The sequence below is a fragment of the Nonomuraea sp. IBHARD001 genome, assembly GCF_056106265.1.
Map to the genome: position 1 here is coordinate 8,531,160 of NZ_JBWBBW010000002.1, position 57,671 is coordinate 8,588,830.

The window sequence follows — 57,671 nt, forward strand, 5'->3', positions numbered from 1 at the left end:
TGCCGTGGTACCGGCGATTCACCGGTGTGGTCCAGGAGGTCACCGTCGGGTACGGCTTCCGGCCCTGGCTGGCGGGCGTCTGGCTGGCCTTCCTGGTCGCGGCGGGATCGGCGGCCTTCGCCCTCGCACCCGCGACGGAGCTTGCGAAGATCCCGGGAGCCAAGGAGGCACCGTGGCCGAGCTCGGCGCTCTACTCCCTCGATCTCGTCCTGCCCATCATCTCCATGAAGCAGTACGAGGACGTGAAGCTCAGCACCGCCTACACCGCGGTCACGATGGCCCTTTCGCTGTCCGGCTGGATCATCGCGACCACTGTCGTCGCCGGTCTCACCCGTGTCCTGACCCGCGGCGACCGGTGACGCCTGGACGGGGGCAGCCCGCGCCGGAGCTCCCGGCGCGGGCTGAGGGGGGGACGGCGTCAGTCGATGTCGGTGTCGAGGGCGAGCGCGATGTCGGAGATGGCGATCGGGAACGGCTCGTCGCCCACGCGGGTGGCGGTGCCGGTGAGGACGTCCACGCTGTAGAGGAAGGAGTCCCCGCTCTCGCCGTCGAGCAGGGTGGCGAAGGCCACGTTGGAGACGGTCTTTTTGCCGGACAGGTCGCTGTAGATGTCCAGGCCCGCATTGGTGTCGGCGTCGACGGTGAGCGCGCCGGTCGCGGCCAGCAGGCCGAGGTTGGCCGGTGACTGCACGGCGATCTGGTCGGCCGCCGTGTTGAGGGTGAAGAGCGAGGTCGCGGTGTCGTTGTGGCCGTCGTTGTTGGTGTACGCGCCGGCGGTCACCTTGGAGATCACCGGGCCGCCCGGGGCGCCGGTCAGAGCGGCGTCGGCGATGGTCTGGCCGGTGGCGACGTTGTGGCGCAGGTTCTGGCCGGTGTCGCTGATCACGCGCAGCCGGTCGGCGGCCGGATTGAAGTCGACGCCGAACGAGGTGCCCTTGAGGGAGATGCTGAGCTGGGAGACCTTCGTGACGACGACGTCGGGCACGGTCGGCGTCGGCATCGTGATCGTGTAGATCCCGCCGTGGTTGCCGACGGCGTAGAGGTTGCCGTCCTGTACGCGGAAGTCGATCCCGATCACGAAGCGGTCGGTGACCAGCCCGGAGATCCGCCTGAACCAGTCGAGCTGCTGTGGATTGTCGGTGAGGAAGGTGGCCATCAGCTTGCCGTCGCTGGAGATGCCGTAGGCGCGCAGCGGAGTGGTGGTGGAGGTGGAGGTCGCCGCCGTGCCAGGGGCGGCCGAGCCGACCGTGATGGCCGCGGCCGCCGCCAGTGCGATCGCTGCGGCCATTCCTCGCTTGATGGGTGCCTGCATGGTTTCCCCTGTCATGTCGCGCCGGAGAGTTGTGGTCCGGCACCGGCCTGATCTGGATGCGTCGATGGTGTCGACGGCATGAGCATTGCCCAGAGGCGACGGCATTGTCGTCGTAACAGGTGGTGAAGCATGTGGTCAGCGGAAAGAGCCGGATTGCCATTGCACGCAATATTGGCGAGGGCCGGATTTCCCAAGTCCTGCCGTCTTGACAATGACGGGCATTACTGCCGCCGACCCGCTTCGACACGTATCAGAGCCGTTCATGACAACCGTCTTCACCGGCGTACGGGCTAACATGAAGGCGCGCCCGTGCCAGGCCACTCGAAAAAGGGAGACGTCGATCAGCATGAGCGATCTCATGCAATTGTTGATGAAGCGGTCCGGTGAAAACGCACGCGCCGAAGTGAGCGTGTACATGCGCGAGTTGCCGGAATACCGCAAGGAGGTGGCCGATCCGAAGGCGTACGCCGACACGCTGGACTACGCCGTCTGGTTCCGGCGGCGCACGGTCGAGCGGGTCAGCGAGGATCAGCCGTTGCTGGCGGGGGATCTGTCCTTCATCGCCGACATCGGCAGGCAGCGGGCGCGGCGCGGTTTCTCCATCGACACGGCGCAGCGTGTGCTGACCCTGCATGCCAATCTGATGCTCCGCGAGATCTACGACGCGGTCGAAGGGCACGGCGTACAGGACCTGATGCATCTGATGTCGTGGTTCGGCGACCAGGGCGCGCGTGGCACCGACGCCTACCTGACGGCGTTCATGCAGGAGCAGCACCTGCACCTCACGGTGGCGACCAGGGTCCGCACGCTCACCCGGCTCCTCCTCGAAGGCAACACCACCGTCGCGCCGAGCCTCGCCCGCAGCCTGGGCGTCGACCTGCACGAGCACTACCTGGTGGTCATCGTCAGGGTGCCGGGCCGGCTGTTCAGCCGCACACCCGCCACCACCGACGCCATGCACGACGACCTGGTCGCGAATGTGTTCAAGAGCCATCTGGTGCCGCTGTGCTGGCAGCAGCCGAACGAACTGCTGGCCCTGGTGCCGCACGACGACCTGGCGTCGCTGTCCCCCCTGTCGTTGTCGCCGATGGCGTCGGGGAGCGATCGGCTCATGAGCCTGGTACGCGACATCGTGGAGCGCGTCGAGCGCCCCTGCGCGGTGGGCACGGCCGCGGGCCCCGTGGGCACCCTGGCCAGGACGGCCGAGTTGGCCAGGCGCGTGGCCCATGTCGCCCCGCTGGAGACCACGCCGAGCACCCTGCACGGTGTCGCCGACGTGTTCGTCGAACTCGGCGCCGCGCAACTGCCCGAGGTCGACCCCTGGCTGCGCGAGATCGCCCGGCGTCTGGCCGGCGGCCCCGACCTCGTCCTGACCCTGGACGCCTACTACCGCGCCGACATGAACCGCCTGGCCGCCGCCACCGCCCTGCACATCCACCCGAGAACCCTGGACTACCGCCTCCAACGCGTCCGCGAACTCACGATGGTCGATCCTGGTTCGGTACGCGGCGTCCGCATCCTGAGCACCACCGTCGCCCGGGTCCGAGCGGGCACGTGGACGTAGCGACGAGCACCTCGAAAGGCAGTTGAGTTTGCACAGCACTCCCCCGTTCCCCGCCCACGACCAAGCAGAGCTCCTGGACACGCACGGCTTCTCGCACCAGTTCGCCGGGACGTGGATCGAAGGCGACGACATCGAACGCGTCGCCGGGATTCTGCGTGCCGATCCCGGCAGCAGGCTGGACTGCGACCTGCCGACGGCCATGCGCTGGTACGACCCCCACGCGTACTCGTCCGACGAGGTCGTGTGGATGGGCGCGCATGCTCCAGGATGGCTGCACGTCATCGGCCTGCGAGGCCCCGGCGTATTCCCGGAACCGCTCAGTGCGGATGGCGCCCGGCTTTTCTATCTGGAATACGGTGAAGACGGAGTTCGGGGCCTCACCTATTGGCGTGACGGAGAAAGCAGAGGCCAATATGGGCGCGACGCCAACTTCTCCGGCGAGTTGGACGGCATGTTCACCGAGCACGCCGTCGACCTCACGCCCGGCGAGGACGCGCAGGACGAGATCAACGACTATCTGCTGCTGATCGGCCGTGTCACCGGTCGTTTCATCGATCCGGACTGGTTCACCGGCGATCGAGCGCTCTTCCGCATCCCAGAAGGCGCCTGGGCCTGATAGGAGAGGCAACTTGCCTGGCCCCCGATGGGATGGTCGCCAGGCAAGTTTCTCGGTCGGTCAGATGACGCGGACCTGGAACTGGTCTCCGTCCAGGACTCGGGACTTGTAGTAGAAGGCGCCCAGGTCGGATCCGCCGAGGCTGTTCTCGGCCAGGGGGATCATGCAGACGCTGTAGCCGCCGGAGTCGTTCGGTGTGCGGTTCGGCAGCCAGGACGCGCCGCAGTTGAACTCGTACCCGGTTCGCCAGTTGAACAGGAAGATGTTGCGCCCGTACGGCTGGCCGGCGGCGCCGTTGTAGGTGGACTTGTAGGGGTACTCGTCACACGACCAGGTGCCGGGCGTCGTCGGCTTGGGATGGCCTGGCGGGCAGGCCGTGGCGTAATTGCTGTCGATGAGGGCCTGGTTCTGCGTCCTGGTCAGGACGTCGGGCATCTTGAAATGCTTGGTGGCGAGCTGGACGTGGTAGGCGTAGGCCGGATAGCGATACGTCAGGATGTCGTGCACCGGCCGGACGGAATCGTAGACACAGCCTCTGGGATATCCGGGCAGCGCGTCGTCGCACCGATGGGCGACGGGCGAGGTGACCGAGGGCACGGTCGTCGGGTTCACCCACGCCGAGTTGGCGAACCAGTATTTCATCCCGCCGCGCGCGCCCCACTTGTAACCGCTGAGCGGACTGGTGAAGTACGCGGTGGCCGAGTGCACACGACCGGGAAGCGCCGATCCGCCGACCAGCCCACTGCTGGACACCGTACAGCTGGCCTGGCATTGCGGTTCGGCGTAGACGAACGTGTCGAGCACTGCGGGAATCGCCGGACCGGCGACTGACTTGGCCTGGTAGTGCCACGACTGCGTCCATTGCAGCGAGCCGTAGTCCAGGGTGGTCAGACTGGAGGCGGTGAACTCGATCGAGCCGATGACGGCTCCGCCCGGCACGGTGAAGATGAGGACGATGCCGTCGTCGATCACGCATGCGGCCGTTCGGGTGAGTGTGGGCTGCCCGCCGCAGATATCGGCGGCGACCGACTTGACCCCTGCCTTGACCTGACCGGCTTTTCTGGCCTGCTTTCGTACACAGGTGGCGGTCCCGGATTTCCCGGTCTCGGCGAGCTTCGTCGCGTACTGTTTGAGGTCGGGACCGCATTCCTGGGCGGCGGCGGATTGCGGTGCGGGCTGATAAGGTGCCGCCGTTGCCGGGGCTGCCGGGATGAGCAGGGATGACAGTCCTAAAACGAGGACCGCGATCCCCGCTTTCCATCGGGACACGCCTTACTCCCTTCGTGAAGAAACGTTGGACGAAGGGAAGCGTCGGCCTCTGGACATACTCTGGAATTCAATTGAACGCCGCTATTACACTATGGCGATGCTGGTCATCCAGGTGCTCGGCCGCCTTCGGGTGTGGCGCGATGATCGCGAGGTCGATGCCGGGCCGCCCGCCCGCCGGCTGATGCTGGGAGTGCTGGCGCTCAACGCCGGGCGGCTGACCACCCGCCGCGAGCTCATCGAGTCGCTGTGGGGCGACCGGCCGCCGTCGAGCGCGGTCAACGTCCTCCAGACGCACACCAAGCACCTGCGCCGCCTGCTCGACCCACGGCGCAGCCCGCGTGACCAGGGCGGCGTGCTCGCCACCGTCGGCGACGGCTACCTGCTGCGCCTGGCGGAGGGCGCCCTCGACCTGCTGCGTTTCCGGAGCGCGGTGGCAGCCGCGCACAAGGCCGAGACCGGCGGCGACCCGGCGCGTGCCGCCGCGCTGTTCCAGGAGGCGCTGCGGCTGTGGGAGGACGACGCGCCCCTGTCCGACGTGCCCACGCTCGAACACCATCCCAAGGTGTGGGGGCTCAAGGCCGAACGCCGTCGCGCGCAGCTGTCGTACTGGGATCTCATGCTGCGGGCCGGACATGCCGCCGAGGTCGTCTCGGCGCTGGCGGTGCAGGGCGCGGCGAACCCGCTCGACGAGGCGATCCAGGCCACCCTGATCCGCGCGTACCAGGCGACGGGCCAGCGCACGGCCGCCTTCGAGCGCTACGAAGCCACCCGTCTCGTGCTGGCCGACGAGCTCGGCGTCGACCCGGGCCTGGAGCTGGAACGGGCGCATCGGCAGCTGTTCGAGGAGCAGGAGGCCAGGGGCGCGCCGAGGATTCCGCGGCAGCTCCCGGCGCCGGTGCCCGACTTCACCGGACGCGCGGGCGAGCTGGCCCGGCTCGACGCCGTGCATGCCGACCGCCCGCCGGGCATCGCGGTCGTCTGCGGCACCGCGGGCGTGGGCAAGACCGCGCTCGCCGTGCGCTGGGGTCACCATCGGCGCGACCTGTTCCCCGACGGGCGTATCCACCTCGACCTACGCGGCGACGACGCCGAACACGCGCTGTCGCCGTACGAGGCGCTCGGGCGGTTGCTGACCGCGGTGGGGGTACCCGATCAGGCCATTCCCGCCGACACCCAGTCGCGGGCCGCGCGCTGGCGCACCGAGACCGACGGCCGGGGGCTGCTCGTCCTGCTCGACAACGCGGCCTCGGCCGAGCAGGTACGGCCGCTGCTGCCCGGCACGCACGACACCCTCGTGCTGGTCACCAGCCGGGACAGGCTGGCCGCCCTGGTCGCCCTGCACGGCGCGCATCGCATCGAACTCGACCTGCTGCCCCTCGGCGACGCCGTCCACCTGCTGCGCAGGCTGCTGGGCGAGCGGGCGGGCGGCGATCCCGGCAGCGTCGACGCGCTCGCCGCCATCTGCGCCCGCCTGCCGCTGGCCCTGCGCCTGGCCGCAGAGTACGCCGGGGCGCAGGCGCACCTGCCGCTGACCGGCGTGGTGGCGCGGCTGCGCCGGGCCGGGCCGCTCGACCTGCTCGACCTGGGCGGCGAGGCGGCGATCCGGCATGTCTTCGGCTGCTCGTACCGGCTGCTCGACGCCGAGGCGCAGCGCCTGTTCAGACTGCTGAGCCTGAACCCGGCGTCGCATGCCACCACGGCCTGTACGGCGGCGCTCTCGGGTGTCGACGAGAGCGGCGCGGCCCGGCTCCTGCACCGGCTGGCCTCGGCCCACCTGCTGCGATGCGACGCCTCGGGGCGTTACGGGTTCCACGACCTGCTGCGGGCGTACGCCGCCGAGACGAGCCTCGCCACCGACGCCGAGGCCGAGCGGCAGGCGGCCGTTGACAGGCTGCTTGAGCACTACTGCGGCATGGCCGTCGAGGCGAGCAACGCCCTCTACCCCGGGTGGAGCGAGTGCTGGCGCCATGCCGGGCTGGCCCTCAAGCCGGGCGGCGTCGCCCTCTCGCCGGACGCGGCCCTGGCCTGGCTGGACGGCGAGCTGGCGTCGTTCGGCACGATCTGCCGTTACGCGGTCAGACAGGGACGGCCGGAACGCGCGGTCGCCCTGGCCGCGGCGCTGCACCGCTACCTGGAGTCCGGGCACGGCACCGAGGCCCTGTCGATCTACGCATGCGCCGTCGAGGCCGCGCGGAGCACGGGAGACGCGGAGGGCGAGGCGCACCTGCGCACCAACACCGGGGTCGTCCTGCGGCTGCTCGGCCGCTACGCCCCGGCCGTCGCGGAGCTCGGCGAGGCGCTGGAGCTGTGCCGCAGCATCGGCAACCGGCACGGCCAGGCCCGCTCGCTGTCCAATCTGGGCATCATCGAGGAACGCCTCGGCGAGTTCGCCTCGTCGGCCGCCAGGCACGGCGAGGCCGTCGCCCTGTACGGCGAGATCGACGACCCCTTCGGCCAGGCCGGGGCGCTGACCAATCTGGGCAACCTGGAGGAGTCGCTCGGCGCCTACCCCGAGGCGGCGGGGCACTTCCTGGCCTCGCACGACATCTATGTCGCACTCGGCGACCGCGCCGGGCAGGCCGTCGCCCTGTGCAACCTCGGCCAGGTCCACAGCTCGCTGGGCGAGAACGACCTCGCCGTCGTGCGGCTGCGCGAGGCGCTCGGCCTGTTCCGCGAGATCGAGCACCGTGACGGCGAGGCCACCGCCCTGAGCAACCTCGGCACCGCCCTGTGCCACCAGGCACACTTCGAGGAGTCCCTGTGCCACCTGGAGCAGGCGCTCCAGATCTTCCGCACGACCAAGCACAGGTACGGCGAGGCCAGCGTCCTCAATGCGATCGGCACGACGCTGCGCGCCATGGGCCGTGCCGACGAGGCCGCCCAGCACCACCGCCTGGCCCTGGCGATCGCCACCGAGACCGGCGACGAGGACGAACGCCGGCGCGCGGCCGTCGCACTCCAACACCTCGGGTGAGAACGCGACTCTGGTGCTTCTCCTCGACAGGATTTCCTTTCATGACCAAGCTTGCCGCAGATACCCCGTTCTAATGATTGCGGGGATATAAATGAATGCGATGAAGCGCACCACGGACCGCTGAACGCAAATACGATGCGATTCCGGCTTCCGGCCCGGTCGTACGGCCGTGCCGTCGCAAGAGGAGGCAGCGGCGAACACGATGCAAGAGTCGCAGGGCCGCGACGTCTGGCAGCGGCTCAACGCCTACAGCTATCTCAGCGCGCCGGAGCGGCTGGAATACGTGGCGATCATGAGGGTGTTCTGTGCGACGCTGCTCGCCGACCTTGCCGCGCCTGACGTGCTGGCGAAGCTGGCCGGCTCGGGCGGACCGGCGTCGGGCCTGGACGCCGAGACGCTGACCTCCCGTCTGGAACAGCTCGTACGCTGGGGAAACCTGCTGCGCGGCAGCCACACGGTCAAGGCGGTGAGCATCGCCGACTATCAACGCGCCAGGGCGAGATACCAGCTGTCCAAGACGGGCGAGCAGATCCAGCGCGACGCCGACGAGGTCCTGGCCGGAGCCGACGCGGCACGTGAGGTCAGCAGCGAGTTGCTGGCTCTGGTCGAGCGCGGGCTGCGCGAACTCGCCGGACTCGTCGGCGATCGCGATGACATCGATCCGCAGGATGTCCTCGAAAGAGTCAGCACGGTCTTCGTGCAGTTCACCGGATTCGCCGAATCGGTCAGGGACTTCTACGCCTACCTCGGACAGGTACTGGCCAGGTACGACCTGGACGGCGCCGAGTACCAAGGCTTCAAAGAATTGCTGCTCGACTATGTCGAGGCCATCACGGAAGACGTCGCGTTCCGGGCTCCGAGAATCGCCTCATTGCTGGAACGGCTCTGGCCGGAGCTGCCGGGCCTGCTCAAACGCCTGGACGCCCACGCACACGGCCTCTCGGGGGCGGCCGTCTCGGCTGCGGGGCGCGAGGAGACCCGCGTGCAGCGCAGCCGTGGCCGTGAGCTGTCCGACTGGGAGGGCCTGCGCGGCTGGTTCAGCGACCTGGACGGCCACGGCAGCCAGGTGGACCAGCTGCGCAACGCCACCCTGCGGGCGCTGCAGTCGCTGCTCGCCAACGCCAAACGTATGCTCCGCTCGGCCTCGGGCGAGATGTCGAGGCGCAAGGACCTGCTGCGGCTCGCCTCCTGGTTCGACACGGCCGGCCCCGAGGAGGCGCACGACATCGCGGTCGCCGCCTTCGGCCTGTACAGCGCCAGGCATCTGAGCCTGCCCCCGGACGCCGACCAGGCGATCCCCGCCTACTCCAGCTGGTGGACCGGGCCTGTGGTCGAGGTGCCGGTCGCGCTGCGCGAGCGCGGCAGCCGTGCGCAGCGCGGCCGGACGGCCTCGGTCGAGGACCACTCGGCGCAGAAGCGGCGGCTGCGTCAGGCCGCACGCGAACAGGCCGAGGCCCGCGACGCGTCCGCTGCCGAACTGCGCAGCGCCTCCGGGCAGTTCGCCGACACGAAGCTCACCTCTGCCGCGCTCTCGCTGCTGCTGGAGCTGCTGGCGACGGCCTTGGGGAACGCTCAGCTGCGACGGGAGTCGCAGGGCTTCGACCTGGAGGCGGCATGGAGCCAGGAGCCCGACCTCGGCATCCGGCTCACGGTACGCCGGGTCGGCGGCGCGCGTACGGTGCTGCGCTCCGTGGACGGCGTCCTCGTGCTGGACGATCTGGAGCTGACCGTCGAGGGCCTCGAAGCGGAGGTCGGTGCGGGCGCCGGATGAGCGTCCCTTCGGCCCACGACGCCGCACTCGGCGCGGAACGGCGCGCCGCCGCGCGACTGCTGCTCGCCCATCCGCTGGTGAGCGCGAACGGCCCGCACGCGGACCTGTTCCCCCTGGTCCGCAGGCATGCCGACTGGCTGACCAAGCGCTTCCAGCTGGTGCTGGGGTATCGGCTGCTGGTCGACACCTCCTACGCCCGGCTGTTCAAGGCCGGGCTCGGCCCTGCGGCGGGGCATCGGTTCGAACGCGCCAGCGGGGCGCCGTTCACTCCCCGTACCTACGCTCTGCTGGCGCTGGCTCTGTCGGTGCTGGTGACGGCCCCCGAGCAGCTGCTGCTGTCCCGGCTGGTCGCCGACATCAGGGCCGCCGCAGCGGACGCCGAGATCGAGCTGGAGGAGAGCGGCCGGGCCGCGGAGAGGCGGCCCCTGGCCGCGGCCCTGCAGCGACTGGTCGCCTGGGGCGTGCTCACCGAGACCGAGGGGACGGTGGGCGTGGTGGCCTACGAGGACGGCGGCGAAGCTCTGCTCACCGTGGATCGCGAGATCGCACGCGCCGTGGTGGCCGGGCCGCTCGGCCAGAGCCGGAGCGGTCCCGATCTGGTCCTGCGTGCCGCCGACCCCGGGGTCGGCGGCACTCGCACCTACGTACGCCGGATGATGGCGGAACGGGCGGTGCTCTACCTGGACGACCTGACCGACGCCGAGCGCGACTGGCTCCGGACCAGGCAACGCCGTGAGGCGGTGGCCTTCTCCGAACTGTTCGGTCTGGAGGCCGAGATCCGGGCCGAAGGCGTGGCGCTCGTGGACTCCGACGACGATCTGACCGACCTGCACCTGCCGGGGACCGGCACGGTCGCCCAGGCGGCACTCCTGCTCGTGGCCGGGCTGGTCGAGCGACTGCGTCCCGAGGATCCCGGCCATCCCGCCACCGGAGGACGACTGGTCGTCGGCGTCGCCGTACCCGAAGGGCTGGCGGACGAGGTGCTCGCCGAGCTGATCACCGAGTACGGGCGGCGCGGCAACTGGCAGCAGGCCTATGTCGACGACCCGCCCGCCCTGCGGGAGGCGGCCATGGACCTGCTGGCACGGATGCGGTTGATGGCCCCGGCCGGTCCTTTGCGCGCCCAGGGACACGGCCTGCACGAGGAGTACGAGGCGCCCTCGGTCGAGAGCCGCTCGGTCACCGACGTCACCGGAGCGCGTCCCGGCACCGGTGGATGGGTGCTGCTGGCGGCTGCCGCGCGATATGCCGCGCACGTCACCGTGAGGAAGGCCGCCGAAACAGCCGGTTTTCAGGAGGAGCTGCCACTGTGACCACCGACTCCCCCACCCTGCCGCGCTTCCGGCTGCACCGGGCGGGCATCGCCAACGTCTGGCAGTACGACGAGCAGGAGTTCGCCTTCGGTGACGGGCGGCTGCTGCTGCGCGGCAAGAACGGCGCGGGAAAGTCCAAGGCCCTGGAGATGCTGCTGCCCTACCTCCTGGACGGGGACGCGCGGGCGCTGGACGCCACCGGGACGGGCCGAACCACGCTGACCTGGCTGATGCTGGACGGGTTCGAGCAGACCAATCGCCTGGGCTACCTGTGGGTCGAGTTCCGCGGCGAACAGGACGGAGCGGCCAGGTACCTCACCCTCGGGGCCGCGATCCGGGCGTCGAGGTCGACGAAGAAGGCCTCCCCGTCGTTCTTCGTCACCCCGCTTCGGGTGGGGGAAGGCCTGCGGCTGGTGGAGGGCGGGACGCCGCTGCCTGTGGAGCGGCTCAAGGAGGCGGTCGGGGCGGCGCACGTGACCGAGCGCGCCGCCGATCACCGTGCACGGGTGGCCCGTGAGCTGTTCGGCATCACCGACACCGCCAGGTACCGCAACCTCACTCACCTGCTGCACCAGCTGCGGCGCCCCACCGTCGGCGACCGGGTCGAGTCGGGCGGGGTGGCGGCCCTGCTGAGCGAGACGCTGCCGGGCCTGGAGGAGGAGGTGGTGGAGAAGGTGGCCCGCAACCTGCAGGACCTGGACACGGTCAGACAGGACCTGGGCCGCCTGGAGAAGACCGACGCGGCCCTGCGTACCTTCCTCGTCGCCTACCGGGGCTACCTGACCGGCGTGCTGCGGCGGGCGGCCGAGGCGGTGGGCCGGGAGCTCGACCTGCTCGGCCTGCGCCGCAGGGAGGCCGGTGACGCGGTGAAGCGGACGAGCGGGCTGCGCAACCGGGAGAACGAGGCGGAGCACGCGCTGCGGACGCTGGGCGAGGACCTCGAACGATCGCGGGCCGAGCTCTTCGCCCTGCGCTCCAGCGACGCCTACCGCGACCTGGGCAGGCTGGCCGACCTGCGGGCGAAGGTCGAAGCCCTGCGTTCCACCGCCACCACGGCCTTCACCTCGCTGCTGCAGGCGCACGGCGCCGAGGAGCAGGCGGCCGACCGCCTCGCCGAAGGTGTCGCCCGGCTGCGGGGCCGACTCGGCGAACTGGCCGACGAACACCGATCGCTCCTGGCGGAGGCTGAGCGCGCCGGGGTGGCGGCAAGCCATCTGGGCGTCCCCGTCGCCCTGCCCGTCGACCGGGCGACAGGCCATACCGAGGAGGAGCTGGTCGACCCGGCGGGCGGGCGGCAGACCGTACGGCACCGGCGGGTCACCGCGGCCGACACCGAGGCCGCCGAGGCCGCGCTCCGGGCGTGGCGGGACCGGATGACAGGGGCGGCGACGGTCGTGAAGAACCGAGGCCGTGCCACCGATGAGGTCACCGATCTCGTCGGCAAGGCCGAACGCGCCCAGCGCAAGGCCGTCGGCGAGGAGGCCGAGCGCTCACGGCTGGAGGACGAGGCCGAGGAGGCAGCCGAGACAGCGGCGGCACAACGGGACCAGGTCATCACGGAGAGCATCGACTACGCCCACGGGGTGACCGGCTGGGCACAGCGCACCTTCGCCGCGCTCGGACCCGGCCGTCCAGCGCCGGACACGATCCTGGCCACGGTCGATCTCTCCGCCTCCGCTGACGCCCCCTTCGACGAGCGGGTGCTGCCCGCCGACGCCGACGCGCAGGCCGGGCAGGCGGCCGACGCGATCCTGGACCCGTACGACACGCGGCTCACGCAGCTGCGCGACGACAGGGCCCAGGGCGTTCGTCTCCTCGACGAGGCGGTGCGGACCCTGATCGCGGAGCGGGAGTCCCTTGAGCGCCGCACCGATCCGGAGCCGCCCACGCCGCCATACCGCAACGCCGAACGCGCACCGGGCACGGGAGCGCCGCTGTACCGCCTGGTGGACTTCGCGCACGGCACGACGGACGGGGAGCGTGCCGGGCTCGAGGCCGCCCTGGAGGCGAGCGGGCTGCTGGACGCCTGGGTCACCGCGGACGGCGTGACGCTCGACCCGCTCACCCGTGACACCCTGCTGGCTCCCGGAGCCCCGGCTCACTCGGACGCCAGGCTGGGCGAGGTGCTGCGGCCGGTTCCGATGCCCGAAGGCGGGGTCACGGCCGAGCAGGTCGAACAGGTGCTGGCCGCGGTGGCCTTCGCCCCCTTGCGGGAGACCACGGCGCCCAACGCCGTGTACCACGACGGCGGCTGGCGGCTGGGGCCCCTGCGCGGCCGGCATGCCAAGGACTCCGCCGAGTACGTGGGCGCCGCCGTACGGGCGCGGACGAGGCTTCGCAGGCTGGCCGAGCTGGATCGCCGGATCACCGAGGAGCGGGAGGCGCTGCGGGCCGCGGAGCAGCGGCTGGAGGAGGTGGAGGTGTGGCGGCGTGCGGTGACCGACGGCCGCCGCAGCCTCCCCAAAGCCCGTGCGCTCGCCTCCGCCTGGGCCCGCCTCGACGCCGCCGACGCCGCGGTCCGCACGGTGACAGGCAAGGCGGCCCAGGCGGCCAGGAGGGCTGCCGACGCCAGGACCGCGGCGGTGTCGGCCAGGCGGATCGCGGAGGACACCGCGTCGGCCCACGACCTCCCGGCCGCCCTGGACGGCCTGGCCACGATCCGGAACGCACTGAAGTCCCTGAGCTCCGGCCTGGACCGCCTGGGCAGGACCACGGACAGGACGATCGGCGGACTCGACGGCAACCGCGGTGAGCAGAACGGGCACAACAACGCCCGGCGCACCCGGGGAACGGCGCAGACCGACTACGAGACCGCGCTGGAGCACCTGCGTCCCGAGGACGGCAGGCTCCGCACCCTGGAGGCCGCGGTCGGAGCAGCCGAGGCCGAGATCCTGAACCGCGAGAAGGACGCCGAACGACGGATCAGCGGGTTCGCCGATCGGCTCCCCCAGGCGAGAAACGCGCACGCCGATGCGCGCGAGCAGCGGATCCGCGCGGAGGAGACGGAGAAGAAACAGCTCACGACGCTGGAGGCGCAGGAGGAGGCGGTCATCGCGGTGGGCGGCGTCCTGCGCGGCGCGCTGGGGCGCCCGGAGGTGCTCGGCGGAGCCGGTCTTGACGCCTCCTCCCTGCTCGAAGGACGGGCGGACGACCCCTCGGCCGCGACCCGTACCCGGATCCGTGCGCTGCGCGAACTGGCCGACGTGCTCCAGCAACGCCTGGACCGGCCGAAGAGCGAGGTGTCCGACAGCGCGCTGCTGAACCGGCACACCGAGCTGCGCGACCACCTGGCAGGCGGATACGACGCTCAGGTGGAGGAGCATGACGGGATCAAGGTCTGCCGCCTGATCGACGACCACGGCACACACGACGTGGCCGTCGTGGGAGAGCGGATCGCGGCCAGGGCGGCCGAAGCCCGGGGCCGGCTCACCGAACGGGAGAGCGAGGTCTTCCAGCGCTTCCTCACCGGAGAGCTGGGCGACCACCTGTCGGAGCAGGTGATCGCCGCCGCCGATCTGGTCGCCGCGCTCAACGACACCCTGCGTACCGTGCGGACCTCGCACGGCCTCGGGGTGGAGCTGCAGTGGCGCCTGCACGAGGACGTCGACGCCGATGTACGGGCCGCCGTCGAGCTGCTGCGCAGTCCCTCGCGCCTGCGCAGCCGCGACGAGACCGAACGGCTGCGCGACGTGCTGCAACGGCGTATCGAGGACGCGCGCAAGGCCGACCCCTCCGCCGACTACGCGGCCCATCTGCAGACGGCCCTGGACTACCGGGACTGGTTCCGCTTCGACACCTTCGTGGTCGAGGACGCAGCCCCCGGCCGCAGGCGCAAGCTCAACAACCGGACCGGTCTGAGCCAGGGCGAGCAGCGCGTGCTCTCCTACCTGGTGCTCTTCGCGGCTGCAGCCGCCCACTTCACCACCCTGGGCGAGTCCGCACCACATGCTCCCCGGCTGATCCTGCTGGACGACGCGTTCGCCAAGGTGGACGAGCCCACCCATGGCAGGCTCGGGCGCATCCTGGTGGAGCTCGATCTCGACTTCGTCCTCACCAGTGAGCGGCTCATGGGCAACTGGGCCGAGGTCCCGGCCTTGGAGATCTACGAATGCCTGCGCGATCCGCATGTCCGGGGGGTGGCGACCCTGCACTACACCTGGAACGGGCACCGGCGGCGTCTGGTCGCCGGATGAGTGTGATTCCCCCCGAGACCAGGCAGTGGCTGGCGCTTCCCGCACTCGACCGGCTGTGGAAGGCGGCGCGCGTACGGCTGGAGGGCAACGGTCTGCTCGCCACCGGCTCGCTGCGGCTGACCGGACTGGGGCACGCCGAGCGAATCGTCCTGACCCAGTTGCTCGGCCGTACGGTCACCGGTGCCGCTGTGACCGTACGGCTGGACATGCTGGATGCCCGGCTGCGGGCCTCGGCCGCCGGGGTCGGGCTGGTGGAGATCCTGAATGCGCTCGGGCCGCCGCTCACCGACCGCCGGGCCGTCAGGGCGCAGGCGCGGGCACGGCGCGACCGGACCTGGTCGGAGGTCTCCGTGGCCCTGAGCGCGTCCGCGCTGGCCCATGCGGAATGGACACAGGAGTGGCTGGAGGCGTTGCGCCGGACGGGCCTTCCGGCGGGAGTGCCGCCGGAGGTCGCGGCGCGGACGCTGCGACAGGCGGTCGCGGTCCTGAGCGCGCTGCTCGGTGACGCAGGAGGCGATGGAACGACAGGGCCACGAGGCCGCGGTGAGCTCGCCGCCGAGGCGACCGGGTCCGCGCACGGGCTGGACGACGGGACCTGGCTGGCCCGACTGGTCCAGCGTGGCCTCGCCCTGGCCCATGGGGTCGCCCTCCCGGACGACGCGGCAGGGCGGCGGGCGCTGTGGCGGCTGGCCGAGGTGGCGCCCGACGAGGTGTCGAGCACGGTGCTCACGTACGGGCTGCGGCCCGAGGGCGGCGGCTGGCGTGAGCGTGCGTTGCGTGAGCGGGCCGAGCATCATGCCGAGAGCCAGCTCACCCTGCGCGACCTGCGCGGCCTTCGGCTGTCGGTGCCCGCCGGAACGGTGATCCGGATCTGTGAGAACCCCCGGGTGGTGGAGGCAGCCGCGGACGCCGCCTGCTCCGGTGCACTGGTCTGTACAGCGGGCAGCGCGGCGACCGTGGTGCTGGTCCTGCTGGATCGTCTGGCCGACGCCGGTTGCCGCTTCGCCTATCACGGGGACTTCGACTGGCCGGGTCTGCTGCTGGCCAACCGGGTCGTCCGGCGTTACCGGGCATCGCCGTGGCGGATGTGCGCCGACGACTACGAGCTGCTCGCCGAACGCACCCGGGCCGCCGGGATCCCGCATCTCCCGCTCACCGGGCGGCCGGTGAGCGCGGACTGGGATCCGGCCCTGGCCCCGGCCATGACGGCTTTGGGCGCCGCCCTGCACGAGGAGGCCGCGCTCGACCTGCTGGTGGCCGATCTCGGCTGAACGTGGTGGTCGGGGTGGTCAGGAGGTCGCTGCCGTGTAGGCCTTGGCCAGGGGGACCCAGGTGGCGGGGGCGTCGGTGTCGGAGTAGAGGCGGTTGGTGAGGACGACGAGGGTGACGCCTCGGGCGGGGTCGGTGGCGCCCATGGAGGTGAAGCCTCCGTAGCCGCCGGTGTGGCCCTGCCAGGTGCGGGTGCCGGTCTTGACGCTGAAGGTGGCCAGGCCGTACGTGGTGCCTGCGGCGACCGACTGGGGGGAGGGGGTGGTCATCGTGGTGAGGGTGGCGGGGCGCAGGACCTTCTTGTCGACGAAGAGGGCGTTCAGGAAGCGGGCGGCGCCGTAGGCGGTTCCGGCGAACATGCCGTCGCCGAACGGGAGGCCGAAGGCGTCGCTGGGGATGCCGGTGGCGCCGAAGGCGGTGAAGTAGTCGGTGAGCTTGCCGTTCTCGGCGAAGTAGCCGTGGGCGAAGCGCGGGAGGTCGCTCGGGGAGCGCTTGGCGGTGAGCTGGTCGCCGCGTTCGCCGGTCCTGGCGAGGAAGCGCTTGACGTCGCGTTCGAGGGCGTGTGTGCCGCCCGCCAGCTTGGTCAGCACCTGGGCCAGCAGGATGAACCCGGTGTTGGAGTAGGCCCAGCTCTTGCCGGGATCGACCGGCTGACGCACGCCGGGCGCCAGCATGTCGAAGGTGAAGGGCCGGTCGGGCTCGTACTTCGCGCCGGTGGGCATGAGCTCGGCGACGTCGGGCTGGGCGTAGATCTCCGGGTAGCCCGCGGTGTGCGACAGGAGCATGCGGGGTGTGACCACCCGCGCCCCGGCGACTTTCCTGCCGACATAGGCGGAGATCGGGGTGTCCAGCGAGAGCTCGCCCCGGTCGACGAGGTGCAGCGCGTACGCCCCGAGGATCAGCTTGCCGAAGCTGGCCAGGCTGAACATCGTCGTCCCGGTGACGGCGGCGGGCGGCTCCTCGATCGCCCTGCCGATCTTCGCCGACCAGATGACCCTGCCGTTCCGCATGGCGACGGCCTGGACCGCCTGGCCGTCCGCACCGCCGCTCGCCTCGGCGAACGCCTTGTCCAGGGCCTCGCGCACCCGCTTGTCCGTGCCGCCGGTCGTCGACGCCAGGGAGGCGTGGGGTGCGACGCCGACCAGGGTGGCGGCCAGCAGGGTGAACACCACCAGGTGCTTTCTCATTGCGGATGCTCCTTCGCGATGTCCCGTCCGGACCCGGCCTTCGATCGGCCGGGCCGGAGAGGGGATCAGTGGGATGAGGAGGCGCCTCCCTCTGAGAATCGCAGCGCGTGCCCGGGCGTTCGTCCTTCGCCCGGACGAAACCGGCCATAGGGCTGTCAGCCTGGCGGGGCAGACTTAAGACGTACTCACCGGTCGAGTCCCAGCAGCCGTACGCCCTCCTCGCGCATCTCCACCTTGCGGATCTTGCCGGTCACCGTCATCGGGAAGCCGTCCACGACATGCACGTATCTGGGGATCTTGTAGTGTGCGAGCCTGCCCGCGCAGAACTCCCGCACGGCCTCCGCGCCCAGTGCGGCGCTGCCCGGTCGCAGCACGATCCAGGCCATGAGCTCCTCGCCGTACTTCTCGTCGGGCACGCCGACCACCTGGACGTCGGCGATGTCCGGATGCCGGTAGAGGTACTCCTCGACCTCGCGCGGATAGACGTTCTCGCCGCCTCTGATCACCATGTCCTTGATGCGGCCGACCACGTTGACGTACCCGTCGGCGTCCATGGTGGCCAGGTCGCCGGTGTGCATCCAGCGGGCGGTGTCGATGGCCTCGGCGGTGCGTTCGGGGTCGTCCCAGTAGCCGAGCATCACCGAGTAGCCGCGGGTGCACAGCTCGCCCGGCTCGCCGCGTGGCACGGTGCGACCGGTCTCCGGGTGAGTGATCTTGACCTCGACGTGCGGCATGACCCGGCCGACGGTCTCCGTGCGCCGGGCCAGGCTGTCGTCGTGACCGGTCATGGTGGAGACGGGCGAGGTCTCGGTCATGCCGTAACAGATGGCGACCTCGGTCATGTTCATCTCGGTGACGACGCGCTTCATCACCTCGACCGGACAGGGCGAGCCCGCCATGATGCCGGTGCGCAGGCTGGACAGGTCGTACTGCCCGGCGAGTGCGAGTTCGGCGATGAACATGGTCGGCACGCCGTACAGGGAGGTGCAGCGTTCCGACTGTACGGCGAGCAGGGTGGCGGCGGGGTCGAAGCCGGGTGCGGGGATGACCACGCAGGCGCCGTGCGAGGTGGCGCCGAGATTGCCCATGACCATGCCGAAGCAGTGGTAGAAGGGCACGGGCAGGCAGACGCGGTCGTGCTCGGTGTACCTGAGGCCCTCGCCGACGAAGTAGCCGTTGTTGAGGATGTTGTGGTGCGAGAGCGTGGCGCCCTTGGGGAAGCCGGTCGTGCCCGAGGTGTACTGGATGTTGATCGCGTCGTCGGCGCTCAGCGACGCCATGCGCTCACGCAGACGTTCCACGGGTACGGTCTGCTCCAGCAGGCGGTCCCAGCCGGGGTCGCCGAGGAAGACGACGTCGGTGAAGCCGATCTCCCGCACCATCGCACGGTAGTCGCTGCCCTTGTGCGTGAGCGCGCTGATGAGCAGGCGCAGGCCGGACTGCCTGACGACGTAGTCGAGTTCGTGCGCGCGATAGGCGGGATTGACATTGACCAGGATCGCGCCGATCTTCGCGGTGGCGTACTGGACGAGCACCCATTCGGCGCAGTTCGGCGCCCAGATGCCGATCCGGTCGCCCTTGGCGATGCCGGACGCGAGCAGGGCCAGGGCCAGGCGGTCGACGTCGGCGTCGAGTTCGGCGTAGGTCCAGCGCCTGCCCGACGGCACGTCGACGAGGGCCTCGCGCTCGCCGAAGCGGCGCACGGTCCGCTCGAAGTTGTCGCCGATGGTCTCGCCCAGCAGTGGGGTCGGCGCGACGGCGCTCGCGTAGGACGTCATGTCAGGAACCTCCATTGAAGATCATCGTGTCCCCGAGCGGCCAGCCGGGGTCGCCGGTGCGGGCGAAGCGCACCCAGGCGGCGTGCATCGCGTCGGCCACGGCCTGCGGCGCATCGGGTCCCGCCGTGCGTCCGACGCCTGGCGCGTCGAGCACGTCGAAGACGAAGGGCAGGTCGAGGTTGTGCACCGCGCCCACGCGTCCGCCTCCCACCGGGCTCTCGACGGGCGACTCCCACCGGAACTCATACCCGTAGGCGGGCCTGGCCTCGCGGATCCACTGCGTCTCGCGGGTGAACAGGTGCTGGGTGAAGGCGCGCCCGACCCGCTCGGCGGGCGTGAGGCCGGGCTCGTCGACCTGTATGCCGAGGTGGTCGGTCAGGGCACGTGCCGAGGCGTCGTCGAGATCGCCGGCCAGACGGCGTACGAACACGTCGGCCTCCTGGGAGGTGCAACCGGCCAGCAGTGCGACGTCCGCGCCCGCGCCCGCGCGCAGGGCGTCGAGCGGGACGGCGGGGATCAGGTCGCCGTCGACGATCGGCTTGACCGGCACCGACTTGGTCAGCCCGCCCGCGTCGCCGGTCAGCGGCGGCGGCTGTTCGGCGACCAGCGCCTCGGGGGAGAGCGCGGCGAAGGCGGACCTGGTCGGGGCGATGCCCAGCTCGGCGGCGAGGATCTCGGCGTGCTCGCGCGCCTCCTGCTCGGTGGCGACCAGCGTGGCCGAGCCGCTCATCACGATCGCGTGCCGGAACAGCCCGGCCGCGCGCGGCATCGTCAGCAGGGTGGCGACGGCCGCGCCGCCCGCCGACTGCCCGGCGATCGTCACCCGGGCCGGGTCGCCGCCGAAGGCCGCGATGTTGTCGCGTACCCATTCCAGTGCGGCCAGCCAGTCGAGCACGCCCCGGTTCAGCGGTGCGTCCCGCATGGCCAGGAAGCCCTCGAAGCCGAGCCGGTAGTTGACGGCCACGCAGACCACACCGTCGCGGGCGAAGCGGTGCCCCTGGTGCCAGGCCGCGCCGTTGCCGCCGATGGAGAACGCGCCGCCGTGTATCCAGACCAGGACGGGCAGGCCGGCCGCGCCGGTCTCGGGGGTGTGGATGTCGAGGTTGAGGCAGTCCTCGCCGGTCTCGAAGACGTCGGGCGCGTACAGTCCGACGTCCTCGCCCGCCGCCTGCGGGGCCGCGTGGCCACGGGTGCGGGCCTGCCGTACCCCCTGCCAAGGCGTTGGCGGCGCGGGCGCGCCGAAGCGGTGCGCACCGAAGGGCGGGGCGGCGTACGGCACGCCGATGAAGGCGAGCACGCCCTCCACCGTCCTGCCTTCGACCAGCCCGGCGGTGGTCGAGACGATCATGCGCGACTCCATCCGGCCGTCCCTTCGACGATGCGGATCGCCGCCCTGGTGAGCGGTTCGAGTCCGGCCTCGTACACCTTGTCGATGGTGTCGGCCGAGTCGAACAGGTACATGGGGGCCGACAGGAAGTGCACGAGCGGCACGCCTTCGGGATGGAAGAAGGCCCCGTCGGTCGGCGGCATCGGGAAGAAGGCGTCGGGCGGCAGGACGAACGAGCGCCTGAGGTCCTCCGCGACGAGGGCCGAGGCCACCAGGCTCTCCAGCTCCGGCTTCCTCGTGGTGAACCACCAGCCGGGTTCGGGGTCGTCGGTGGGCACGAGCACGCCGTCGACGACCACGCACCGCCTGGCCGCGTGCTCCAGGTGGAGCTGCAGGACGACCTCGCCCAGCAGGTCGCGGTTGTCCTCGATGAAGGCCCTGGTGCCCGCGGCGTGCGCCATGTGTCCCGCGGTCAGCAGGAAGATCATGTTGTGCGGCCTGTCCCGCTCGGGCACACCGGCCCAGTACTGCGCCGCCGCCAGCACCAGGGCGATCCCCGAGGCGTCCTCGACGGCCGAGGCCCAGGGCGCGTCGTGGTGCGAACCGATGATCACCCACTGATCGGAGCGGCCCGGCAGGGCGCCGACCACGTTGTGCGAGACGACCGGCCGCGTCAGCGCCTCGACGGACAGCGTCCCCGTGCAGGGACCCGCGTCGACCAGGTCGAGCACCCGTCGCGAGTCGCCGCCCGACAGCCAGACGGCGGGCAGGTCGCGCCGCACGGCGTCATAGGGCACGTAGTAGTCACGCGTCTCCCACGGCACCCCGGTCAGCGCTCCGGCGAACGCGGCGGCGCCGCCGTCCATGACGCCCTGGACGACGTCGAGGTAGTCGAGCTGGAACGGCAGCGTCTGGACCAGGTCGTCGAACACGCCCTCCGGATCGTGCACGGCCGTGGCCAGGTCCCTGACGAAGGACTGCGGCAGCTCGGCGAAGGTGTACTCCGGCACGACGATCGCCCCCGGCACGATCTCCCTGCTGACCGGCCCGCTCACGACGGCCTCCGGCCTGGTGTACGGCAACGCGGACGCCGCCACCCGCACGACCCGCGCGGGATCGGCGTCCGCACGCACGACGAGGGAGGCGGACACCGGCTCCCAGCACGGCAGTTCGACCGGCGTCAGCCGTACGTCGCGCAGCCCGAACTCGGTGAACCGCTCGGCGGCCCAGGCGGCGGTCCAGTCGTCTGCGGGGTAGCCGGGACGCCTGATGCCCCGCGAGGTGACCGTCGCGATCCACTCCATCATGCGCGCGGTGTCCGGGATCATCGTTTCAAGCCTCCGAAGGTGAGCCCCGCCACGTAGTAGCGCTGCAGTGTCACCATCAGGATGAACGGTGGCACGGCGGTGACCAGGGCCGCGGTGGTGGTCAGGTGGTAGTTGAAGCCGACCTCGCTCTGGAAGTTGGCCAGCCCGACCGGCAGCGGCCACAGGTCCTGCTCGTTGGCCACGATCAGCGGCCAGAGCAGGTTGTCCCACTGCGCCAGGAAGTGCACGAGGAACAGCGTGATGAGCGCCGGTTTGAGCAGCGGCACGGCGATGCGCGAGAAGATGCGCAGCTCCCCCGCGCCGTCGACCCGCGCGGCCAGCAGCAGCTCCTTCGGGATGCCGAGCGCGAACTGCCGCACCAGGAACACGCCGAACGCGCTGATCATGCCCGGCACCATCATGCCCTGGAAGGTGTTGACCCAGCCGAGCTCCTTCACGATGAGGAAGACGGGGATGACCAGGACCATGGGCGTGAGGGCGAGCGTGCCGACGACCAGGGCGAACAGCACGCGGCGGCCGGGGAAGGACAGATGGGCCATCGCGTAGCCCGCCGCAGCCGAGAAGAACACGTCCAGCACGCCGGTGCCGACGCACAGGATGAGGCTGTTACGCAGATAGGTGGGCAGATTGCCCTCGCCGAACAGCACGGCGATGTTCTCCGGCAGATGGAACCCGTTGAACACCAGCCCGCGCAGATCGGTGTCGTCCGGCGCCGAGGCGACGACGAGCATCGAGTAGACCGGCAGCAGCATGAACCCGACCGCGACGACCAGCCACACCGTGCGCAGGGCCGTTCCCGCCCTCATTCGTCGCCTCCCTTCAGGAACCCGAACTGCAGCGCCGAGACGATCACCATGGCGACCAACAGCACCATGCCCATCGCGGCGGCGTAGCCCATGTGCTCGTAGGGGAAGGCATTGGCCCAGATGTAGTACGGCAGGACCTGGGTGGCGTCGGCGGGCCCGCCGCCGGTGAGCAGGAAGGCGGGCACGAAGGCCTGCATCGACCCGGCCACCGAGATGACCAGGACGAACAGCAGGGTCCTGCGCAGCAGCGGAAGCGTGATCCGGGTGAAGGTGGTGACCGGGCCCGAGCCGTCGATGGCCGCGGCCTCGTACACCTCGCCGGGCAGTGCCTGCAGCCCGGCCGTCAGGATGATCACGAACAGGCCCATGCTCTTCCACACGACCATCACGACCAGGGCCCAGATGGCCAGGTCCGAGCTAGTCAGCCAGGCCTGCGGTTCGATGCCGACCAGGCCGACGAGCGTGTTGGCCAGGCCGCGGTCGGAGTAGATGATCACCCAGACCATGGAGGTGGCGGCCAGCGGCATCACGGCCGGGATCATGACGAGCGCCCTGAGCCGGCGGTTGAGCCGTCCGGGCCTGCTCAGCGGCACGGCCACCAGCAGGGCCAGCACGATCGTCGGGACGACCGTGCAGACCGTGTAGACGACCGTGATCCACGCCGAGTTCAGGAAGCCGGGATCGGCGAACATGCGCTCGTAGTTGGCCAGGCCGATCCAGCGGGGCGTTCCGGCCATCTCGTAGTCGGTGAAGCTGAGATACACGGCGGCCAGGAAGGGTACCAGCCAGAACACGACGAAGAACACCGCGACCGGCAGGGTCAGCGCCACCCCCGCCACAGCCTGGGGCCCTGCCCTGCCGCTTCTGCCGAGCACGCTCACAGGGCGGGTCGCACGGTGGAGTCGAAGGTGGCGGCGGCCTGGGCGGGAGTCGCCTTGCCGTGCGCGACGGAGTCGACGGCGCTGGAGGCGGCCTTGGCCAGTTCGAGGGTGGCGGGGATGACCGGGCCGAAGTCGACGTCGGGCAGGCTGTCGGCGACGATCTTCATGATCTCGGACTTGCCGCGCGGCCCCGCCTCGCGCCAGCCCTTGGCCGGGATGATGATCCCGTTGTCGAGGTTGGCGGTCACGGCCGGGGCGCCCTGCAGGTAGTTGACCAGGTGCCAGGCGGTGAACTGGTTCGGCGAGTCCTTGGCCACGCCCCAGCCCCAGGTGTAGGCGGGCACGACGGTGGTCCCGCCCGACCAGGTGGGCATGGGGGCGACGCCGTACTGCTTGCCGAAGGTGAGGGTGTCCTTGCCGAGCTTCTCCAGCGCGGGGCCGAGGAAGGCGCCGCTGACGACCATCGCGGCCTCGCCGGAGTAGAACAGGCCGAGCGCGCCCAGCGGGTTGGAGAGCTTGGGGTTGCCGAGTCCGGCCATGTACGTCAGGGCGGCGATGCCCTGGTCGGTGGCCAGTGACGCCTTCGTGCCCCCGTCGGTGACGAGGTCGCCGCCCTTGCCGCGGATGAGGGCGGTCAGCGTCATCAGGGCCCATTGCGGGTCGCCGTACAGCCATTGCAGGCCGACCCGGGTGCGGTCCGCCGAGGTCAGCCTGGCGCTGTACTCGGCGATCTCCTCCCAGGTGGCGGGCGGCTTGTCGGGGTCGAGTCCGGCCTGCTCGAAGCGGTCCTTGCGGTAGTAGAGCATGCAGGGGTTGAAGTCGATGGGCACGCCGTAGGGCACGTTCTGATAGGTGAGAGGGGTGAGCGTGCCCGGCTCGTAGGTCTGCGGCGAGAGCGCCTTGGTGTCGACGGGCGCCAGGCGTTGCTTCTTGGCGTGCGTGGGGAAGCTCCAGTGGCCGATCTTGAAGACGTCGGGCGGTGCGCCGCCGCTGAACGCGGTCAGCAGTTTGGCGTCGAGCTGGCCCACCGGGAGGTAGAGCAGCTTCACGTCGACCTTGAACTCGGCGATGTAGCGGTGCACGAGTTCCTGGAACTGCCTGCCGGTGTCCTGCGAGCCGTGCAGCCACACGGTGACCTCACCGTGCGGCCTGCCGTCCACGGCCTGCGGACGGGGCCGGTCGTCGCCGCATCCGGCGAGCAGGGTGAGCGCGCCGGCGGCGAGGAGACCGCGCCGCGTCAGATCCGCCATGGTGCTGCTCCTAGGTGAGGTTCTTGAGCGCCTGGTTCTGCCAGGCGGTGTTGGTGGGGAGCTCGGGCCCGGCGCCCGCGAACGCGCCCCTGGCCGTGGTGTCGGCCATCAGGCGATACCTCAGCCAGGCGGCCACGTAGCCGAGGAAGGCGCCGCCGGTGTTCTGGATGTCGTTGTGCCCGGCGCCCTTGAGCAGCGCCTTGCCCGCACCCGCCGTGGCCTGGTCGTAGTAGCCCTGCAGGGTCCCGGCCGAGGAGATCAGCCAGTCGTTGGCGCCGCTGAGGAAGAGCACGGGGCAGGTCAGGGCGGCGACGGAGAACTCGTCACCCGGGCTCGCCATCCACTGCGCGGGCGTGGCGATCGGCACGACGGTCTTGATCAGCCCGGCGGAGTTGTTGGCCGCGTTGATGGAGCCGCCCGCGCCCTGGGAGTGGCCGACGGCCGCGACCTTGGCGGTGTCGAGCTTGCCGTGGAAGAGGCTGGTGGGATCGGTGTTGAGCCCGGCCAGGTGCTGGGCCGCGGCGAGGATCTCGGCGCCGGTGCCCGTGGTGGTGTCGGTCGAGGCGACCACGGCGAAGCCCCACGACGCGAGGTGGTTGAGCAGCCCCGGATAGTTGTCCGGCGTGGCCCACGAGCCGTTGCCCCAGGTGACGATCGGATGGCTGACGCCGCCCGAGCCCAGGGTCGAGGGGTAGTACAGCCGGTGGCCGCCGGAGGTGCCGGTGGCGACCGCCCACGGACCCGCTGCCTTGTAGGTCGTCTCGATGGTCGAGGCGGCGTTGGCCTCGGCGCTCCACGACAGGAATCCGGCCGACATGAGGCCGAGCGCCCCTGCCCGCAAGGCCTGCCGACGGGTGAAGTTCTCCATGGTCACCTCGTAGATTATTTGGAGACGTGAACGTCTCCTAAGAGAGGGAAGTACGATCGGTGAGCGATGTCAAGAGATGAACAGAAGGAAGTTCCGGCAGCCAGGCCTCTGCCGAGAGGGCGGCACGGACTCTCCCCCGACACGGTGCGCACCTCGCAGCGCGACCGCCTCGTCGAGGCCATGCTGAGGCTCGTCGCGAGACGCGGCTACGCCGCCACGAGCGTGCCCGACGTGATCGCCGCCGCGCGGGTCTCGCGCAACGCCTTCTACGCCCAGTTCGCCGACAAGGAGGCGTGCTTCCTCGCCGGATGCGAGCGCGACCTGCCCGAGATGGTGGAGTCGATCGCCGCAGCCGCCGCCGGAGCGGGCGAGGACTGGCGTGCGGCCCTGTGGCTGGGCACGAACGCCTACCTGCGGTGGTGGCAGGAGCGTCCCGAGTACGCGCAGGCGTACTTCGTGGAGTTGCCGAGCGCGGGTGAGCGTGCCGTCGAGCAGCGCGACGCCGCCTACCGGCCCTTCGTCGACATGCTCGCGGCCCTGGCCGCACGGGCCAGGCTCGAAGACCCCTCGCTGCCGCCGCTGCGTGCCGCGGTGCCCCGCCTGATCGTCTACGGGAGCACCGAGTTCATCGCCTCGGAGGTGCGCGAGGGCCGCGCCGCGACCCTGACGTCGACGGCGGACGACCTCTACCACTTCACCGTCACCCTGCTCGCCGAGCCCCCTCACGGCATCGCGACCACCCCTTCCGCCTGAACCACCCAGCCGTCCGGGAAGCACCCCAGCGCCGCCATGTGGGCGACGGCGGCCAGCAGACCGCCGTTGCCCGGCAGGTAGAGGGGAAGCAGGCCCGGCCACTGGTGGTTGTGGCCGCTGGCCAGGTAGGTGTTCTTCGGGGCGTCCATCATCAGCGCGTCGACGGCCGTGCCCGGCTCGCCGAGCCTGGCCGCGCACAGGGCGAGCATCGGGTAGTCCCAGCCCCAGGTGCTGTCCAGGTCCCAGTCGGCCAGCACGTCGTGCAGCGTGGCCCGCATGATCTCCGGGTCGATCAGCGGCGTGGGCGGCACGACCCCCAGCGCGGCCGTCATCGAGGGATGATCGGTCCTGATCGTGTACGGCTGCACGCCGATGGCCGCGTAGACGCCCTCACGCACCAACGGCCTGGCCAGGCCGTCCTGGACCCGCGCCCACTCCGGGTCGGGCCCGAGGCCGAGCAGGCCGCGCCAGCGCTGGGCGGTCTCCAGGCCCCACCACCAGTACGCCAGCTCGAACGCCGGGTCGCGTACCGTGCGCCTGGCCTCGTAGTAGGACTCCTGCGCCGGGACGAGCGGTGGCCCGAGATGGCCGTCGCGTGCGTAGGAGGCCATGAACTCGGCCGTCTCGAACACCAGGTCCCGGTAGTCGTGCAACGCCTCGGGACGGGCCCGGCGCAGCAGTTCGGCGAACGAGATCAGATGCGGCTGCTGCCAGATGATGAACGCGCCGATCTCGCTCGGACTCTCCCTGCCTTCCGGGCCCACCTGCTTGGGCCATCGGGCGCCGCGAAAGCCCTGCCGTGCCGCCGTCGCCCTGGCCTGCGGCAGGATCGAGCGGTACCAGGGCAGGCTGCGCTCCAGCAGTTCGGGCCTGCCCCACAGGGCGAAGTGCGCGGCGTGCCACCAGTGCATCTCCAGGTGGAACTTGCCGCTCCAGGAGTTGACGACCAGCCCGGTCTCCTGCGGCGGCGTCGACCCGGCGCAGTTGACCGCCGTGAGGTACTGCGACAGCACGACCCTGCGTTCGAGCTCGGGCGCGCGGGGGTCGGTGCTGCCCTCGAAGCTCACCGCTCCCCCGCTGCTCCAGAACCGCTCCCAGTGGGCCGCCGCCGCCGCGGCGACCTCGGCGAAGGAGGGCAGCTCTGCCTCGACGGGCTCGCGTGCGAACGCGACGACGAGTTCGAGCTCCTCCCCCTCGATCAGGTACACGTGCGCGCCAGGCGAGGTGAACCGCGCCCGCCCCGCCCACTGCACGGCCACGTGGTAGCGGTCCGCGTCGAGCACCCGCGTGAGGTCGCAGCGCGTGCCGGTCAGCTCGTGCGTGGTGGTGTGCCGGTCGGGGGCCTCCCAGTCGGCCGTGGTGTGCCAGCCGTCGCTGGCATAGGGGAAGGCGATCCTGACCCCCGTGCCGCCCACGACCCGTACGGCCAGCAGGTCGCGCTTGGGATGGCAGAGGGTCCGCACCTCGTGCGGCACGCCGTCCAGCTCGAAGGAGCTGGACAGCAGGCCCGTCCACAGGTCGAGGGTCTGCGCCTGCCCGCCGAGCGTGGCGTCCGGGTCGGCGTCGAGGCCGATCCGGCCCAGGTGCAGCCGGTGCGGGTTCACGTGCAGCCAGCCGCCCGCCTCGGTCGCGGGGTACAGGTCCGGATAGCCGACGCCGTCGTAGTCGGTGAGCGCGTCGGCGAGCACGTGTCCTTCGGGGTTGGGCATCGTGTGCCAGCCCCACTGCGCCTGCGTGCCCAGCGGCTCGAAGGTCTGCAGTCCCGTGGCGTCGGCGGTGAAGGCGAACTCACCGTTGCCGACGGTCAGCGGACACCCGGCGTCGGCGATGGTGTGCCGACGCACGAGCGTCCTTCTGTCCAGGCTCACACACACCCCGGCGTACCGGAGGCGCGCTGCTGACGCATGGTGGTCACATCGCCCGCGACGGCCGACTGGGCCATCGGGCCGAGGTCGAGCACGACGTCGGTGAAGGCGAGCGACGCCTTGCGCATCACCGGGATGTCGAGCGCCTCCGCGCCGAACTGCGGCGAGAACAGCGTCTTGGGCGCGGCGATCGGCGAGATGACGGGCAGCAGATGCTGGTTGTACGGCGTGCCTTCGCCACCGAATCCGCAGTGCCGCGGCACGGTGGTCATGTCGGCGGCCGACAGGCCCTTCAGGATCGCGGTACGCCGGACGTCCCAGTGCTGGATATGGCCCTTGACCAGCTCACGCAGCGGCGTGCTCTCACTGACGGGCACCCACAGCAGCTCGGTGAGCGAAGGGTTGGCGACCAGCTGCTTGCCCGGCAGGCCGTTGGGCCTGGCGACCGCGTCGTAGCGCTTGGCGCCGAGGTGCTCAAGGACGACGACCGACGAGACCTTGCCCTGGTCGTACTCGGCGTCGAGCATGGCCGCGAGCTGACCGGCTCCGCCCTCGCGGACGTTGGGGCCGGTCAGGTGCTGGTAGAGGTGACCGGTCACGAAGGCGAACTGCACCGTGCGCGGACGGCACTCCACCGGCAGCGTCGACAGGTAGCGGGCCATCTCGATCATGGTGAGCGGGCCGTTGTCCCACACCGGGCTCATGCCGTCGGTGTGGCTCTCCACGACGATCTTCTGAGCGCTCCCGCCGGGAAGCGTCGCGAGCACGGTCCGGGTCGTGGTCGGGGTCCAGGCGGCGTTCACGGTCAGCGCGGCCTGCACCGGCTGCCCGGCGGCCAGCGCTTCCTTGATCTGCTTGCCCTGGTCGGCCCCGACATAGGCCCCGGGCACGCCGTACGGCAGGCCCTCGTAAGGGGCGTACATGCCCTCGATCTGGGCGTGCGGGAGCTGGCTGACCTCGATCACGCCGAGCGCGCCCGCACTGGCCGCCGCCTTGAGGTCGGCGTCGGCGGCCGCGGGCGCCTCCATCGACTCCGAGCCGAGCAGGTTGATGGTCATCCCCGGGTCGTACATGGAGTAGCCGAGGCCGAGCGGATAGAAGAGCAGGTTGGGGACGTTCGTCCACGGCAGGTCCCTGACGACGATCTTCCCGGCGGCGTTGGCCGCGGTGATGTTCGTCCCGGCGGGAATGTGGACGAGAGGCGCCGAGACGCCGCCCGCACCCGTGGAGGAGGAGAACGGCACGGGCGCCGCGACCTGCACACTCGTGCCGCCGACGGTCAGACCGGTGCCGAGGCTGTCCCAGCGGTCGATGGAGTAGGGCAGCGAGGAGAACTGCAGGCCGGGAATGGAGGCCATCTCCTGCTCAAGCCAGGCGACATAGTCGGCATGCGCCGCGGAACCGGTCGGCCTGGGGCCGAACGCCTCCTGCTGCTCGGCCAGTTGGGTCAGGCGCGCCTCGGAGGCGAACGCGGCGGGGTCGACCCGTACCGGGCACGACAGTGCGGCCGACTGGGCGAGCGCCGGTTGCGCGGGCGCGACCAGCGGGAGGAGGAGGGCGAGGAGAGCGAGGCGTCTCACGTGGGGGTCCTTCCGTCGAATCGTTTTAAAGCGTGGGCCGCGACAGTCCCCCGACCTGCGGTCTTCCTCAGGGACGAGGCGGCCCGGTGGTACCTCGGACGATCAGCGTGGGCGACACCGACGACGTCACCGATCGGGCACGTCCTTCGATGCGCTCGACGAGCAGGCGCGCGGCGGTGGCCCCGATCACCTGTCCGTCCTGGTCGACACTGGTGAGCGAGATGCGCTTGAGCGAGGCGATGCCGATGTTGTCGTACCCGGCGACGGAGAGGTCCTCCGGCACCGAGAGGCCCGCCTCGTCGGCGGCGCGCAGCACGCCGAGCGCCGCTATGTCGGCCCCCGCGAAGATCGCGGTGGGCCGGTCGTCGCGCGCGAGCAGTTCCCGCGCGCCCTCGAAGCCGCCCTCCTCGGTGAAGGAGGTGGCCAGCACGTCGTCGGCGAGCCCGTGTGCGCGCATCGCCTGGCGGTAGCCTTCGGCGCGCACCGTGTGCGGCAGTCCCTGGGCGCGGGCGCGCTCCAGGTGGGTGATGTGCGCGATCCGGGTGTGCCCGAGCCCGACCAGGTGGTCGACCACGAGTCGCGCGCCCATCACGTCGTCGTCGACGACCGCGTCGTAGGCGGAGGCGGCGCCGTGCCTGCCCACCACGACGACGGGGGTGGCCGTCGCGATGGCGGCGAGTTCGGCGTCGCCCATGACCGGTGAGATCAGGATGAGCCCGTCCATGCTTCTGTCGATCATGGCGTCGGTCATCCTGGCCTGCGTCTTGGGCTCGATCCCGCCCGGTCCGAGCAGCACCTGGTACTCGGTGTCGCCCAGCCGGCCGATGACGCCCTCGATGATGTCGGGGAAGAACGGATTGCGGGTGTCGGAGAGCATGACGCCGAGGGTGTAGGTACGTCCTCGCAGGGCGCGGGCCGCGGCGTGCGGGCGGTAGCCCAGCTCCTCGATGGCCTGCGTTACCTTGGTCTGCATCTCCGCACTCACGCCGTAGGCCCCGCGCACCACCTTGGACACGGCGGCCGTGGAAACACCGGCACGCCTGGCCACATCGGCGATCGTCACCCGTCCGCTCGTCACACGCCGTCCTTCATAGAGTTTTCGTAGAACGAACTACACACTCTTTACGAAACTGAGGCTAGCCCGCCGCGACTCCTCAGGTCTACCTCTTGACCGACGATTCTCTTGTGCCCTAACAATGGAGAACGTTCTACACAACACCCCCCTTGAATGAACAGGAGCATGGGCGTGAAAGCACCATCTCGTCTGCTCGGCGCGGGGATCGGCGCCGTCCTCGCCCTGTCCCTCGCCGGATGCGGTTCGTCCGCCCCGGAGGGGACCGGTCAGGTGAAGCTGACCCTCTGGCACAACAGCGCGGACCCGGCGCCGCTGCTGGAGATGTACAAGAAGTTCGAGAAGCAGTCTGGACACAAGATCGAGCTCGTGTCGATCCCCTCCGACGGCTTCGAGGACACGACCCAGACCAAGTGGGCCACCGGCGAACGCCCGGACATCCTGGAGTACCACGCCACGGTGAGCGGCCTGCTCGCCCTCAATCCGACCCAGAACCTGCGCGAGCTGACCGGCGAGGCGTACATCGCCAGGTCCGGCGACCTCTACCAGGCCGCGGGCGCCGTCAACGGCAAGGTATACGCCGCCATCACCGGCTTCCCCCAGGTCTTCGGCCTCTACTACAACAAGAAGGTCTTCACCTCGGCCGGCCTCACCCCGCCGACCAGCTTCGCCGAGCTCGCCGCCGCCTGTCCCAAGCTCAAGGCCGCCGGGGTCACACCGGTCTTCGAGTCCGGCGGCTCCATCTGGCCGGTGCAGATCCTGCCCATCCTCTACATGGCAGGCGCCAACCAGGGCAACGCGTACGGCAAGGCCATCTCGGGCCACACCAGCACGCTGTCCGACGCGGGCTCGCCCTTCGTCGCGGGCCTGACCGCCTACGCCAAGCTGCAGTCCGACGGGTGCTTCAACAAGGACATCGTCACCGCCAAGTTCGAGGACTCCATGAAGGCCCTCGTGAGCGGCAAGGCGGCGATGGTCGCCCAGCACTCCGACATGCTCCCCGCGCTGCTCGCGGCGGCGGGCGGCGACCAGAAGACCGTCGACGACTCCGTCGGCTTCGTCGGCCTGGCCAGCGACAAGCCCCTGGTGACCTACGCGCCCGGCCCGATCGGAACGTTCTATCTTCCCAAGACCGGCGACGCGGCACGGGAGAAGGCCGCGCTCGACTTCGTGCGCTTCATGACCGGCCCCGCCTACGCCGAGTACATCACCGCCTCCAAGACCTTCCCCGTGCTCAAGGACGTGCCCAACCCGCAGGGCGTCTCCTCGGTGCTGCAGGACGTCAAGAAGGCCTACGACACCGGCGCCGTCATCGCCTTCAACTCCGACATCCCGGGTATGGGCGGACTGGCCCAGCTCATGTCCGAGCTGATCGCCGGGCAGAAGGACCCGCAGAAGGCGGCGACCCAGCTGCAAGGACAGGTCGAGCAGGCGGCCAAGGCGGCAGGGCTGCCCGGATGGTGATGCGGAACAGGGCGGCCTGGCTGCCGTGGGCGTTGCCCGCGATCGTGCTCGTCATGGTCTTCTTCGTCGCCCCGTTCCTGCTCAACGTCCGGTTCGCCTTCTCCTCGTGGACGAGCTTCCGTGCGGAGATCACCTGGAACGGGCTGGAGAACGTCCGCACGCTGATCAACCAGGACCTGCTGGCCAACGCGGTCACCGTGACCGTGCTGTACGCGATCCTGTGCATGGCGATCCAGAACACCGTCAGCCTCTCGCTGGCCATCGCCCTGCAGCGCACGAGCAGGATCAACACCGTCTTCCGCTCGGCCTTCTTCCTGCCGACGCTCATCTCGCCGCTGGCCGCCGGGTACATCTGGCGCGGGCTGCTCGCACCCGACGGTGCGGTCAACTCCTTCCTCGGCATCGAGTGGGCCTGGCTGGGTGAGCCGTCCACCGCACTGGTGGTGGTCGCCTTCATCGACGCGTGGAAGTGGAGCGGGCTGATCACCCTGGTCTACATCGCGGGGCTCAACTCGATCCCGAAGACCCTGCTGGAGTCGGCGACCGTCGACGGGGCCGGGGTGTGGACCAGGTTCAGGCGGGTGGTGTTCCCGCTGCTCGCCCCCGCACTGACCTTCAATGTGGCGGTCACCCTGGTCGGCGCGCTCAGCGCCTACGACGTGATCGCCGCCACCACCGGCGGCGGGCCCGGCGACCACACGCGGGCCCTGAACGTGGTGATGCGCCAGCAGTGGGGCCAGGGCTTCTTCGGCTCGGCCAGCGCGCTGGGCTTCACCGTGACGCTGCTGGTGATCGCCACCGCCGTACCCCTCGTGTGGTGGCTGCGGCGCAGGGAGGTGACGGGATGAGAGCGGTCCTGAAGTACACGGTGCTTTCGCTGTTCGCGATCCCGTGGGTGGTCGTGCCGATCTGGCTCGTGGTCGTCAACTCCTTCAAGCCCGCGGGCGAGGCGGCCGAGCTGGGTCTCGGCCTGCCCAGGACGTGGGCGATCGCCGAGAACTACGGCACCGTGCTCGACAAGGGCGGGTACCTGCTGGGGCTGTTCAACAGCCTCAAGGTGACCGTGCCGATCGTGCTGGCCGTGGTGCTGCTCGGCGCGGCGGCGGCCTGGGCCTTCGGGCGCAGCCGGTCGCGGTGGCTGCAGGCGGCCTACTTCGTGATGGGCCTGTCCATCCTGCTGCCGCCGTCGATCATCCCGACCGTCTACCTGCTGCGCGCCCTGTCGCTCGACGGCGGCTCGCTCGGCTACGTGCTGACGATGACCGGCTGCAGGCTCGGTGTGGTGATCTTCCTGGCGACCGGGTTCGTCAGGGCGTTCCCGCGCGACCTGGAGGACGCCGCCTCCATCGACGGCGCCTCACGCCTGCAGGTCTTCGTCCGCATCCTGCTGCCGCTGCTGCGGCCGGTGCTGTTCGTCGGCGGCGTGATCCTGATCATCAATGTCTGGAACGACTTCTTCTTCGCCCTCTTCCTGCTGCAGGGCAGTGCGAACGCCACGCTGCCGCTCAGCCTGTTCCAGTTCGCCTCCGGCACGCTGCAGAGCCTGAACTGGAACCTCGTCTTCGCCCACGTCCTGCTCACCACGCTGCCTCTCGTGGCGGTGTACGTCGTCGCGCAGAAGCGCGTGCTGGCCGGCCTTACGGAAGGTGCTCTCAAGGGATGACCACTCACGACATCGCGCTCGACTGGGTCAGGCGCGAGATCAAGGAGGGGCGGCTGCCGTGCGCGGTGTTCGGCGCCGCCACCTCCGACGGGATCCAGGTGCTGGAGGCGTTCGGCGAACACGACGGGCGCGAGACCAGGACCGACGACCACTTCGCCCTGTTCTCGGTGACCAAGCCGCTGACCGGTCTGATCGCCCTGCGCCAGGTCGAGCGCGGGTTGCTGTCGCTGCGCCGCCCGCTGCGTGAGGTGGTGCCGCACTTCGCCAGGCCGGACGTCACGCTCTGGCACCTGCTCACCCACACCAGCGGCATCGCCGAGCAGACGCTCACCCCCGACGACCTGGTGCAGCACCTGCTCACCGCGCCGTCCATGTTCGAGGCGGGCACGCTCAGCCAGTACTCGAACCTGGCCTTCGCCGGAACCGCCGAGATGGTACGCGACGTCACCGGCCGCGACCTGGCCGACCTGATCGACTCCGACCTCAACTCGCTCGTGCCCGGCGGCGGCCGTATCACCTTCGACCCCGCGTGCGACGCGGCCGAGGTGCACGGCCTCGACCTGCTCGGCCCTGGCTTCGACTTCGAGAAGTTCGTCCGGCTGCGCCATCCGGCGGGCGCGTTGTTCTCCCGTGCCGAGGACCTCCTGGCGCTGGGCGGCGCCCTGCTGCGCGGCGACCGCGCACTGATCCACCCGACCACCCTGGCCGCCATGACGACCCCGCAGACCACGGGCCTGGTCAAGCTGCAGCCGGACCCGGTCAACGCCGGGCAGGACTGGGGCCTCACCTGGAACCTGCGCCACTCGGCCCCCGGCCTGCTGGAGCGCCGGCTCTACGGGCACGGCGGCGCCTCGGGCTGCCAGTGGTGGATGTACCCGGAGCAGGACGCGTGCTTCGTGCTGCTGATCAATGTGATGGCGCCGAGCCTGTCCGGCGTCGACATCGACGGCCTGCACAACGCCTTCACGACCGGGCTCGATGCGTGAACCGCGAATCGGGGGTGCTCGGGATGCAGGTCTCAGGCGCGCAGACGCCGTTCGTCCGCTCGGCAAGGCCCACGTCGCTGACCGCTCTGACCTGCGGCCTCACCGATCCGGTGGGCGTGGACGAGCCGTCGCCCCGGCTGTCGTGGGCGGGCCGGCTGGGCGCGGCGGCCACCGTGGTGCTGTCGTCGGGCGGGCGCGAGGTGTGGCGTTCGGTCGTGCCCGCCGGGTCGCACGGCGTGGACGTGCCCGACGCGTCGCTGGCGCCGCTCACGCCGTACACGTGGGAGGTGGAAGGGCGGGCGACCGGTGCGTTCACCACGGGGCTGCGGGCGGGTGGGCAGTGGGACGCGCCCTGGCTGGCCGGTGATCCACGGGCGGCGGTGAGCCTGCGCGGCTCGTTCGCCAGGCCCGCGTCCGGGCGCGTCTGGCTGGCCGCCACCGCGCTCGGCGTCTACCGTGCCCTGCTCAACGGGGTACGGCTGGGCGAGGAGGAGCTGGCTCCCGGCTGGAGCGACTACGGCCATCGCACGCGCTATCGGCTGCTGGAGCTCACCGGCCTGCTGCTGCCCGGCGACAACGAGATCGAGCTGTGGCTGGCTCCCGGCTGGTACGCCGGTCATGTCGCGGGAGGCGGTCCGCGCCGCTACGGCGACCGGCCCGCCGTCAGCGCGCAGGTGCTGCTGCGCGACGACGACGGCATCGGCCGCGTGCTCGCCACCGACACCACGTGGACCAGGCACGACCTCGGCCGTCCGCGTGCCGATCTGGTGATGGGCGAGACCGTCCAGGTCCCCTTCGCCTCGCAGGCCGTGCCCGCCGTGACGACGGCCGCTCCCGAGATCCTCGTCGAGGCCGATCCCGCTCCCCCGGTGCGGGTGATCGGCACGGTGCCCGCCGTACGCGTGAGTGAGCCCGTGCCCGGTGTGCAGGTGGCCGACTTCGGGCGCAATGTCGTCGGGCGGATCCGGCTGCGGGTCGAGGCGCCCGGTCAGGTACGCGTCGTGGTGCGGCACGGGGAGGAGCTGACCCCGACTGGGCGGCTCTACACCGACAACCTGCGCAGCGCCGACCAGCGCGACGAGTTCGTGCTCGGTCCCGGCTCGCATGTCGTGGAGCCTGCGTTCACGCTGCACGGGTTCCGTTATGCGGAGATCACCGGCTGGCCGGGCACGCTGACGCCGGACGACCTGGAGGCGGTGCTGCTGTCGTCCGCGCTGGCCGCGACCGGCTCGCTGACCGTGAGCGATCCCGCCATCGGTCAGCTCATCGCCAATATCGGCGCCTCCGCCGACGGGAACCTGGTGAGCGTGCCGACCGACTGCCCGCAGCGCGACGAGCGCACCGGCTGGACGGCCGACATCTCGGTGTTCGGTTCGACGCTGAGCTTCCTGCGGCACACGCAGGCCTTCCTGTCCGGCTGGGTGACGACGCTGATCGACGGCCAGCGCGCCGACGGCGCCGTGCCGCATGTCGCGCCGGTCCTGCCCGAGTACGGCTACGACTCTCCCGTGTGGTCCGACGCCCTGGTCGAGGTGCCGTGGCTGCTGTGGCGCCGCTACGGCGACGACCGCACCCTGCGCCGCGCGTACGACCCCATGCGCCGATGGCTCGACTACTGCCTGGCCCAGGCCGAAGGCGGCATCCGGCCGGGCAGGGCGCTGGGCGACTGGCTGGCGCCCGGCACGGTGGAGACGCCCAGGAGCCTCATCTCGACCGCCGCGCTCGCCCGCAGCCTGCGCCTGGTCGCCCACGTGGCCGACGTGCTCGGCGAACCGCACGCACCCGAGTACGGCGAGGCGTTCACCCGCGTGTCGGGCGCCTTCCAGCGGGCCTTCCTCAGTGGGCCGAGGCTGCACACCGAGACGCAGACCGGTTACGCCGTCGCTCTGGCCTGGGACCTGGTGGCGCCCGAGGACCGCGCCGCAGCCGCGCAGGCGCTGGCCGACCTGGTCCGGGCCGACGGGCATCGGCTCATGACCGGTTTCGTCGGCACGCCCCTGCTGCTGCCGGTCCTGTCGGAGACCGGTCACCACGATCTGGCCTGCCGCGTCTTCAACCAGGAGGGCTATCCGTCCTGGCGTTACCAGGTACGCGCCGGGGCGACCACCATGTGGGAGCGCTGGGACGCCTGGCACCACCGGCACGGCCTGCAGACTCCCGCCATGAACTCCTTCAACCACTACGCCTACGGCTGTGTGGGCGACTGGCTGTTCCGTCATGTCGCCGGGCTGGGCGACGACCCCCGGGGCACGGGCGGCGCCTTCGGCGAACTCCTCCTGCGCCCCGGCCCCGTCCCCCTGCTGCGCGAGGCCCACGCCCGTTACGCCAGCGCCTCGGGCACGGTGGAGTCCGGCTGGCGGGCCGGACCCGACGGCATGCAGTTCACCTTCACGGTGCCCGAAGGCGTGAGCGCCCGCGCGGTCCTGCCCGTACGCGGCGCCTGGGACGGGATGACCGTCAACGGAACCTTCCTCATGGGCCTGAACGAGGAACTCCCCACCCAACGCCTCCCCGACGGCGGCTGCGCCCTGAACCTGCCGCCCGGCCGCTGGTCGTTCACCGCACCCGGGGCGGCGATGGGCGAATGGGTGGAAAGGTGGGACGAGCTGGGCTAGACACCACAAGGGCGAGCGCGCACCCCCGTCCTGCGCCTCGCCCTGGGGTGGGTCAGGTCGTGGTGGCGGCCCAGTGGCGGCAGATGGTGAGGGCCTGCTGGGCGGTCGGGGGGTCGGGCAGCGGGGGCTGGGCCGGGGTGGTGCGGAGGCCGTCGAGCAGGATCTGCAGGTAGCGGCGGTAGAGGCCGGGGTAGGTCGGGGTGGAGTGCTGGGCCAGGTCGGTCACCAGCCAGAGGATCATCGTCACGTCGTCGCCGACGACTCCCTCGCGCAGGTCGCCTTCGGTCCGGGCCCGGTCGAGCAGGTGGCGCATCACGTCGGCCACGTGTTCGGCCGCCGATCTGCCGAGTTGCCAGCCGCCTCCGCCCAGCGCGACGTCGCGCAGGCCGAGGTTGTCGACCAGGAGTTCGGCGATGCGGCGCAGCAGCAGGTCCAGGCCGTCCCAGGCGCGTTCGGCCTCGACGGCGCGCCCGGCGACCTCGACGAGTTCGGCCAGCGGTTGTTCGAGCGCCGCCCGGATGAGCTCCTCCTTGTCGGCGAAACGCCGGTACACCGTGCCGACGCCGACGCCCGCGTGATGGGCGACCTCGTTGAGCCCGACGGTCAGGCCGCGCTCGGCGAAGAGCTCCTGGGCGGCGCGCACCACGCGTTCCCGGTTGCGTTCGGCGTCGCGGCGTAGCGCGCCACGCTTGGCCGGGTCGCGGTCGGCAACGGGGTGGGGCGTCACGCCTTCGAGAGTACCCCGAGGCGAATCGGTGGGATCAACATCACATCTCGCCCTCCGGTCGAAGCGGATAGGTCGCATCCGCCTCTGGCTAGACTGGCAAATCCGGATGCTTTGTATCCGTTTCTCCGTTTGCCGGTTTTCGCACGTCACACCATGCGCCGGGCCCAAGAAAGCGAGTCCACGATGGCCGAACTGCTCTACCGGCTGGGCCGGTTCGCCGCCCGCAGAGGCTGGTTGGTGATCATCGCCTGGGTCGTGGCACTCGCAGTGGCCGGTGGGGCCTTCCTGGCCTTCGGCGGGACCATGAGCTCGACGATGACCATCCCGGGCACACCCACGGCGCAGGTGACCGACCGGCTCAAGACCGAACTGCCGGTCGCCAGCGGCGGCACCGGATCGGTCGTCGTACGGTCCGACGACGGCGGCGAGCTCACCGGCGCCCAGCGCGAGGCCGTCAGCGCCGCACTGCGCAAGGCCGGGGACCTCGAAGGCGTCGACCAGGTCGTCGATCCGTTCGTCTCGGCGGCCACGCGCGCCGAGCAGTCCAAGAAGATCACCGACGGCCTGGCCCAGGTGAAGCAGGGCCGCGACCAGCTCGCCGCAGGCCAGAAGCAGCTCGACCAGGCACGTGCGCAGACCGAGGCCGCCACCGAGCAGGCCGGGTCCACACCGCAGCTCAAGGCGGCGGCCACCCGCCTCGCCGCACAGCAGGCCGAGCTCGACAAGCAGCGCGCCACACTGGAGGGCTCCGAGCGGCAACTGCTCGTCGGACGCGACCTGGTCACCATGTCGGACGGCATCCGCACGGTGTCCGCCGACGGATCGACCGCGACCGCGACCGTCGTCTTCGACCTGCCGCAGCAGGAGATCACCCCGGAGACCAAGAAGGCCGTCACCGAGACCATCGACGCCGCACTCCCCGACGGCGTCGGCGCCGACTACTCCGCCGAGATCATGCAGGGCGAGATGCAGTTGGGCGGTGTCGGCGAGGCGGTCGGGCTGCTCGTGGCGGCGATCGTGCTCGTCGTCATGACCGGGACGCTGGTGGCCGCCGGGCTGCCGATCCTCAACGCGCTGCTCGGCGTCGGGGTGGCCGTCGCGGGGGCCATGGCGCTGTCCGGGACCATCGAGATGACGTCGGTGACGCCGATTCTGGGGGCGATGCTCGGTCTGGCGGTCGGCATCGACTACTCGCTGTTCATCCTGCACCGCCATCGCCGTCAGCTGAAGGTGGGCATGGCCGTACAGGAGTCCATCGGGCTGGCGAACGGGACCAGCGGCAACGCCGTGGTGTTCGCCGGAAGTACCGTGCTGATCGCGTTGCTCGCGCTGAACGTCACGGGCATTCCGTTCCTCGCGCTGATGGGCACGGTCGGCGCGGTGGCCATCGCGGTCGCGGTGCTCGTCGCCGTGACCATGACTCCGGCGCTGCTCGGCCTGCTCGGGCACCGGCTGCTGCCCCGGCGCGACCGGGCCGCCGCGCAGGCCGCCGCTCCGGCCGCGCCGAAGCCGGTCAGGCCGATGACCGGCGGGCGGGCCGTTCTGCGCATTCTGATCGGGGTCGGCGCACTGGCGATCATCGCGGTGCCCGCCGCCTCGATGCGGCTCGGGCTGCCGACGGGCGCGTCCGAGGCCGCCGACTCCACGCAGTACCGGGCCTACAGCACGATCACCGAGAAGTTCGGCGCGGGCGCGAACGGGCCGCTGATCGTCGTGGCCGACCTCGCGAGCGGTGCGAAGGGGGACGACCTCACCCCCGCGCAGGCCGAGCTCGGCAAGCAGCTCATGACCGTCGACGGCGTGACCGCGGTCGCGCCCGTCGGGGCCAACGACGCGGGCACGGTCCTGGTGTTCCAGGTGTTGCCGACCGGCGGGCCGACCTCGGAGTCGACCGAGGACCTCGTGCACGACCTGCGCGGCCGTACGCTCGGCCTCGCCTCGGGCGAGGTGAGCCTGTCCGTCGCGGGCAGCGCCAGTGCGAACATCGACATCTCGGCCAAGCTCTCCGACGCCCTGCCGGTCTATCTCGCGGTGGTCATCGGGCTTTCGCTGCTCATTCTGGTGGTCGTCTTCCGCTCGATCCTGGTGCCGCTCATCGCGACCGGCGGCTTCGTCCTGTCGTTGTTCGCGGCGCTGGGCGGGGTCACGGCGGTCTACCAGTGGGGATGGCTCGGCCCGCTCTTCGGTGTGACCGATCCGGCGCCCATTCTGAACTTCCTGCCCACGTTGCTGGTGGGCATTCTGTTCGGGCTGGCCATGGACTACCAGCTGTTCCTCACGTCGGGGATGCGTGAGGCCTATGCGCACGGGTCTTCGGCGCGGGAGGCGGTCACCGAGGGGGTGCGCGCGGGCCGGGCTGTGGTCACGGCTGCCGCGGTCATCATGATCTCGGTGTTCGGCGGCTTCATGTTCTCACACATGACCATGATCCGCCCGGTCGGCTTCGCCCTCGCCTTCGGCGTGCTCGTCGACGCCTTCGTCGTGCGCCTGCTGATCATCCCGGCCGTCATGCACCTGGCCGGGGACAAGGCGTGGTGGCTGCCCCGCTGGCTGGACCGCCTCCTCCCCGACGTCGACGTCGAGGGCGCCAACCTCGAACGCCACCACCCTGTCGCCCTGACCGAGCCCGTGACCCATTCCTCCACTCGGGGTAACCAGGCGAATTCCCGCTGAATTCTTCTGGCCCTGTTAATCGCACGGAAGAATGCCCGCCTATTTCGTGCGACATACCTCCATAATTGACTGCATTGTTCAGCGGAACGGGGAGGCCCGCGCACATGCGTCAACTGGACGACTACCTCGTGGAACATGTGCTCGCCGACAGCAGGACGGCCACCGTCTGGGCGGCGAGGGACGGCGAGGGCAACCGTGTGGCCGTCAAGCTCTTCCACAGCGAGCTGGAGGAACCGGGGCCATTCCTCGATCGCGTCGAACGGCTGAAACGGGTGGAGGCCTTTCACAGCGCCCAGATCCTCGACGCCGGATTCGCCGACGGCAAGCCGTACATCGTGTCGGAGTTCGTGGACGGGGTCAGTCTTCGGGAGGCGATCGAGGGGGGCGGGCCTTTACAGGGGGCGGCGCTGCATCGGCTGGCGATTGCCACGATGACGGCGCTGGCCGCCATTCGCCAGGCGGGTGAGCGGCACGGGGCCTTCCGGCCAGACAATGTGCTGCTCGGGCCGGACGGGCCTCGGGTGATCAATGCGGGGGTCGCCTCCGCGGTGGGGTCGGCGCTGGCCACCCAGCGGGTCGCCGCGCCCGAGTACCTGGCTCCGGAGCAGTTCGCTGGTGAGCCGGGTGACGACCTGTTCGCCTGGGGGTCGGCCATGGTGTTCGCCGCCACCGGCCGTGCGCCGTTCGCCGCGGCCTCGCTGCCCGCCACGATGAGCCGCATCCTGCACGACGAACCCGACCTCGGCGGTGTGCCGGAGCCGCCGCGTCAGGTGGTCGCCGCCTGCCTGGCCAAGGAGGCGGCGCTGCGGCCGAGTGCGAGTGAGGCGCTCATGCGGCTGGTCGGTCACTCGATGCTCACCGATCTGCCGCCCGCCGTGGCCGCGCCCGTACGCCGCCCGCGTTCCGGGCTGCCGCTGCTGGCAGCCGCCGGGCTCGCGCTGGCCGTCCTGGGCGCGGGAGGCGGGGTGGCGCTGGCCCGTGCCGTTCCCGGGCCGGACGCGCCCGTGCTCGCGGGTCCGGCCACCCCGACGCCGGTGACGAGGGTGATCCCCGTGCTCCCCGATCCCGCTCCGCCGCCGGAGGCGACGTCGCGGATCAAGGTTCCGGGGGTACGGATGACGCTGGCCGAGCATCCGGCCGATCCGGTGCGCCTGTACGCCTACCGGTGGGGCAAGGACACCTACCTGCGTGAGGGCGACACGTTCGTCAAGCATCCGGTCGCGGACGCCGAGCCGTCGTTGTCGCCGGACGGCAGGAGCCTGGCCGTCCTGACCGGCACAACGCTCACCGTGTCGGGCCGGACGATCCGGCTGGCCGGGCTGGGCGGCGAGCCGAGGTACCCGACCTGGTCGCCGGACAGCCGCAGGCTCGTGGTCAACCTCATGAACGACACCGAACCGGAGAAGACGCTCGCCTATGCCCTGGTCGACGCCGTGTCGGGCGCGGTCACCACGACCGGCATACCGCCCTCCCCCCGCAACCTGGCCTGGCTGCCCGACGGCTCCGGCCTGGTGGGCGCGCTGGACGCGGGCGGCATCGTCGCCAGGGACCTGACCGGCAAAGAGCGGTGGCGGCGCGACTGGGTCGGCGTGCCGTACGGGCGGCGGATGTTCACGCCTTCGGGCAGGGCCTTCCTCACCTTCTGCCCGAGCGGCGGGACCCTGTGCCTGTGGAGCACGGCCGACGGCGGCAGGGAGGCCAGCATCGCGATCTTCAAGCCGAAGGGCGGCGTGCTGTTCGGCTGGTACGACGAGCATCGGCTGATCATCACCGAACCCTTCGACAAGGAGATCGGCACGCACAAGGTCGTCACCCTCGACCTCGCGGGCCGGGTGGGACGCACGCTGGCCGAGGTCGCCGCGGAGTACGACACCGATCGGCTCAACCTCTACTACGGGAAACGGTGAGCGGTATGTCGCCCACTCTCGCCGACCAGGTGGCCGAGCGCGGCCCTCTGGCCCAGGACGCCGTGCACCGGCTGGCCGTCGCCCTGCTCACCGAACTCGCCCCCCTGCACCGCGCCGGACGCGTACACGGCGAGGTGAGCCCGGCGACGATCGCCATGACCGCCGACGGCCCCCGCTTCACTCGCGCGCCAGACCCGGAGGCCACGATCGGCTACCGGACCCCGGCGACGCCCGCCGACGACATGTTCGCCTGGGCCGCGGCGCTGGCCTTCGCCGTGTCCGGCCGCGCCCCCTTCGGGCTGAGCACCGCACGCGAACGGTACGGCGCCGCCGACCTCGGGCCGATGGCCGGGGTGCTGCGTGAGGTGGTCGCCGACTGCCTGGCCGAGGACCCGGGCGAACGACCGGCGGCCGAGGAGGCGCTGTTACGCCTGCTCGGGCACTCGGGCGCGCTGGAGACGGCGATCCCGGACCTGCCCGAGCCGCAGCCACGGCGTGGCCGTGCCCTGGTGTTCGGCGCGGCGGCGCTGGCGATCGTCCTGGTCACCGGCACAGTGGGCTACGCACTCGCCCGTGTGCCCGCCCCATCGTCCACCCCTGTCGCCGCCTCGCTCCCGGCCGCCGCCAAGCCGATCGCCATGCTCCGGCGCACCGGCGAGGTCGTCCTGCCCGACGGCGCCGGAGTGCTGTACGAGCAGGCCTCGGACCCGGTGCTGCTCACCTCCTACGCCGTCAGAGGCGGCAGGAAGGACGCGACGTACCTGCGTCAGCCCGGCGCACCCGCCTTCCGGCTCGCGGGCGAGGCCAACCACAGCGCCGCCCTGTCCCCGGACGGCCGCTGGGAGGTGTCGGTCGACCAGCTGCACTTCTTCGCCAGGCCACGCCTCGACCTCGCCTTCACCGACCGGGCCACCGGTGAGAAGGTCGTCATCCCCACCGTCACCGCGCCGGAGTGGGTGGTCGACCCGCAGTGGGCGCTCGACAGCCGCAGACTGCTGCTCACCCTGCTGGCCCGCAAGGGCGAGCCCGACACCCTCTACGTCAAGGGCTTCCTCATCGTCGACGTGGCACGCCGCACGACGACGGTCGTGCACACGATGAAGCCCGACGAGCTGGACAAGCTGCTGGCCAAACCCGCCGCCGAACGGCTCGGGTGGGGCTTTCGCTGGGGGCCGGGCGGCCGGAGCGTCACCAGCGGCTACACGACCGTGGAGAGCGGCGAGGGCATCCGTTTCGTCAGCCTGGACGGCAGGTCGGTCCGGACCATGCACTGGGTGGGCCGGGTCGCGGGCGAGCACATCTACTCGCCTTCGGAACGCCGCTTCTTCACGACCGGCTGCGGCAAGGGCTACGCCGTCTGCGTGTGGGAGACGCACACGGGCAACCGCGCGGCCAGCCTCGTCTTCGACGAGCCGGGCGCGATCTACTCCTGGTACGACGAGAACCACCTGATCCGGGGCCTGCGTGCGACCAAGGACCGGTACGAGATCGTGGTCGTCGACCTCACCGGCAGGACCGTGCGCAAGCTGGCCGACCTCGCCCTGCCCGAGGACGGGTTCGCCGAGCTGCTGTTCAGCAGGGCGCCGTGAGGCCGGAGCGCGTCAACGGCTACCTCGTCACCGGCGAGCTCGGCGTCGGCGGTCAGGGCGTCGTGTACCGGGGCGAGGCGCCGGACGGCAGACCGGTCGCGATCAAGGTGATGAGGAGCGTCGCGGGCCATCCGCAGCTGGCCGAGCTCTTCCTCAGGGAGGCCAGGGTGCTGCCCGGCGTGGCGTCGTTCTGCGCCGCCCAGGTGCTCGGCGCCGGGCGCGACGAGCACGGCGTGCCGTACATCGTGAGTGAGTTCATCGACGGGCCGACCCTGCAGCAGGCGGTGCGGCAGCGTGGGCCGCTGGCCGGGCGTGAGCTGCGGCGGGTGGCGGTGGCGACGATCACCGCACTGGCCGCGATCCATCGTGCGGGAGTCGTGCACCGCGATCTCAAGCCCGCCAACGTCCTGCTCAGCCGGGAGGGGCCGCGGGTCATCGACTTCGGCATCGCCGCGGTCGCCCGTACCGAGCCGACGCTCACCGGGGTTCTGGGCACTCCGGCGTACATGGCGCCCGAGCAGTTCGAGGGGCGGCAGCCCGACTTTCCCGCCGACCTGTTCTCGTGGGCGGCCACGATCGTCTTCGCCTCCTCCGGCAGGCCGCCTTTCGGGCAGGACTCGGTCCCGGCGATCGTGTATCGGCTGCTGAACGAGGAGCCTGAGCTCGGCGACGGCCTCGACGGCGAGCTGCGGGAGCTGGTCGCCGCCTGTCTGGCCAAGGATCCCGCCGAGCGGCCACGCGCCGGTCGGGTCCTGCTGCGTCTGCTCGGTCATCCGCAGGACGCGCCGATCCGCAACGCCGACCTGGCCAGAGGTACGGCCGTGGCGGCGGGGCGCGGGGCCCGGTGGTGGCGCAGGCGTCCCGTGCAGGTGACCGCCGGTGTCGCCGCCGCGGCCGTCCTGCTCGCGCTCTTCGTCCCGCGTGGACCGGCGCCCGGTGACGCGGCTCCCGCCCCTTCGGTGAGCCTCGCGGTGAGCGGGCCTCCTCCGGCGGACGTGCGCCAGATCAAGGTCCCGGAGCTGTCGGCCACGCTGCACGAGAGCCCGCACGACCCGGTCAAGCTGACCTCGTTCGTGGTCCAGCAGGACCTGCTGCTCTCGCCCGGTTTCGTACGGGCGGCCGGGAGCGACCGGTTCGAGCGGCTGCCCGACTACCGCGAGCCTGTCGTGTCGCCGGACGGCCGGTGGGTCGCCTCGGTCTACAACTCCGCCGGGTACACGCAGGTCGAAGGGTTCAACGATGTCCAGCTCACCGCCAGGGGGTCGACGGCGGCGACCATGATCCCGACCGTGGAGCTCCCTCTCGCCGTCAGGCGGCCGTCCTGGTCGAACGACGGGCGGAAGATCCTGCTGACCGTCCACGACAGGAAGCGCACGCGTGGTTTCGCCGTCGTCGATGTCGCATCGCGGACCACGACATATGTGGAGATCCCCGGTGCCACCACGGCCACTCCCCTGTTCTACTGGGCTTCGCCGTCGCAGGTGTACCTGCTCGGCGACGCCTCCCCCGTGCGCGTCTACGACGAGGCGGGAAAACTCGTGCGGGCGATTCCCGACCTGAAGACGGCCTACTTCCGCGCCTCGGGCGTCGTCGGCGAGTGCGCTGGCCCCGCGCGTGCGGTGTGCGTGGTCGGCGGCGGACGTGTCGTCTCCAGGTTCGCCCTGCCGGAGAAGGTCGCCCTGTGGGGCTGGTTCAACGCCGACCACCTCATGCTGTACGACGCCCGTACCAGCCCCGCCAGGGTAGAGATCGTCGACACCGCGGGCCGCCCCCGGCGGCTGCTGGCCACCCTGGGCGTGCCGTCCACGACGTTCTGGGTTCTGCACTGGGGTTCGTAGCCATCCGAAGTCGGCACGTTCGTACAAGCCGACCAGGCCGGGTGCGGCGCATCCTGGTGGCTCGCGCATGGGTGGTGAAGGGGAGGGTCGCGGTGCTGAATCTGGCGGTCGTGCTCGAGGACAGTGCTCATCATGTGCCGGACCGGGCCGCCCTGGTCTTCGGGGACATGCGGCTGTCGTACGCGCTGGTCGACTCCATCGCCAATCAGGTGGCGCATCTGCTGGTCGAGCGGGGCATCGGGCGGGGGGACAAGGTGGCGTTGCTCTGTCCGAACGTGCCGTACTTCCCGTTCGTGTACTTCGGCATTCTCAAGGCGGGTGCGACGGTCGTACCGCTGAACGTGTTGCTGCAGACGCGCGAGATCGCCTATCACCTGCACGACAGCGACGCCAAGGCGCTGTTCTGTTTCGAAGGCTCGCAGGAGCTGCCCATGGGTGCGCGGGGGCGGGCGGCATTCGACGAGTCCGATGGATGCGAGCACCTCATCGTGCTTCCCGCCACGGCGCTGGCGATCGAGTCGGAGCACGGCGAGTCGTTCTGGGCGGCGATCGACGGCCTGCCCGGCGAGTTCGAGACGGCACGGACCGAGCCTGACGACGTGGCGGCCATCCTCTACACCTCGGGCACGACCGGACAGCCGAAGGGCGCCGAGCTGACCCACGCGAACATGGTGACCAACACGATCGTCGCCGACCAGATGTTCCCCGCCGATCCGGAGGGCGACGTCTCGCTGGCCGTACTGCCGCTGTTCCACTCCTTCGGCCAGACCGCGGTCATGAACGTCAGCCTGCGCCGCCGCGCCACCATCGTGCTGCAGCCGCGCTTCGAGGCGGGCGAGGCGCTCGAGCTCATGCGCAAGGAGAGCGTGACGATGTTCGCGGGGGTGCCGACGATGTTCTGGGCGCTGCTGGCGAAGATCCACGGCGACGGGGCCGAGACGCCTTCGACGCTCCGGGTGGCGGTGGCGGGCGGCGCCTCGTGCCCGGTCGAGGTGCTCAAGGACTTCGAGGCGACGTTCGACGTCCCGATCCTGGAGGGGTACGGCCTGTCGGAGACCTCGCCGGTGGCCAGCTTCAACCAGCTCGGCCGTCCCACCAAGCCGGGCACGATCGGCTTCCCGGTGTGGGGCGTGCGGATGCGCCTGGTCGACGACGACTGGAACACCATCGAGGGCGAGGGCCCTGGCGAGATCGCCATTCGCGGCCACAACGTCATGAAGGGGTACTACGGCCGCCCGGAGGCCACCGACGAGGTCCTGCGCGACGGCTGGTTCCGTACGGGGGACGTCGCCACGAGGGACGCCGACGGCTACTACGCGATCATCGACCGGACGAAGGACATGATCATCAGGGGTGGTTTCAACGTCTATCCGCGTGAGGTGGAGGAGGTGCTGATGACGCATCCGGCGGTGTCGCTGGTGGCGGTCGTCGGCGTGCCGCACGCCTCGCACGGCGAGGAGATCAAGGCGTATGTCATCCCGGTGCCCGGCTCGACGGTGAGTGAGGACGAGCTGGTCACCTGGAGCAAGGAGAACATGGCGGCCTACAAGTACCCGCGTACGGTCGAGCTGCGGTCGAGCCTGCCGATGACGGCGACCGGCAAGATCCTCAAGCGCGAGCTGCGGTAGCCCGGCTCAGGGCACCCAGTCGATCGCGGCGGCCAGCTCCGAAGGCCGGTTGCCGAAGGTGGCACGGAAGACCCTGGTGAAGTGCGGCCCGTCGGTGAACCCGGCGCCGTGCGCCGCACTCGTCAGCGTCTGGCCCGAGGCCACCAGCCCGATCGCCGTCCGCAGCCGCAACCACCGTACGTACGGCCGCAGCGGGATGCCCACGTGCGCGCCGAACAGATGCGCCAGCCTGCTCGGCGACAGGTGTACGGCGGCGGCCACCACGGGCAGCCGCACCGGGCCACGCGGCAGCAGCCCCGGAATCACGGCGACCGCACTCCGCACCGCATCGGGGAGCGGTGCGGCCTCGGCTCCCTGCCGCCCTCCCGTCCACGCCTCGACCCGGCGCAGTGCGAGCGCCGCCTCGCCCGAGCGCGCATGCCCGACCGGCGGCTCGGCGAACATGAGCGGCCGAACCGGGCCGACCGCGTCCTGCGGCACGTGCGCCAGCCCCCAGCTCGACGCCGCTACCCCCGCACCGGAACGCGCGAGCAGGGCCAGCCCCGGCGAGCTGCGCGGATCCAGATGGACGAGCAGCGCCTCCCGCGCCCCGGCCAGCACCGTGTGCCGGACGTCCGGCGGCACCACCGCCACCCGCGTGGTCAGCCGCTCCCCACCCCCGTCCGCCATGGTGAACGGCTCTCCCGAGACGATCATCTGGACGGCGTGATGGGCGTGCAGCCCGTTGCTGCCCACCGTGCCGCCGTACAGCAGGAGCCCGGGACGGAGCAGACACCAGCCGCGCCAGGAATGCGACATCGTTCCCGCTCTCGCCGCGTATGGAATACCCCGCAAGCGTATCCCGGGAACGCGGAAAAGATCAGTCGGCCGCCTCCTCCAGCGCGAGCCGCAACGCCCGCACCCCCCTGATGCGATCACTGCGCAACCAGACGGACGCCTTCTCCCCCGGCGGTCGCGAGATCGACGAGAACCTCGCCAGCAGCGCCGTGAAGGCGATCTCCGCCTCCATCCGGGCCAGCGGCGCGCCCAGGCAGTGGTGTATCCCGTGCCCGAACGCCAGATGCCCGGCCGGGACACGCCTGACGTCCAGAACGTCGGGCGAGGCGAACCGCTCGGGGTCGCGGTTGACGGCGGTCAGCGACACCTGGACGATCTCGCCGGCCGGGATCTCGGTGCCGCCGTACACCACGGCCTCGGTCGTCACCCGCAGGCTGGCCTGACTGACCGGCCCGTCGTAGCGAAGGAACTCCTCGACCGCGCCGGGGATCAGCGCGGGGTCGGCGCGCAGGGCGGCGAGCTGCTCCGGGTGGTCGAGCAGGGCGCTCACGCCGTTGCCGATGAGGTTGACGGTCGTCTCGTACCCGGCCACCAGCAGCAGGAACGCCGTGGAGATCAGCTCACGCTCGGTGAGTGCGTCGCCCTGGTCGCGGGCGTGGACGAGGGTCGAGAGCATGTCCTGGCCCGGGTCGGTGCGCTTGGCCGCGACCAGCGCGGTCAGGAAGGCGACCATCGAGGCCGACGCCGCCGCCTTCTCCTGCGGCGGCGCATGGCCGATGAGCGTGTCGGTCCAGGCCTGGAAGTCGCCGCGTTCGCCGCTCGCGATGCCGAGGATCTCGCAGATCACCGTGATCGGCAGCGGCGCGGCGAACCCCTCGACGAGATCGGCGACGCCGCCGCCCGCCCGGCTCCGGGCGGCGAGCGCGTCGAGCAGGTCATCGGCGATCCGCGCGATCCTGGGCCGCAGCGCCTCGATCGCCTTCGGGGTGAACGCCTTGACCGCGAGCCTGCGCAGCCTGGTGTGGTCGGGCGGATCGGAGTTGATCATGTTCTGGGTGAGCCAGGCCCCACTGATCAGCGCACGGGCGCCGTGCTTGGCCAGCACCGCCTCGACGTTCGCATTGGCCTTGGACAACGCCGGATCCGCCAGAGCCGTACGCCCTTCGGCATAGCCCGTGATCAACCAGCCCGGAGTCCCACCCGGCGCATCGGCCAGCCACTGCACCGGAGCCGCCCCACGCCACTCGGCGTAACGCGTGTGCGGATCGTCGTAGAACTCCTCGTCCATCCGGAACACCCTCCGTCGGCAGAACCCCGATGCTGGCACGCCGTACGGGGGTGCTCCAGTGACCTTGGTGCCAGGATGCGGTTACGTCGCGGGGGAGGTCAGCCGAAGTTGCGCCGGACGACGGCGGAGACGAGGTCGCCCCTGTCGGCGGGCCGTCGATGCCGGGGCTGTGCGCCGAGCCGGTGGGATAGCGGCCTTCGCCATATATCTGTCAGATATCTCTGCCAGATAGTACGCTGCCCTTCATGTCGAGAGTTCGTGAGATCGATGCCATCCGCGCCTTCGCGCTGCTGGGCATTCTGCTGGCCAATATCGGGTATCTGGCCGATCCGTCCCATGCGGCGGTCGGGGCGCTGCCGCCGGTGGACGAGCCGGTCGGGTTCGCCGTCAGTACGCTGGTGCTGACCAAGTTCTATGTGATCTTCTCCTTCCTGTTCGGGTACTCCTTCACGCTCCAGATGCGCTCGTGGAGGCCGGAGGAGGTGCGCGGGCGGATGGTCAGGCGGTGTCTGGCGCTGTTCGTGCTGGGGGTGGCGCACGGGTTCTTCCTGTGGTTCGGCGAGATCCTCACGCTGTATGCCGTGCTCGGGCTGGTGCTGCTGCTGATGCGCAACGTCAGGACGCGTACCGCCGTCGTCGTCGGCTGCTCCGTACTCGGCGTGCTCGCCCTGCTGTGGGCGGGGCTCGGGCTGCTGTCCTCGCTGGACCCGGCCGCCGGTGCGATGGCCGTCGCCGACCCGGCCGCGGGGGCCCGGGCCACCCGGCTCGTCACCGACGGGCCGCTCGGCTTCCTCACCTTCCAGGCCGAGAGCTATGTGCCGTACGCACTGTTCGTCTGGGCCTTCCAAGGGCCGACCGCACTGGCCTGCTTCCTGTTCGGACTGGCGGCGGGCCGGGTCCGGCTGCTGGAGCAGCGTGAGCGCTGGGCACATCTGGCGCCGAGGCTGCTGTGGGTCTGTTACCTCGTAGGACTGCCCGGCGCGGTGTTCTTCGCCTGGTCATCGGGCCGCCCCGACGAGGTCGCCCTGTACGGCCTGGCCGTCAACACCGTGACCTCGCCCTTCCTCTCGGTCGCCTTCGTCCTCACCCTGCTCGCGGCGTTGCGCCGTTTCCCGGTGCTCGTCGACGTGCTCGGGCCCGCCGGACGGGCTTCGGCGTCCAACTACATCGGGCAGTCCGTGCTGATCGCCCTGGTCTTCACCGGGTACGGCCTCGCCCTGGCCGGGCAGCTGTCGCCGGTCGCGGTGATGGGCGTGGCCGTGCTCGTCTACGTGGTGCTGCTCGGGCTGAGCTCCTGGTGGATGCGCGCACACCGCTACGGACCGATCGAGTACGGCCTGCGCGTCGTGACACAGGGCACCAGGACGCCGGTCAGCCGGTAGGAGAACCCTCCGAAGATCTACAAACCCCGCCAAATGCCAATAAAACACCGCCCTACCTGCACTTACTACTGAATGCTAATATCTGCCACCTAGCGTGTCCGGTCAGGCAGAGAGGCGCCGCAGTGGACCTACCCACCCCCCAGCAGGTCTCCGGCGAGCGAGTGCTGATCATCGGGGCGGGGGTGGCGGGGCTGGCGGCCGGGCGGGCGCTCAGGCAACGAGGACACACGGTCACGATCCTGGAGGCGCGCGAGCGGATCGGCGGGCGGATCTGGACCGACGACCAAGGCGTCGACCTGGGCGCGCACTGGATACACGGGACCGAGGGCAATCCGATCACCGCCCTGGTCGAGGAGCTGGAGATCCCCTACAGCTATGTGGGCGGCAACAGCTCCTACACCGGCGGTTTCGACAGCCTGCACCTGTTCGGCGCCGACCGGCGGCTCACCAGCCAGAGCGCCAAGGGCCGCACCCTCGAACTGGCCGACGAGGTGCTGCACGAGGTGGAGCAGCGGGCGGGACTGGCCAGACGGCTCGGCCATCCCGACCTGCCGCTCGGCGAGGCGATCGCCCAGGTGCTCGCCGCCCGCGACCTCGGTCCGGACGACGAGCAGGCGGTCCGCTACCACCTCAACATCATCGTGCGCGAGGACGTCGCCGAGGACGCGTCCCGGCTGTCGTTCAAGCACTGGGAAGAGGGCTACCTCATCTACGGCCAGGGCGACTGCGTCCTGCAGCACGGCTACGGCTCGCTGGTGTCCGCGCTCGCCGACGGCCTGACGATCGAACTCGGCCAGGTCGTCACCGCCGTCGACCTCGGCGGCGACACCGGCCCGGTGCGGGTCACGACCGACCAGGGCACGTTCGAGGCCGACAAGGTGCTGGTGACGCTGCCGCTCGGCGTCCTGAAGGCGGGCACGGTGCGCTTCGAGCCGCCGCTGCCCGAGGCCAAGCGCACGGCCGTGGCCAGGCTCGGCTTCGGCACCCTCAACAAGATCGCACTGCACTTCGGCGACCGCTTCTGGCCCGACGACCAGTACGTCTTCGGCTACCTGTGCCGCGACACCGACCGCTACCCCACCGTGCTCATCAACATGTGGAAGTCGCACGGCAAGCCGATCCTGGTCATGCTGCTGGGCGCCTCCCTGGGCAGGGAGGCGGAGAGCTGGAGCGACGAGCGCGTGGCCGCCTACGCCGCCACCGTCGTCGGCGACATGTTCGGCCCCGACGCCCCGGCCCCCGAGCACATCTCCCGTACGGCCTGGTCCTCCGACCCCTTCGCCAGGGGCTCCTACGCCTGCATCGGCGTCGACGCCTCGCCCAAGGACCTCGACACGCTGGCCGAGCCGGTCGCGGGACGGCTGTTCTTCGCCGGGGAGGCGACCAACAGCTACCACTGGGGCTGCGTGCACAGCGCCTACGAGTCGGGCCTGCGCGAGGCCGCGAGGATCAGCGGCGACACCTCCCTCTACAGCCCGCCCTCGACCGAGACCTCACGCCGCCAGCAGCGCGACATCGACCGGATGCGGCGCTTCGCCCGGATGCGGATCAGCCACATCGACGAGGACGAGCTCGGACGGCGCGCCGCCTGCCTGCGCTCGGCCGCCGACCCCTACGGTGTGCGGCTGTTCGAGCTGCTGGTCGACGCCGAGCTGGAGACGCTGGCCTCGATGTTCGACGAGCTGACCTTCGTCGCGGGCGAGAGCGTGTGCCGTGAGGACGACACCGCGCGCGGCCTGTTCCTGGTGGCCGACGGCCAGGTGGACGTCGACTTCGGCGGTATCTACGAGCGCGTCACGCTGGGTGCCGGCGCGGTGCTCGGCAGCCACGACCTGTTCTACAACGCCAGGACGATGACCGTGACGGCGGTGGACGACGTCACGATCTACCACCTGGACCAGCACCGCTACCGCACGTTCCTGTGCGCCTTCCCCGACGTGATGATGACGATGCTCGCCGACCTCGTCTCACGCTGGGAGCAGCTGGAGAGCGCGCTGGGCGCCCAGACTCTCGCGGGCGCCCAGCGCATCGGGGTACGCGCTCCCGCGACCGACTCCTAGCCGGGCCACGCCTGGTAGGCGCGCACCGCCCGCGCGATCTCGGGCGGTGCGCCACCCGCGCAGACCTGACGGCCACACCTTCCTATCCCAGCCGGACCGGCTCCTCGACGACCGGCATACCGGGCGCGTCCCGCCAGCGAGGTGTCGGCCTGGCGCCCCTGACGCATGCGGCGAGCGTCAGGGCCAGCAGCGGCAGGCACAGTGCGGTCAGGAAGCACACGACGCTCATGTGCCTGGTCACCTCGACCCGCCCTTCGCCCAGCAGGACCAGGGTGAACTGCGCCCAGACCATCACCGGCACGACGACGGCCAGCCGTGCGACGGCTCCCTCGGCCGCGCCGACGCCCCGGCGCAACGCCGCGATCCCGGCGGCGAACAGGGCGAGCCACACCACGACCAGCAGGGCGGGCGCCCCCTTGAACACACCCCACAGGAAGCTGTAGACGGCGACCCTGTTCTCCCGCTCCCCCGGCGCCCGCCCGGCGTCCGGCGGGTAGGAGCCCAGGTAGTCGGGACGCAGGAGCGCCACCCCCTCAAGCCCCCAGCCGAACGTGCGCAACGCGTGCCCGGGATGGGTCAGGTAGAACCACACCAGCCGCTGCGGCGTCACCCGCTCCTTGAACGCGGCGTAGCCTGGCCCGAAGGCGACCGATCCCTTGCTGGTGATCGCCGTGCCCGCCGCCTTGGCCAGAGCGGGGTCGAGCCCGAGGTCGGCCAGGTCGCTCGCCGCCGCCGGGTTGTCGTACAGCAGCGAGGAGAAGACCACGTCATAGGTGGCGACCTCGTGCTGACGTTCGGGCTGCAGGCTCAGGTTGTACCCGGAGGCGACCGCGAGCAGCACGGCCACCGCCAGGGCCGGAGCCCTGCGCACGACCGGCCGCGCCCAGCGGTGCAGCCGGGGCAGCCATCCGGCCGAGCCCCTGTGCGGCAACCACAGCAGGGCGAACACCACGGGAACGGCGAACGAGATCATCTGGATCTTCGCCCCGATCACGAATGCCGAGGCCGCCGCGACCAGCAGCAACCTGGGCACCGTGCTGCGCTCGCCCCGCCAGAGCAGCAGCAGGGCGACCGCCAGGGCGCCGAGCCCGAGCAGTGCGGCGGGTTCGGCGTAGGGCGAGACGAAGTACCCGGCGAAGGCGGCGTCGGCATAGGCGAGACCGACCGCGCTCGCCACGCCCGCGCGCACCGCCAGGCGTCCGGGCAGGACGAGGACGAGCAGGCCGCAGATCACCCCGGCCAGCAGCGCGCACACGACGCCGAGCGCCCGCGTGTCCACGACGCCCGGCAGGCCGAGCGGCCCGTTGACGAGCTTGGCCGCCGCGAGCAGGAGCAGTTCGCTGGAGCGGTAGCTCTCCCCCGAGCCGTCGGCGCCGCAGGTCTCGCCGTACCAGGTGTGCGGTGACCAGGTGGTGTAGATGTGGCGCCACAGGTGGGCGTTCCAGGGGCGGTCGTTGGCGGCGCCGAGCGTGCACAGCAGGCGTTTGCCGTCTCCCTGGTCGGCCAGGCCGACGACGCCTCCCGCGAACAGGCGGACGAGCAGGACGGCGCTCCAGGTGAGGCCGGTGGCGAGCGCGACCGCCCGCGGGGTGAGCCTCACAGGTCACGTCCGCGCAGGGTCGTCGTGGTGACGGCGCCGTCGGCGTGCCGCAGCCAGCACCCGGCCTCGCGCGTGTGCGCCGTGACCCGGTCGAACGTCACGCGCAGGCCGTTCAGCGATCCGCCGGTGTAGGCCTTGGCGTTGCTCTCGCACTGACGTCGCACGAGGGCGTTCGCATCGGCCGCGTCGAGGCCGGAAGGCAGGCGGACGGGTGGCTCGACCCATTCGCGGTCGTGCGGGCGTGCGCAGACGGTGTCCATGGCGGCGTAGCGGCATCGGCGTACGACGGCGGAGCCGGGGCGGCGCATGATCGAGCGCAGCGGCGCCGCGATGCTCGGCCCCTGGGCCGCCTTCAGCGTGGGCGCCAGCAGGTCGCACCGCACCCGCCGATCGCCCGCCGCCCACTGCGCACGCGTGGGGTACCTCCCCCAGATGGCCAGCCCCCACTGGCTGTCGAGTGCGCCCGCTCCCAGGTACGGCCTGACCGGGCGGTAGTCGCAGGCCTTGGCCACGGCCGGGGACAGCTGTTCGGGGCCCGGCCGCTCGCGCAGGGCGGCCAGCGGGCCGGTGAGGCGGGCCAGCAGGTAGGTCTCGCTCTGGTGCGGTTCGGTGCAGGGCACGGCCGGTGCGGTGTCGCTGCCGGTGTACAGCTCCTCCGGCTGCGCCATCCGATGGCAGGAGCCGACCGCCATGGCCGCCTCCTCCATCGCACCGGCGCGTGGCAGCGTGCCTCCGGCCTGCGCCTGTGTGGTGCAGGCGGCCGTCAAAGCGACCAGCGCGCAGCCGAGCATGCGACGTGACGACATCCGAACCCCCGGGTTGAGAAGACGTCGCCGAACGTTAGTGCGCGCTCGCGACCGCGTCCGGGGGACACGCGCGGGCCTCCCCCCACGGGGTGAACGCCGCTTCCGCCGCGCGCCGGACGCCGCGGGCCGCCGCTACGTTGCGTGGCAGCCATCACGGATCGCCGTCTCGGAGGACGCATGACCGCTCGTGCCCGCCCCGCTCTGACCCAACGCCGAGCCATCCACATCCTGCTGCTGGCCGTGCTGGCCGCCGCCACCGGTTTCGTGCTGGGGGCCGAGCAGCACGTGCGGGCCTGGGAGGCGCTGGTCGCCAGTGACATCGTCTCCATCGGCGCCCGTACCGAAACCGGGGTCAATCCCTTCCTCGCCATCGTCTCCTTCAATCTGGAGACCGGCTCGCCGATCGGGCTGAAGATCACACCTGAGTGCACCTCGGCCTTCCTCGTCCTGCCGCTGCTCATCGTCACCGGCCTGCTGGTATGGCTGCGCCGCCAGGTGAGCGTGTGGCCGTTCGTCGCCCTGGCCGTGGCGACCGTGCTGCTGCTGGCGACCAACCAGGCACGCATCCTGGCCGTCGTCATCCTGATCAAGGGCATGGGCTTCGAGCCCGGCTACTACTGGGGGCACACGATGGTCGGCTCGGTCATCAGCATCGTGGGCATCGGCGCCGCCCTGATCGCCTACGCGGTGCTGGCCATCGGCAAGGGCGGCGCGCGCCGCAGGGTCGCGGGGGTCCGGGCATGATCGGCCCCTTCGGTTACGCGCTCGGTCTGACGCAGGCGTTCGCGCTGTTCCTCAGCGTCATGTTCCTCACCTACGTGCTGACGATCCTGCGGCCCTACGTACGGCAGCGGCCGGACCCGGCGGGCGATCCCGGCGCGTTCGGATGGCATTTCTTCATCCCGTGCCGGGACGAGGCGGCGGTCATCGGCCAGACGCTGGTGTACCTGAGGACCACCTTCCCCGCCGCCCGTGTCTGGGTGGTCGACGACGCCTCCGACGACGACACCGCCGCGATCGTGGCGGCGATGGCCTCGTCGGACGACATGATCCACCTGCTGCGCCGCCACCGGCCGCAGGCACGCACCGGCAAGGGCGACGCGCTCAACACCGCGTACGCCGCGCTCGACGACTGGCTGGGCGAGGGGGCCGACCGTACCCGTGAGGTCGTGTGCGTGCTCGACGGCGACGGGCGGCCCGCGCCCAACATGCTCGCCGTGTGCGCGGGGCCCCGGCTGTTCGCCGACGCGTCGATCGGCGCGGTGCAGGTCGACGTGTGGATGGTCAACCGGGCCGAGCGGCAGCCGTACCCGGGGCGTGGCAGGGTGCGCAACCTGTTCGGGCGCACGCTGGTCAGGATGCAGGACCTGGAGTTCCGCGGCGCGATCTCGGCCATCCAGCTGAGCAGGCGCCGCAGCGGCACGGTCGCGATGGGCGGCAACGGGCAGCTGTCGAGGCTGAGCGCGCTGGACAAGCTGGCGGGCGGGGACCGGACGCCGTGGGGCGGGTCGCTGCTCGAGGACTTCGAGCTCGGCATCCAGCTGCTGCTGGCGGGCGAGCGTAACGAGTACACGCCCGACACGTGGGTGGAGCAGGAGGGCCTGGCCTCCTTCAGGCGGCTGATCACCCAGCGCACGCGGTGGGGGCAGGGCACGATGCAATGCGCGAAGTACCTGCCCGAGGTCTGGCGCT

General features: G+C 71.0%; 41 protein-coding genes (2 of these 41 cut by a window edge). 23 read left to right on the top strand and 18 right to left on the bottom strand.

All coding sequences use genetic code 11. The features are described 5' to 3' along the window. Positions 1–359, top strand: partial view of a hypothetical protein gene (locus tag ACTWNK_RS40380; RefSeq protein ID WP_474310209.1) — the 3' portion only. Its footprint begins 2,197 nt before the window's first position; the window shows 359 of its 2,556 coding nt (coding positions 2,198–2,556); its start codon lies off the left edge, out of view; its stop codon occupies positions 357–359. 59 nt (positions 360–418) lie between these two features. Here ACTWNK_RS40380 and ACTWNK_RS40385 read toward each other — a convergent pair whose 3' ends face one another. Beyond that, a complete protein-coding gene (locus ACTWNK_RS40385; protein WP_474310211.1) occupies positions 419–1,312 on the bottom strand; it encodes a DUF4394 domain-containing protein in 894 nt (297 codons plus the stop codon). A 415-nt stretch (positions 1,313–1,727) separates the two neighbouring features. On the opposite strand from ACTWNK_RS40385, the gene ACTWNK_RS40390 reads away from it, so the two are divergent. Next, entirely contained in the window at positions 1,728–2,876 is a 1,149-nt protein-coding gene (locus tag ACTWNK_RS40390) for a PucR family transcriptional regulator (protein ID WP_474310213.1), read from the top strand. 28 nt (positions 2,877–2,904) lie between these two features. Then, the gene (locus ACTWNK_RS40395) at positions 2,905–3,492 is read left to right on the top strand and encodes a hypothetical protein (protein ID WP_474310214.1); all 588 of its coding nucleotides are present in this window, start codon (positions 2,905–2,907) and stop codon (positions 3,490–3,492) included. 60 nt (positions 3,493–3,552) lie between these two features. Here ACTWNK_RS40395 and ACTWNK_RS40400 read toward each other — a convergent pair whose 3' ends face one another. Further along, entirely contained in the window at positions 3,553–4,464 is a 912-nt protein-coding gene (locus ACTWNK_RS40400) for a hypothetical protein (RefSeq protein ID WP_474310215.1), read from the bottom strand. A gap of 394 nt (positions 4,465–4,858) precedes the next feature. Between ACTWNK_RS40400 and ACTWNK_RS40405 the strand changes: the two genes are divergently transcribed. From ACTWNK_RS40405 to ACTWNK_RS40425, 5 genes are all read left to right on the top strand, one after another. After that, positions 4,859–7,735: an AfsR/SARP family transcriptional regulator gene (locus ACTWNK_RS40405; protein ID WP_474310216.1), complete on the top strand. Its 2,877-nt coding sequence runs from the start codon at positions 4,859–4,861 to the stop codon at positions 7,733–7,735. Between the two features lie 202 nt (positions 7,736–7,937). Then, positions 7,938–9,506: a TIGR02677 family protein gene (locus tag ACTWNK_RS40410; protein WP_474310218.1), complete on the top strand. Its 1,569-nt coding sequence runs from the start codon at positions 7,938–7,940 to the stop codon at positions 9,504–9,506. Beyond that, positions 9,503–10,819 carry a TIGR02678 family protein gene (locus tag ACTWNK_RS40415; protein WP_474310219.1) on the top strand — a complete coding sequence of 439 codons (1,317 nt, stop codon included), beginning with the start codon at positions 9,503–9,505 and terminating at the stop codon, positions 10,817–10,819. Before ACTWNK_RS40410 ends, ACTWNK_RS40415 begins: the two co-directional genes overlap by 4 nt. Next, positions 10,816–15,012 (top strand): TIGR02680 family protein, encoded by a 4,197-nt coding sequence (locus tag ACTWNK_RS40420; protein WP_474310222.1) that lies wholly within the window; start codon positions 10,816–10,818, stop codon positions 15,010–15,012. Before ACTWNK_RS40415 ends, ACTWNK_RS40420 begins: the two co-directional genes overlap by 4 nt. Continuing rightward, positions 15,009–16,283, top strand: coding sequence for a TIGR02679 family protein (locus tag ACTWNK_RS40425; protein WP_474310224.1), 1,275 nt, complete (start codon positions 15,009–15,011; stop codon positions 16,281–16,283). Before ACTWNK_RS40420 ends, ACTWNK_RS40425 begins: the two co-directional genes overlap by 4 nt. A gap of 18 nt (positions 16,284–16,301) precedes the next feature. On the opposite strand, the gene ACTWNK_RS40430 is transcribed toward ACTWNK_RS40425, so the two are convergent. From ACTWNK_RS40430 to ACTWNK_RS40465, 8 genes are all read right to left on the bottom strand, one after another. Then, entirely contained in the window at positions 16,302–17,468 is a 1,167-nt protein-coding gene (locus ACTWNK_RS40430) for a serine hydrolase domain-containing protein (protein WP_474310225.1), read from the bottom strand. Between the two features lie 185 nt (positions 17,469–17,653). Further along, a complete protein-coding gene (locus ACTWNK_RS40435) occupies positions 17,654–19,246 on the bottom strand; it encodes an AMP-binding protein (protein ID WP_474310226.1) in 1,593 nt (530 codons plus the stop codon). 1 nt (position 19,247) lies between these two features. Then, complete coding sequence (locus ACTWNK_RS40440) at positions 19,248–20,594, bottom strand: carboxylesterase/lipase family protein (protein WP_474310227.1); 1,347 nt, start codon at positions 20,592–20,594, stop codon at positions 19,248–19,250. After that, positions 20,591–21,901, bottom strand: coding sequence for a M28 family peptidase (locus ACTWNK_RS40445; protein WP_474310228.1), 1,311 nt, complete (start codon positions 21,899–21,901; stop codon positions 20,591–20,593). Before ACTWNK_RS40445 ends, ACTWNK_RS40440 begins: the two co-directional genes overlap by 4 nt. Continuing rightward, positions 21,898–22,707 (bottom strand): carbohydrate ABC transporter permease, encoded by an 810-nt coding sequence (locus ACTWNK_RS40450; protein WP_474310229.1) that lies wholly within the window; start codon positions 22,705–22,707, stop codon positions 21,898–21,900. The genes ACTWNK_RS40445 and ACTWNK_RS40450 overlap by 4 nt, the downstream gene beginning before the upstream one ends. Next, positions 22,704–23,582: a carbohydrate ABC transporter permease gene (locus tag ACTWNK_RS40455; protein WP_474310231.1), complete on the bottom strand. Its 879-nt coding sequence runs from the start codon at positions 23,580–23,582 to the stop codon at positions 22,704–22,706. Before ACTWNK_RS40455 ends, ACTWNK_RS40450 begins: the two co-directional genes overlap by 4 nt. 2 nt (positions 23,583–23,584) lie before the next feature. Then, a complete protein-coding gene (locus ACTWNK_RS40460; RefSeq protein ID WP_474310232.1) occupies positions 23,585–24,838 on the bottom strand; it encodes an ABC transporter substrate-binding protein in 1,254 nt (417 codons plus the stop codon). A gap of 10 nt (positions 24,839–24,848) precedes the next feature. After that, complete coding sequence (locus ACTWNK_RS40465) at positions 24,849–25,706, bottom strand: poly(ethylene terephthalate) hydrolase family protein (protein WP_474311130.1); 858 nt, start codon at positions 25,704–25,706, stop codon at positions 24,849–24,851. A 144-nt stretch (positions 25,707–25,850) separates the two neighbouring features. Here ACTWNK_RS40465 and ACTWNK_RS40470 point away from each other — a divergent pair, with 144 nt between their 5' ends. Beyond that, entirely contained in the window at positions 25,851–26,459 is a 609-nt protein-coding gene (locus ACTWNK_RS40470) for a TetR/AcrR family transcriptional regulator (protein ID WP_474310233.1), read from the top strand. Here the strand turns inward: ACTWNK_RS40470 and ACTWNK_RS40475 are convergent. The 3 genes from ACTWNK_RS40475 to ACTWNK_RS40485 all read right to left on the bottom strand — a co-directional run bounded on the left by ACTWNK_RS40475 (position 26,429) and on the right by ACTWNK_RS40485 (position 30,982). Continuing rightward, positions 26,429–28,303: a hypothetical protein gene (locus ACTWNK_RS40475; RefSeq protein WP_474310235.1), complete on the bottom strand. Its 1,875-nt coding sequence runs from the start codon at positions 28,301–28,303 to the stop codon at positions 26,429–26,431. The two genes, ACTWNK_RS40470 and ACTWNK_RS40475, sit on opposite strands and share 31 nt — an antisense overlap. 20 nt (positions 28,304–28,323) lie before the next feature. Beyond that, on the bottom strand, positions 28,324–29,904 hold the full coding sequence (locus tag ACTWNK_RS40480) for a zinc-binding metallopeptidase family protein (RefSeq protein ID WP_474310237.1): 1,581 nt from the start codon (positions 29,902–29,904) through the stop codon (positions 28,324–28,326). 67 nt (positions 29,905–29,971) lie between these two features. Beyond that, complete coding sequence (locus ACTWNK_RS40485) at positions 29,972–30,982, bottom strand: LacI family DNA-binding transcriptional regulator (protein WP_474310238.1); 1,011 nt, start codon at positions 30,980–30,982, stop codon at positions 29,972–29,974. A gap of 162 nt (positions 30,983–31,144) precedes the next feature. Between ACTWNK_RS40485 and ACTWNK_RS40490 the strand changes: the two genes are divergently transcribed. The 5 genes from ACTWNK_RS40490 to ACTWNK_RS40510 are packed head-to-tail and all read left to right on the top strand — an operon-like array spanning position 31,145 to position 37,704. Then, the gene (locus ACTWNK_RS40490) at positions 31,145–32,440 is read left to right on the top strand and encodes an ABC transporter substrate-binding protein (protein WP_474310239.1); all 1,296 of its coding nucleotides are present in this window, start codon (positions 31,145–31,147) and stop codon (positions 32,438–32,440) included. Next, positions 32,434–33,288, top strand: coding sequence for a carbohydrate ABC transporter permease (locus ACTWNK_RS40495; protein ID WP_474310241.1), 855 nt, complete (start codon positions 32,434–32,436; stop codon positions 33,286–33,288). Before ACTWNK_RS40490 ends, ACTWNK_RS40495 begins: the two co-directional genes overlap by 7 nt. Then, a complete protein-coding gene (locus tag ACTWNK_RS40500) occupies positions 33,285–34,103 on the top strand; it encodes a carbohydrate ABC transporter permease (RefSeq protein WP_474310242.1) in 819 nt (272 codons plus the stop codon). The genes ACTWNK_RS40495 and ACTWNK_RS40500 overlap by 4 nt, the downstream gene beginning before the upstream one ends. Next, positions 34,100–35,089, top strand: coding sequence for a serine hydrolase domain-containing protein (locus ACTWNK_RS40505; protein ID WP_474310244.1), 990 nt, complete (start codon positions 34,100–34,102; stop codon positions 35,087–35,089). The genes ACTWNK_RS40500 and ACTWNK_RS40505 overlap by 4 nt, the downstream gene beginning before the upstream one ends. Continuing rightward, entirely contained in the window at positions 35,086–37,704 is a 2,619-nt protein-coding gene (locus ACTWNK_RS40510) for a family 78 glycoside hydrolase catalytic domain (RefSeq protein ID WP_474310246.1), read from the top strand. Before ACTWNK_RS40505 ends, ACTWNK_RS40510 begins: the two co-directional genes overlap by 4 nt. Before the next feature lie 52 nt (positions 37,705–37,756). Here the strand turns inward: ACTWNK_RS40510 and ACTWNK_RS40515 are convergent, their stop codons facing one another. Beyond that, complete coding sequence (locus ACTWNK_RS40515; protein ID WP_474310248.1) at positions 37,757–38,431, bottom strand: TetR/AcrR family transcriptional regulator; 675 nt, start codon at positions 38,429–38,431, stop codon at positions 37,757–37,759. Between the two features lie 183 nt (positions 38,432–38,614). Here ACTWNK_RS40515 and ACTWNK_RS40520 point away from each other — a divergent pair, with 183 nt between their 5' ends. From ACTWNK_RS40520 to ACTWNK_RS40540, 5 genes are all read left to right on the top strand, one after another. Next, positions 38,615–41,104 (top strand): MMPL family transporter, encoded by a 2,490-nt coding sequence (locus tag ACTWNK_RS40520; RefSeq protein ID WP_474310249.1) that lies wholly within the window; start codon positions 38,615–38,617, stop codon positions 41,102–41,104. A 104-nt stretch (positions 41,105–41,208) separates the two neighbouring features. Continuing rightward, entirely contained in the window at positions 41,209–43,011 is a 1,803-nt protein-coding gene (locus ACTWNK_RS40525) for a protein kinase domain-containing protein (RefSeq protein WP_474310251.1), read from the top strand. Between the two features lie 5 nt (positions 43,012–43,016). Beyond that, positions 43,017–44,600 (top strand): serine/threonine-protein kinase, encoded by a 1,584-nt coding sequence (locus ACTWNK_RS40530; protein WP_474310253.1) that lies wholly within the window; start codon positions 43,017–43,019, stop codon positions 44,598–44,600. After that, a complete protein-coding gene (locus tag ACTWNK_RS40535; RefSeq protein WP_474310254.1) occupies positions 44,597–46,438 on the top strand; it encodes a serine/threonine-protein kinase in 1,842 nt (613 codons plus the stop codon). The genes ACTWNK_RS40530 and ACTWNK_RS40535 overlap by 4 nt, the downstream gene beginning before the upstream one ends. Positions 46,439–46,530: 92 nt before the next feature. Beyond that, the gene (locus ACTWNK_RS40540; RefSeq protein ID WP_474310255.1) at positions 46,531–48,066 is read left to right on the top strand and encodes a long-chain-fatty-acid--CoA ligase; all 1,536 of its coding nucleotides are present in this window, start codon (positions 46,531–46,533) and stop codon (positions 48,064–48,066) included. 6 nt (positions 48,067–48,072) lie between these two features. Here the strand turns inward: ACTWNK_RS40540 and ACTWNK_RS40545 are convergent, their stop codons facing one another. Continuing rightward, on the bottom strand, positions 48,073–48,864 hold the full coding sequence (locus ACTWNK_RS40545) for a helix-turn-helix transcriptional regulator (protein WP_474310256.1): 792 nt from the start codon (positions 48,862–48,864) through the stop codon (positions 48,073–48,075). Positions 48,865–48,925: 61 nt separating this feature from the next. Continuing rightward, positions 48,926–50,131, bottom strand: a complete 1,206-nt coding sequence (locus ACTWNK_RS40550) for a cytochrome P450 family protein (protein WP_474310257.1) — start codon at positions 50,129–50,131, stop codon at positions 48,926–48,928. Between the two features lie 245 nt (positions 50,132–50,376). Here ACTWNK_RS40550 and ACTWNK_RS40555 point away from each other — a divergent pair, with 245 nt between their 5' ends. Next, on the top strand, positions 50,377–51,513 hold the full coding sequence (locus ACTWNK_RS40555; RefSeq protein WP_474310258.1) for a DUF418 domain-containing protein: 1,137 nt from the start codon (positions 50,377–50,379) through the stop codon (positions 51,511–51,513). 122 nt (positions 51,514–51,635) lie between these two features. Then, positions 51,636–53,573 carry an FAD-dependent oxidoreductase gene (locus tag ACTWNK_RS40560; protein ID WP_474310259.1) on the top strand — a complete coding sequence of 646 codons (1,938 nt, stop codon included), beginning with the start codon at positions 51,636–51,638 and terminating at the stop codon, positions 53,571–53,573. A gap of 82 nt (positions 53,574–53,655) precedes the next feature. Here ACTWNK_RS40560 and wsfD read toward each other — a convergent pair whose 3' ends face one another. Both wsfD and ACTWNK_RS40570 read right to left on the bottom strand, forming a co-directional pair. Continuing rightward, a complete protein-coding gene (gene wsfD, locus ACTWNK_RS40565) occupies positions 53,656–55,173 on the bottom strand; it encodes a glycan biosynthesis hexose transferase WsfD (RefSeq protein WP_474310260.1) in 1,518 nt (505 codons plus the stop codon). Then, on the bottom strand, positions 55,170–55,979 hold the full coding sequence (locus tag ACTWNK_RS40570) for a septum formation family protein (RefSeq protein WP_474310261.1): 810 nt from the start codon (positions 55,977–55,979) through the stop codon (positions 55,170–55,172). Before ACTWNK_RS40570 ends, wsfD begins: the two co-directional genes overlap by 4 nt. Before the next feature lie 177 nt (positions 55,980–56,156). Here ACTWNK_RS40570 and ACTWNK_RS40575 point away from each other — a divergent pair, with 177 nt between their 5' ends. After that, positions 56,157–56,723, top strand: coding sequence for a hypothetical protein (locus ACTWNK_RS40575; RefSeq protein ID WP_474310262.1), 567 nt, complete (start codon positions 56,157–56,159; stop codon positions 56,721–56,723). After that, positions 56,720–57,671: the 5' portion of a glycosyltransferase gene (locus ACTWNK_RS40580; protein ID WP_474310264.1), read on the top strand. The gene runs 428 nt beyond the window's last position; 952 of the gene's 1,380 nt are visible here — the first part of the coding sequence; it begins with the start codon at positions 56,720–56,722; its stop codon lies beyond the right edge, outside the window. Before ACTWNK_RS40575 ends, ACTWNK_RS40580 begins: the two co-directional genes overlap by 4 nt.

Coding starts and splice junctions, on each gene's coding strand:
- ACTWNK_RS40385 (WP_474310211.1), bottom strand. CDS start 1,312: ATGCAGGCACCCATCAAGCGAGGAATGGCCGCAGCGATCGCACTGGCG.
- ACTWNK_RS40390 (WP_474310213.1), top strand. CDS start 1,728: ATGCGCGAGTTGCCGGAATACCGCAAGGAGGTGGCCGATCCGAAGGCG.
- ACTWNK_RS40405 (WP_474310216.1), top strand. CDS start 4,859: ATGCTGGTCATCCAGGTGCTCGGCCGCCTTCGGGTGTGGCGCGATGAT.
- ACTWNK_RS40410 (WP_474310218.1), top strand. CDS start 7,938: ATGCAAGAGTCGCAGGGCCGCGACGTCTGGCAGCGGCTCAACGCCTAC.
- ACTWNK_RS40415 (WP_474310219.1), top strand. CDS start 9,503: ATGAGCGTCCCTTCGGCCCACGACGCCGCACTCGGCGCGGAACGGCGC.
- ACTWNK_RS40425 (WP_474310224.1), top strand. CDS start 15,009: ATGAGTGTGATTCCCCCCGAGACCAGGCAGTGGCTGGCGCTTCCCGCA.
- ACTWNK_RS40430 (WP_474310225.1), bottom strand. CDS start 17,468: ATGAGAAAGCACCTGGTGGTGTTCACCCTGCTGGCCGCCACCCTGGTC.
- ACTWNK_RS40435 (WP_474310226.1), bottom strand. CDS start 19,246: ATGACGTCCTACGCGAGCGCCGTCGCGCCGACCCCACTGCTGGGCGAG.
- ACTWNK_RS40440 (WP_474310227.1), bottom strand. CDS start 20,594: ATGATCGTCTCGACCACCGCCGGGCTGGTCGAAGGCAGGACGGTGGAG.
- ACTWNK_RS40445 (WP_474310228.1), bottom strand. CDS start 21,901: ATGATCCCGGACACCGCGCGCATGATGGAGTGGATCGCGACGGTCACC.
- ACTWNK_RS40450 (WP_474310229.1), bottom strand. CDS start 22,707: ATGAGGGCGGGAACGGCCCTGCGCACGGTGTGGCTGGTCGTCGCGGTC.
- ACTWNK_RS40460 (WP_474310232.1), bottom strand. CDS start 24,838: ATGGCGGATCTGACGCGGCGCGGTCTCCTCGCCGCCGGCGCGCTCACC.
- ACTWNK_RS40465 (WP_474311130.1), bottom strand. CDS start 25,706: ATGGAGAACTTCACCCGTCGGCAGGCCTTGCGGGCAGGGGCGCTCGGC.
- ACTWNK_RS40490 (WP_474310239.1), top strand. CDS start 31,145: ATGGGCGTGAAAGCACCATCTCGTCTGCTCGGCGCGGGGATCGGCGCC.
- ACTWNK_RS40495 (WP_474310241.1), top strand. CDS start 32,434: ATGGTGATGCGGAACAGGGCGGCCTGGCTGCCGTGGGCGTTGCCCGCG.
- ACTWNK_RS40500 (WP_474310242.1), top strand. CDS start 33,285: ATGAGAGCGGTCCTGAAGTACACGGTGCTTTCGCTGTTCGCGATCCCG.
- ACTWNK_RS40505 (WP_474310244.1), top strand. CDS start 34,100: ATGACCACTCACGACATCGCGCTCGACTGGGTCAGGCGCGAGATCAAG.
- ACTWNK_RS40520 (WP_474310249.1), top strand. CDS start 38,615: ATGGCCGAACTGCTCTACCGGCTGGGCCGGTTCGCCGCCCGCAGAGGC.
- ACTWNK_RS40525 (WP_474310251.1), top strand. CDS start 41,209: ATGCGTCAACTGGACGACTACCTCGTGGAACATGTGCTCGCCGACAGC.
- ACTWNK_RS40530 (WP_474310253.1), top strand. CDS start 43,017: ATGTCGCCCACTCTCGCCGACCAGGTGGCCGAGCGCGGCCCTCTGGCC.
- ACTWNK_RS40545 (WP_474310256.1), bottom strand. CDS start 48,864: ATGTCGCATTCCTGGCGCGGCTGGTGTCTGCTCCGTCCCGGGCTCCTG.
- ACTWNK_RS40550 (WP_474310257.1), bottom strand. CDS start 50,131: ATGGACGAGGAGTTCTACGACGATCCGCACACGCGTTACGCCGAGTGG.
- ACTWNK_RS40555 (WP_474310258.1), top strand. CDS start 50,377: ATGTCGAGAGTTCGTGAGATCGATGCCATCCGCGCCTTCGCGCTGCTG.
- ACTWNK_RS40570 (WP_474310261.1), bottom strand. CDS start 55,979: ATGTCGTCACGTCGCATGCTCGGCTGCGCGCTGGTCGCTTTGACGGCC.
- ACTWNK_RS40575 (WP_474310262.1), top strand. CDS start 56,157: ATGACCGCTCGTGCCCGCCCCGCTCTGACCCAACGCCGAGCCATCCAC.